The organism is Bartonella rochalimae ATCC BAA-1498 (assembly GCF_000706645.1).
In the GTDB taxonomy this organism is placed as follows: Bacteria; Pseudomonadota; Alphaproteobacteria; order Rhizobiales; family Rhizobiaceae; genus Bartonella; species Bartonella rochalimae.
The window spans coordinates 1-57,671 of sequence record NZ_KL407337.1; the positions used below are offsets into that span (position 1 = coordinate 1).

A 57,671-nucleotide genomic window follows, 5' to 3' on the forward strand; every position below is an offset into this window, starting at 1 on the left:
CATCATTGTAACAATATTCCGCAAAACCGTATCAAGATTTCCCATACCGGCAGCAGCAGAATTAGCATATGCAGGGGTTAACACTGCAAACATTGATAAAAGTAGCGCAAAAGCGATATAATAAATATGCTTAGATATAATGTTTGGCATTTAATCTCCTCTTCAGAAAGAATATTGATTACAAACTGACATCATATTGCCTCTAAGTTTAGAAATTTCTACTGTCTTAGATTCACAGCTTAACTCTTAATGAATAGTCTTCATTCTGTTAAAAAATTTTGATATTAAATTTTCTTCCCTCTCAAAATACCTAAGAAATAGGATATTTTTCATTCTATTATTTAATATAGACAATTTTAAGTTATGCTTTTTTATCAAAACGATAATATCAAGAGTGCAAGATAATGTTTTTCTTTGCAAAATGTGTTTAATTTGCAACAAATGCTGTTGAGATGCTTTCTTTAAGATCTAGGAAAAAAGCAGAGATGCATAAAAAATTATAGGATATAGAAACAATAAGGATTGAGCAAATGCGATTTAAATTAATTATTATTGTCTACATTATCTGTTCTGTATTATGAAATATTGATCACAATAAAGATAAAATTGCTTTAAACATTTTTCAGATATTAAAGAGCAAAAGTATAATTGATATCAATTTGGAACACAATTAGCAAAAAGATCATTTAAATTATAAGCATTGGCTTATGTAATAAATTCGATGTTTGGTATTATTGGTTGCAGTTTGAAAAATATGTACATCAAGAAACTAAGGTGATTTATTTTCATCGTTACAGATTGAAGTAATACAGAATTCAAAATATTGAGACCTAGAAAAATAATGTGAGTATAAAAAATTTAGTGTTTTTCTCTTAGAGAGCTATCTTGTACTCTTTATTGACTGCATGTATTTCTTCATGTAACATAAATCGTCAAGAATAAATCTTGGTATTTTTGACTGTTTAATGGGTTTTTGGTAATGACTAGTCTCATACAACTTGAAGAAATTATTGAAAGAGCTTTTAATAATAGAGATTCTATCAATTCTGCTACAAAAGGCGAAATTCGTGAGAGTGTTGAGCACATATTGAATCTTCTCGATAAAGGTGAGATTCGTGTAGCTCAACGTCAAGATAATGGTCAATGGCGCGTTCATCAATGGTTAAAAAAGGCTGTTCTTTTGTCCTTTCGACTTCATTCTATGTGTATCATTGCTGGTGGTGCAAATGAATCATATTGGTGGGATAAAATACCTTCAAAATTCTCTGGTTGGCGAGAAGTTGATTTTAAAAAAGCCAATTTTCGTTCAGTTCCAGGAGCAATTGTACGTCATTCCGCTTATATTGCTCCTCATGTGATATTAATGCCTTCTTTTGTTAATGTTGGTGCCTATGTTGGAGAAGGGACGATGGTTGATACATGGGCATCTGTTGGTTCATGCGCACAAATTGGTCAGTATGTTCATTTGTCTGGTGGTGTAGGTATTGGAGGTGTTTTAGAACCGCTACAGGAAGGTCCAACAATTATTGAAGATCATTGTTTTATTGGTGCACGCTCTGAAATTGTTGAGGGCTGTATTATTCGTGAAGGTGCTGTTTTAGGCATGGGAGTTTTTATTGGAAAGTCCACTAAAATTATTGATCGTACAACAGGTGAAGTTTTTCTCGGTGAAGTTCCTGCTTACTCAGTTGTTGTTCCAGGTTCGTGCTGTGGGAAACCACTGCCAAATGGTGAAATGGGTCCAAATCTTTATTGTGCTGTTATTGTTAAGCGCGTTGATAAAAAAACACGAGAAAAAACATCAATTAATGATTTATTGCGTGATTAAAAGCATTTCCTAAAAATTATTCATTGATAATAAAATTGAAAAAAGAAAAAAACAGAGTTATTTACTCATCTTAAGTGCTTCAATAAAAGCCGATTGAGGAATTTCTACTTTCCCAAATTGGCGCATCCGTTTTTTACCTGCTTTTTGCTTTTCAAGCAGTTTACGTTTACGGGTAATATCACCACCATAACACTTCGCTGTGACGTCTTTTCGTAAAGCACGAATTGTCTCACGAGCAATAATTTTACCACCAATTGCTGCTTGAATTGGGATCTGAAACATGTGTTGAGGAATAAGATCTTTAAGTTTTTCACACATAGAACGGCCACGTTTTTCGGCTATGCTACGGTGCACAAGCATTGATAATGCGTCAATAGATTCTCCATTGACCAAAATGGACATTTTAACCAAATCGCCTTCAGAATAATCAGTTACTTGATAATCAAAAGAAGCATATCCTTTTGAGATGGACTTTAAACGATCATAAAAATCAAAAATTACTTCATTCAAAGGTAAATCATAGGTCACCATAGACCGTGTACCAACATAGGATAAACCCGTTTGTAACCCACGCCGTTCTTGACAAAGTTCTAAAATAGCTCCGAGATAATTATCAGGCGTCATAATCGTTGCCCGAATCCATGGTTCTTCAATAGAAATAACTTTAACAATATCAGGCATATCCGCTGGATTATGTAATTCCTTAACAGAACCGTCATTCATATTCATGCGATAAATAACAGAAGGTGCAGTTGCAATTAAATCTAAATTAAATTCGCGTTCTAGCCGTTCTTGAATAATTTCAAGATGTAAAAGACCTAAGAAGCCACAACGAAAGCCGAAACCTAAAGCAGCTGATGTTTCCATCTCAAAAGAAAAGCTTGCGTCATTTAAACGTAATTTACCCATAGCTGTACGTAAATTTTCAAAATCGGCTGCATCAACTGGAAAAATACCACAAAAAACAACGGGTTGAGCAGGCTTAAAACCAGGCAATACGTCTTCACAAGGGCGGCGATCTTCAGTAATAGTATCCCCTACTCGTGTGTCAGCAACCTCTTTTATAGAGGCTGTTATAAAGCCAATCTCCCCTGGGCCTAATTCATCAACTGAGATCATTTTGGGAGTGAACACTCCAACTCGTTCAACAGGATATTTTGCTCCTGTCCCCATCATACGAATGGTCTGACCTTTTTTTAAAACACCATCAATCACTCGGACCAGAACGATAACACCGAGATAAGCATCGTACCAACTGTCAACCAGCATCACCTTTAAAGGATCTGTAGTATTGCCAGTATGTGGAGGTGGCAATTGTGTAATAATTTCTTCCAAAACATCAGAAATACCTAAACCCGTTTTCGCTGATATTTCTACAGCCCTAGACGTATCAATACCGATTACATCTTCAATTTGCTCTTTCACACGCTCTGGTTCTGCAGCTGGAAGGTCTATTTTATTAAGCACTACAACTAATTCATGAGAATTATCAATAGCTTGGTAAACATTCGCTAATGTTTGTGCTTCTACTCCTTGACTTGCATCCACTACTAAGAGTGATCCTTCACAAGCTGCCAATGAGCGCGATACTTCGTAAGCAAAATCAACATGGCCAGGTGTATCAATAAGATTTAAGATATAAGTTTCACCATTTTTTGCTTTATAGTTTAGACGTACTGTTTGAGCTTTAATAGTGATTCCGCGTTCGCGCTCAATATCCATAGAATCGAGCACTTGCTCTTTCATTTCCCTTGTTTCAAGACCGCCTGTCATTTGAATTAAACGATCAGCCAAAGTCGACTTTCCGTGGTCGATATGAGCTACAATGGAGAAATTACGAATATAATTGCGATCTATTGTCATACAAGGCGATTTAGCAAAGAATAATACAAAACGCAAAGACCAATTACAGACTTTCAAAAACCTTTTAAAAAGATCAATAAAAATGTGACTGGAGAAAAATGTTAGTTTTTAAAAGTGTGAATTTTCTTTCTATTGTAATATAGTGGTTTCTCAATTCGATACTTGATCTTCATTGATGACAATCTCTAAATTTTTTTATAAAGTTCTTGGCTATTATTAATAGCTCGTGAAAACAATTTTAATAAAGCAGTTAATAGTCAACTTTCATCAGATAAAGTCCTGAGGGAGGAGCTACGACACCACAGCGGGCCCGATTTCTCGCGTGAAGAGCTGCTTCGAGATCTTCAGCTGTCCAACGTCCAATACCAACTTCCATCAAGCTTCCTGCAAATGAACGAATTTGATGATGAAGAAAAGAACGAGCCTGTGCATAAAGGAAAATTTCATCTCCTTCTCTTTGAATGTCTAAGCGTTCAAGGGTACGGACAGGACTTTTTGCTTGGCAATAAGCTGATCGGAAAGTGGTAAAATCATGCTGCCCTACAAGTTTTTGAGCTGCTTTATGCATAGCATCGGCATCTAGTGGTTTTGGTAACCACCAAACACGTTTAGTATTGAGAGCTGGTGGTGAGCGGCGATTGAGAATTTTAAAAAGATAGTGGCGTTTAGTCGCACAAAATCGCGCGTCAAAGTTATCAGGAACATTCTGAACATTGAGAACAGCAATATCTTCGCCTTGTTTCTGCAAATGAGCATTGAGAGCATCACGTACAGTATTCGTATTCCAATTTTTCTCAAAATCAATGTGAGCAACTTGTCCCATAGCGTGGACTCCAGCATCGGTTCTTCCAGCTGTAGTGATAGTTAGTTTTTGTCCGCTAAAGTGAAAAATAGCGTTTTCAATGGAACCTTGTATAGTACGAAGATTCTTCTGGCGTTGCCAGCCAGCATAATTGGAGCCATCATATTCAAGAGTGAGTTTAAAGCGTACCATATTAGAAAACTGCAGAAATATTAGCTCCTCGCAAAAATGTTGCGCGATCAAGAAGTTTTCCACCGGATCTTTGTAGATGAGTTATTTCTATACATCCTTGTCCACAGTGAATAATCAATTGCTCTGGTTCTATTTTTCCAATTTCGATAGATCTTTTCTCTATTAAGCGACTTCCGAGAATTTTCACTCGTTCTTGTTTTCCATTGATATTCATGTTGCACCAACAACCAGGAGTGGGAGAAAGAGCGCAGATGTGTTTATGAATGAATTTGGCAGACTGCGTCCAATCAATTTGAGTTTCTTCTTTTTTGATTTTAACAGCATAGGTTACTCCTTTTGATGATTGTGGAGTAAGTTTCAGTTGATTTTTTTCGAGAGCTGATAAAGTGTCTATGATAAGTTTTGCTCCTATATGTGATAGTTTCTCTGAAAGTTCATAAGCTGTCATATTATCAGTGATAGCAATTGAATGCGATAAAGCAATAGGTCCTGTGTCTAATCCTTCATCCATTTTCATAATCATCATTCCTGTTTCCTGGTCGTTAGCCATAATTGCACGTTGAATAGGTGCAGCGCCACGCCAGCGGGGTAATAGGGAAGCGTGAGCATTAAAACAACCAAAGCGTGGTGCTTCAAGAATGGGTTTGGGCAATAATAATCCATAAGCGACAACAACAGCAACATCAACAGAAAGTTCTGCAAATTTGATTTGTTCTTCAGTTGTTTTGAGAGTTTGGGGCGTAAAAACAGGAATCGATTTCTCCTGTGCTGCAATTTGAACAGGAGAAGGAAATAATTTGAGACCACGCCGTCCTGCTGGACGAGGAGGTTGACTATAAACTGCTACAATATCATGACCAGCTTCTAATAAAGCATGGAGAATGGGTACAGAAAAATTCGGTGTTCCCATAAAGCTTAATCGTAATGCCATTATAAAGCTGCTTTCGATGTATTTTGCATTTTTGCACGTTTTTTGAATTTTCGTATTACCATATCACGTTTGGTTTTTGAAATGTGGTCAATAAAAAGACACCCATTTAAATGATCAATTTCGTGTTGTAAGCAAGTAGCTAAAAGATCATTTGCTTCAATTTCTACTTGTTTTCCTTCACGATCTCTATAGCACATGCGGAGGCATTTGGGACGTTCAACTTCTGCAAAATAGTCAGGAATAGAAAGGCAACCTTCTTTATAAACGCTCCGTTCATCTGATACCCATAAAATTTCTGGATTAATAATAACAAGCGGATTTTTAGGAGCATCTTTTGAGTGGATATCTACAACTAACATCCGTAATGGTACACCAACTTGAACAGCTGCAAGTCCGATACCTTGGGCGTTATACATAGTTTCTAGCATATCATCAGCTAATTTTTGAATAATTGGATCAATACGCTCAACTAGCTTTGAAACTTCACGTAAAATAGGATCAGGTAAAATAACTAAAGACTTTATTGACATAATAAATAGTTTTACAAATCGATGTTTAATTTATTAAAAGTAAGTATTGAAATTGAATAAGCGCATGTATTTTTTTGCGATAAAACCACTATATTATTCTTATGTTTGATTCGCTTTTTTTAATAATGCCCTTTGGTAAGCACTATAGTCAACTGGTCGTTTTCTTTGTTCTAGTTTGTGGAGTGCTTTTAATTATCATACATAATAACCGGAAAAGAACCATTTGGGAACGTGACGTGGCTGAACGTGCTCGTGAGGCGCAAACACAGATGGCTGCACTGTTGCGAACACAAGTTGAAATGCAAGGGCGTATGCAAACAATGGCAGAGATTTTTAGTCAAAGGCAGTTTGAATTGAATCAATCGATTTGTGAACAACTTAATGGAATGAGAACTAATTTAGGGCAGACTCTTCAGGTGCAAACTAAGTCTACTTATGAGAACTTGACTCGTTTACAAGAACGTTTGGCAGTGATAGATGCAGCACAGAATAATATTCAATCGCTTACTGGACAGGTTGTTCAATTACAAGCTATTTTAAATAATAAGCAAACACGAGGTGCTTTTGGACAGGGACGGATGGAGGCAATTATTTCTGATGCTTTACCATCTAGTGCTTACGTTTTTCAAACTACTCTTTCAAATGGAAAACGACCAGATTGTCTTATTTATATGCCTAATAAGGCACCAGCTCTTGTTATTGATGCTAAATTTCCTTTGGAGGCTTGGAATGCAATGCGTGAGGCATCATCATCTCAAGAACGTCAGGAAGCTGAACGCCAATTTCGTAATGATATGGATGTTCATATTCGCGATATTACGAAAAAATATTTAATTCCTGGGGAAACACATGATACAGCCTTTCTTTTTGTGCCATCAGAATCGATTTTTGCCACAATCTATGAGGATTTTGAGTCATTAGTGCAAAAGGCTAATCGAGCACATGTGATTATTGTATCGCCTTCTTTATTAATGTTATCTGTTCAAGTTGTACAAACTATTATGAAAGATGCAAGGATGCGTGAACAAGCGCATTTAATCCAGTCAGAAGTAGTAAGATTAATGGAAGATTTTGAACGAATGAATATACGTGTTCGCTCTTTACAGAAACATTTTTATAAAACGAGTGAAGATATTGAAGCAATTTTAACATCATCCTCTAAAATTATGAAGCGAGCTAATCGCATTGAAGCTTTTGAATTAAAAGAAAATGATTCTATATCAAAATCAACAGCAGTACATTCTCAGTCACAAACCCTACACTTAGATGATAAGGAATAAAAGAAAGGTATCAAAATATCATATTGATTTTTTTTATTTGTAAATTTAATTAAAGTTTTTAATAATGTTTCATTTAGTTTTTAGGATTAAGGAAAACAGTTGATAGGGCGCTTTTTTTTATTAGGCGGGTGTTTGTTTCTGTTGGGAAGTTGTTCTATAAAACCTCCTGTACAGATTAACAACGCTTGCGCTATTTTAGCTCAAAAAGATAGTTTTTTTAATAATTGGAGAAAAGCCGCTAAAAATGCGGAGTTACTTCATGGAATTCCTATGCCTATTATTCTTGCAACTATTCGTATAGAATCAAATTTTCGGCATAATGCACGTCCTCCACGTAAAAAACTTCTCGGTTTTATTCCATGGAAGCGCCCTTCAACCGCTTACGGTTATGCTCAAGCGCTTGATGAAACATGGGATCATTATGTTCGTTCTACAGGAAAAGTTTTTGCGTGGCGTACTAATTTCGCGGATACAGCAGATTTTATTGCTTGGTATCATCGTCAAAGTGTTCGACGTAATAACATTAGCCCAAATGATGCCTATAATCTCTATTTAAATTATCATATGGGACATGGTGCTTATGCACGTTACAGGGGTCCTTCATCTGCTAATATTGCAAAAAAAGCAAAATATGTGGAATCACTTTCTAGACTTTATAATCAGCAATTAAAAGCATGTGGACGGCGCTAAAAGCACTATGAGATTTTTTTATCATACCTATTGTAGTGATTGCTGAGAATATGGATATAAATCGTCTCTAATCCCTATTTTTAAGTTTTAGAATAATATTTCTTTTGCTGTGTTTACTTCTATTATAGAGCAATTTTTATCGAATTCTGGTTTGTTATTGAGAAATAATCCAGAATTTTAAAACGAGTCTATTGAAGCGTTACAATTTGTAGTTCATGCTCATTAGCACCTGCAAGAGCTATGGAACGCTCATCGGATAAAATAATTGGGTGACCCGTTTCTCCGAAGAGAGCCCATATCGTAATGCCTGGAATCATTGGTGGAAGATCTGGAAAATTTTTGGCTAGATCATCTGTACAAACTTCTTTTAAGTAAGCAATTTGTCGCGCATCAGGAAAGATCGTATTTTGTAACGGTAAAATTTGTTTACGCTCTTTCATTGTATTGATCCTTTATGCATTACCTTCTATTACTTTGATTGCTACTGGTTTTGATTTTAATTATGATTATAAAGATTAATAGATAAAAGACAATTTTTCAACTCAGCATTTGTAATATGTATTATTCCTAGTAAGAAAAGATACATTGAAATTGGATTGACCAAATTATAAAATAAATACTGATATTTTTAGTTTTTTTGTGCTTCACTAAATAATCAGTTGAGTGCTTTTATTAAGATCACTGATCTTAAATTTAATAACAGATAAAAGACATGTATATAATTTTATAATTATTTTAACGAAAACAATTAACTTTACAGATATATTGTCATGTTTTTTGATTATCTACAATTTAAAAAAGTAAATACGATAGATATATATCGTTGTGGTAATTTTATAAGGCAGCCATTGAGCAAAATGAAACAAAAACGTTGGAAAAGAAGATCTAATAGAGTGTAATGACTGAAAAAGTGATCAAATCATTAGAGGTATACAAAAATACTAAGACAATTTATGGAGAGGATGAAATTGCAGAAATATTTCGTCGTTTTTCTGTTCAGCGTCCTACACCTAGGAGTGATCTTAATTATACCAATGTTTTCACTCTTTTGGTTGCGGTTGTTCTGTCTGCTCAAACTACGGATGCGAGTGTTAACAAAGTTACAAAAAAATTGTTTTGCTTTGCTGATCGACCAGAAAAAATGATTACATTAGGAAAAGAAGGAATTGCACAGCATATTCGTTCGATTGGTCTTTGGCGTGCAAAAGCGCATAATGTTTATGCACTTTGTTGTCGTTTGATTGATCAATATGGTGGACAAGTTCCTGATAATCGTGAAGCACTTATGACACTCCCTGGTGTAGGACGTAAAACTGCGAATGTTGTTTTGAACATTGCTTTTGGACAGCCTACTATGGCAGTGGATACGCATATTTTGCGTCTTGGAAATCGTCTTGGTTTAGCATCAGGAAAAACATCGGAAGAGGTCGAAGAAAAATTAGTAAAAATTATTCCAGATTGTTATCTACAGTATGCGCATCATTGGCTCATTTTACATGGACGTTATATTTGCAAGGCGCGTAAAGTAGAATGTGTACAGTGCATCATTGCAGATCTCTGCAAAGCGGCGATTAAAACGAATGCGGTTCCAGCACCTTTAGTTGAAGTTAAAGGCAATGGAGCTCCAGTTTTTTTTTAACACGGACTTGCTATTTTATGTATACTGGCTTATGAAAATGCAATCAGAACTGCCCGGCAGGGCATGCCGTGGCTGTTCAAATGTTTACTCGAGCTTTGATCAGCTTGATCGAATTTAAACGTATAACGTATGGAGTAACGAAATGCCCAAAATGAAAACAAAATCATCTGCTAAAAAGCGATTTAAAGTTACTGCAACAGGCAAAGTTAAAGCAGCTGCTGCAGGTAAACGGCATGGTATGATTAAACGTTCTAATAAGTTTATTCGTGATGCACGTGGAATGATGGTATTGGCTGAACCAGATGCTAAAAAAGTTATTCAGTGTTATTTACCAAATGGCCTTTAAGCCTTGCTTTGATTTTGTAGGAGATTATTTATGGCACGTGTAAAAAGAGGTGTTGTAGCTCACGCTAAGCACAAGAAGGTTCTCAAACAGGCTAAAGGTTTTTATGGTCGTCGTAAAAACACCATTCGTGCAGCTAAAGCAGCAGTTGACCGTTCAAAGCAATATGCTTATCGTGATCGTAAAAACAGAAAACGTACTTTTCGTGCTTTGTGGATTCAAAGAATCAATGCTGCTGTTCGTGTAGAGGGCTTGACTTATGGGCGTTTTATTGATGGTTTAACAAAGGCTGGTATTGAGATAGATCGTAAGATTCTCTCTGATATAGCTATTTATGATCCAACAGTATTTATTGCTTTGGTAGATTCTGCAAAGAAAGCTTTAGAGTATTTAAAAGACACAACGCCCAATGCTTTTGAAAGCGCTGTCAAGTAGCCAGCTGCGTTCTCTTTAGGCATTCATTTATTCGAGATTCCGCGCTGGTTATTACTGGTGCGGTTTTTTTATTGAAAAAATAGGCAGAAATTATGAACGATAACGATATTGAGCATTTGGAACAAAAAATTTGTTGTGCTTTAGAAGCAGCGAATGATGAACAAACACTTGAAGCAGTGCGTATTGGAGCTTTAGGGAAGAAGGGGAGCATTTCTGAAAAATTAAAGACATTAGGCAATATGAGTGCTGATGAGCGGCATAAACTAGGCCCGGCACTTAATGGATTAAAAAAACGCGTGTTAGAATTATGGATGCAAAAGCGTGATGCTCTCAAAAATCAAGCAATGGCTATACGTCTTTCTAATGAAACCGTTGATGTCACTTTACCTGTTCGTTCATCACCTATAGAGCGGGGCCGTATTCATCCTATTTCACAGGTGATTGATGAAATTGTAACCATTTATACGGATCTGGGTTTCTCTATTGCAGAAGGGCCAGATATTGAAACGGATTATTATAATTTTACTGCGTTAAATTTTCCTGAAGGTCATCCCGCACGTGAGATGCATGATACCTTCTTTTTTGATGTTGATGAAATGGGAAATCGAAAATTGTTGCGTACACATACATCACCGGTGCAAATTCGTGTGATGGAAAAAAAACAGACACCGATACGTATTATTATTCCTGGAAAAACATATCGTATGGATTCTGATGCAACTCATTCACCAATGTTTCACCAGGTAGAAGGATTAGTGATTGATAAAGTTTCTAATATTGCACATATGATGTGGCTTCATGAAACTTTTTGTAAATCCTTTTTTGAAGTACCTGCGGTAAAGATGCGTTTTCGCCCTTCTTTCTTTCCTTTTACTGAGCCTTCTATGGAAGTGGACATTCAATGTGATCGTTCTGGTTTGGAAGTAAAATTTGGCGAAGGTCGTGATTGGTTAGAAATTTTAGGATGTGGAATGGTGCATCCTCATGTTTTGGGGAATGCTGGTTTTGATCCGGATGAATATCAAGGCTTTGCATGGGGAATGGGTATTGATCGTATTGCTATGTTAAAATATGGTATGCCTGATTTACGAGCTTTTTTTGATGCTGATGTTCGTTGGTTAAATCATTATGGTTTTCGCTGTTTTGACATCTCTCTTTTATTTTCTGGTTTAAATAGTGTGTGATCTTATAGCCGTTGTCGTGTGAGGTTTGAAAATGAAGTTTACATTATCTTGGTTGAAAGATCACTTAGAGACAAGTGCGTCTTTGGATGAAATTTGCGATAAACTGGTAGCAATTGGCCTTGAGGTTGATCATATTGAAGATCGTTCTTCTTTAGCCGGTTTTGTAATTGCAAAAGTTTTAACTGCTATTAAACATCCTGATGCCGATAAATTACAGGTTTTATCAGTAGATATAGGGTCTGATTCGCCTATCCAAGTTGTATGTGGTGCGTCAAATGCACGTCCTGGACTTGTTGGTGTTCTTGCGTTGCCAGGCACTTATGTTCCTGGACTTGATGTGACATTATCTGTAGGGAAAATTCGTGGTGTTGAAAGTTTTGGTATGATGTGCTCACAAGCAGAGCTTGGTTTATTCGATGAGGATTGTGGGATTATTGAACTTTCGAAAGATGCACCTATTGGGATGTCATTTGTAACTTATGCAGGATTAGATGACCCAGTGATTGATATTGGTTTAACACCTAATCGCTCTGATTGTACAGGTGTTAGAGGAATTGCGCGTGATTTGGCTGCAACTGGAATTGGAAGATTAAAAAAATTATCTTTACCACAACTGTCTTCGTTTTTTGAAACATCAGTTCAAGTATCTTTGAATTATCCGCAGGACTTATCATTATGCTCAGGTTTTTCTTGGTGTGAGATTCGCAATGTACAAAATGGCAGGTCGCCGCAATGGATGCAACAGCGTTTGAATGCTATTGGTTTGCGATCAATAAATGCCTTGATTGATATAACAAATTATATCAGTTTTGATTTCGGTCGTCCCCTTCATGTTTTTGATGCGGATAAGCTTAAGGGGAAATTGAGCGTCCGTCTTGGTCGTGAGGGTGAACAATTTCAAGCATTAAATGGTAAAGTTTACAATTTAGGTCTTGAAAATTGTGTTATTGCGGATGAAGAGGGTGTTATTGCCATTGCCGGTATTATGGGTGGTGAAAGAACTGGTTGTGATGACAAAACACGTCGTGTCATTATTGAATCAGCGCTTTGGGATTCAAAGAATATTGCACGCACAGGTCGTTCATTAGGACTTATTAGTGATGCGCGTTACCGATTTGAACGGGGTGTTGACCCGGCTTTTATGGAATCGGGTCTTGAGATTGCTGCGGAATTAGTTTTGCGTTTTTGTGGTGGTGAAGCATCAACAACACAAGTCATTGGGTATAAAAAGCCAGAAATTAAAAAGATAGTTTTTCCATTTTCTGAAATTAAGCGTTTAACCAATTTAGAGATAGAACCAGAGCAAGCTTTTACTCTTTTGACACAACTTGGATTTGGCCTTGAAGGAAAAGGGGATGTGGTTACGGTTACAGTACCAACCTGGCGTCTTGATATTGTTGGTAAGGCTGATTTAGTAGAAGAAATCATGCGAATTTATGGATTAGATAAGATACAGCCTATACCGTTGGAAAGTTTAGCTGAAGTTAAGCAGAAAACGTTTACATTTTTGCAGATTTGTTCACATACTGCTCGTCGGATTTTAGCGTATCGAGGTATGATGGAAGCCATAACATGGTCATTTATTTCTGAAAATCAGGCATTAGCTTTTGGGGGCGGTCAGGCACAGCTTAAATTAGTGAATCCTATTGCTTTTGATATGTCTGTAATGCGTCCTTCTCTTTTACCTGGCTTACTTGTTGCTGCACAGCGAAATATTGATCGTGGTTTTTCAGATTTTGCTTTGTTTGAAGTTTCCAACATTTATGAAGGTGATACACCCGATAAGCAACGGAATGTTGCTAGTGGTATTCGTTGTGGTACGGAAAAGTTTGAAGGAGGTGGACGCTTTTGGACTGGAAATGCAAAGGCAGTGGATGTTTTTGATGCTAAAGCGGATGCATTTGCTGTTTTAGAAGCATGTGGTATGGATAGCAATAAAGTGCAAATTGAAATTGGAGCACCTCATTGGTATCACCCTGGTTGTTCGGGTGTTATCAAACTTGGACCAAAGGTTATTCTTGGTTTTTTTGGTATTTTTCATCCTACTACTCTGGAAAAGTTAGGTGTAAGTGGTCCTATATGCGGTTTTGAAATTTTCCTTGATCGAATTCCAGAGCCCAAAAAAAAGGTTACTAAAATTCGTCCTTCTTTAAGTTTATCACCTTTTCAAAGGGTACGACGTGATTTCGCATTTGTTGTTGATAAAGAAGTTGCAGCCTCTCTTATTATTCGTGCTGTGAGTGGAGCGGATAAAAAACTTATTCATTCAGTACAGGTTTTTGATCTTTTTGAAGATCCAAGTCTTGGTCATGATAAAAAATCTGTTGCAATTGAAGTGACTATTCAGCCTATGGAACGGACTTTAACTGATGAAGATCTTGAAAGATTGACTTTAAAAATAATTGAGAATGTCGCGAAAACAACAGGCGCATATTTGCGTCATTAATTATTATATTGTGCAGACATAGTTTTGTTTTCTTGGATATGAAACAATTCACTATTCTCTTTTTTAAAATAGCTAGAAAAGACATTATTTTTAAAATTATTGCAAAGTTAGAAATTAACTGTTATTTGTATATGATAATGCAAATCATTAGCAATAGAAAGAAAATCAATGCAACTGAAAGCTTTTTTTATCGCATGTTTTTGGGGTGTAATTCTTTTAACCCCCAGTACAGTTTTGAGCGCTGGTAAATTTAAAGCTGTTACAACTTTTACTATTATTGCCGATATGGCTCGTAATGTTGCAGGTGATGTTGCTGATGTTGAGTCAATTACCAAACCAGGTGCTGAAATTCATGAATATCAACCTACGCCACGCGATCTTATGCGAGCTCAAGGAGCTAACCTTATCTTATGGAATGGTTTAGAATTAGAACTTTGGTTTGAGAAATTTTTTCAAAATATCAAGGATGTTCCAAGTGTAGTTGTTTCAGAAGGTATTGCGACTATCAAAATTGGAGATGGGCCTTTTAGCGGTAAACCCAATCCTCATGCGTGGATGTCACCAATCTCTGCCTTGATTTATGTTGATAATATTCGTGATGCTTTTATAAAATATGATCCTAAGCATGCTGCTATTTATAATAAGAATGCTGAAGTTTATAAACAAAAAATTCGCTTGAGCATTGACCCAATTAAAGCTGAGTTGCAAACAATACCAGAAGATAAGCGTTGGCTTGTAACAAGTGAAGGTGCGTTTAGTTATTTGGCTCGTGATTTTGGTTTGAAAGAACTCTATTTATGGCCTATTAATGCTGATCAGCAAGGGACACCGCAGCAAATTAAGCGTGTCATTGACACAGTTCGGAAATATAATATTTCGGTTGTTTTTTCTGAAAGCACTGTTTCTGCTGCGCCTGCCAAACAGGTGGCAAGGGAAACAGGGGCTAAGTATGGGGGTGTTCTTTATGTTGATTCACTGAGTAGTAAGGATGGTGAGGTTCCTACTTATATTGATTTATTACGTGTTACGAGTGCACGTATTACTAAGGCTTTGTCAGATGAGGTAAGAAGCCGATGACTGAATCTGGAATATCTGTCCAAGATGTATCTGTGACTTATCGTAACGGGCATACAGCTTTGCGAGAAGTGAGTTTTGAAAGTCCTATGGGTTCTATTTCTGCATTGATTGGGGTTAATGGATCAGGGAAGTCTACATTATTTAAAGCTATTATGGGATTTGTAAAACCTTCAAAGGGGAAGATTTGCATTTTAGGTTTGTCAGTTAAAAAGGCTTTGAAACAAAATCTTATTGCATATGTTCCCCAAAGTGAGGATATTGATTGGGACTTTCCTGTTCTCGTTGAAGATGTTGTTCTGATGGGACGATATGGTCATATGAATTTTTTTCGCTATGCTCGAAAACAAGATCATGAAGCTGTTCGTATTGCGTTAGAACGTGTCGATATGTTGCCATTTGCTAAACGTCAGATTGGTGAGCTGTCTGGTGGACAAAAGAAACGCGTTTTTTTGGCACGTGCTCTTGCGCAACAAGCAAAAGCGATTTTACTCGATGAACCCTTTACAGGAGTTGATATCAAAACAGAGGATAAAATTATCACTTTGTTACAAGATTTGCGTAAAGAAGGTGCTGTTATATTAGTCTCGACTCACAATTTAGATTCCGTTACTGAATTTTGTGATCGAACGATTTTAATCAAGGGAACGGTTGTCGCTTCTGGAATAACAGAAGTGGTTTTTACACAAAAAAATCTTGAAAAATTTTTTGGTGGTTCTCTGCGTCATCATTATGCTGGTTCCCAAAATGCACAAAAAAATGATATTGCCACAGATGATAAGTCTTTATTTCATGATTGCAATCAAAAGCTGGAGCATATTTTATGATTCCTTGGTTGCTTGAACCTTTTGCCTATCAATATATGATTAATGCAATGTGGGTTTCAGGGTTAGTTGGCTGTGTTTGTGCCTTTCTTTCTGCTTTTTTAATGTTAAAAGGTTGGTCATTGATTGGTGATGCGCTTTCCCATTCGATTGTTCCTGGAGTTGCTGGCGCTTATCTTTTGGGACTCCCTTTTTCATTTGGAGCTTTTTTTTCTGGTGGGCTTGCTGCTGCGGCAATGTTATTTTTAAATTATCGAACAAAGCTAAAAGAAGATACAATTATTGGTTTAATTTTTTCTTCCTTTTTTGCATTTGGATTGTTCCTGAAATCATTAAGACCAATGTCTGTTAATATTGATACAATTGTTCTTGGAAATGTTTTAGCAGTTAGTTCATCAGATATTATGCAGTTAGCTTGTATTGGGTTCTTTTCTCTTTTTATATTGTGTATGAAATGGAAAGACTTGTTGGTTTTTTTATTTGATGAGAGTCATGCGCGCGCTATTGGACTAAATGTTACGCTATTAAAAATTCTCTTTTTTACACTTCTTGCTGCTTGTACTGTTGCGGCTATGCAAACAGTAGGAGCTTTTTTAGTGATTTGTCTTGTAATTACACCGGGGGCAACGGCTTATTTTTTAAGTGATCGTTTTGTAAATCTTTTGATCATTGCAGTTATGATTGGAACCTTTACAAGTATCTTGGGTGTTTATATGAGTTATTTTTTGAATGCGCAAACTGGTGGTGTTGTTGTACTTTTTCAAACGTTTTTATTTATAGTCGCCTTTATTTTTGCTCCTAAACACGGTTACATTGCTGCACGCTTACGTGTGAGAGCAGCAAAAAGGTGTGGTGACATATGATTGATCAATTGCTACTTCCTTTTCAGTTCTCTTTTATGATTAAAGGGATGATGATTACCATTATTTTGGCTATTCCAATGGCTCTACTTTCTTGTTTCCTTATTTTAAAGGGATGGGCTCTTTTAGGAGATGCAATTTCTCACGCAGTCTTTCCTGGAGTAGTTGTTGGATATATGGCAACGCCATGGGCTATGACATTTTTGTCTTCTATGCCGTTTCTTTGGTTTCATGATGTACGTCCTGCTAATGTCACAATGACTTTGATTGCTTGTGGTGCTTTTTTAGCAGGTATGATTTGTGCCATTGTAACAGGTTTCTTAGGGAATAACAGTCGGATTAAACAGGACACTGTTATGGGCGTTGTGTTTTCATCCATGTTTGGTTTAGGGCTTGTTTTAACAACAGCAATATATAGCGATTTAGATTTAAATCATATTTTATTTGGTAATCTTTTAGGTGTTAATTGGCTTGATATTACGCAAACAACAATAATTTCTGTTATTGTTACGATGGTTTTAGGTATAAAATGGCGTGATTTTATGTTGTACGTTTTTGATTCAGTTCAAGGACGTGCAATAGGGTTATCAATATCGGTGCTTCATTATACTTTTTTAACAATGATTTCTCTGACAATTGTTTCTGCGTTGCAGGCGGTTGGAATTATTTTAGTTATTTCTTTATTAATTGCACCAGGTGCTATTGCTTATCTCCTTACTAAGCATTTTTTTTCTATGCTTTTAATTGCTGTATTTATTGCAGTTTGTTCCAGTTTTCTAGGAATTTATCTCAGCTTATTTATTGGTTCTGATTCTGCTGCTACAATTGTATTGATTTTAACAATTATTTTTATTGTTATTTTTATATCCACTTCCTTTCGTCAGAGTACAGTTCAAAAAATTTAAATGTAATGGAAATTACGCATAGCAGCTATGCATTTTTGTATGTTGTTTCTAGCATATGTTTTCACTAAATAAAGGAGAGCTAGGTCATTTTCCTCCTAATGTCTAGTGGATGAATGCAGTATTACTCCTCCCAACGCTGCATTCGTAATTACAAGGCTGCATTGATTTATCATGCAGCCTTTTTTTGGGAATTCTCTAAAAGAGTTAATTTTTATTGTTTGAAAACTTTAAAATTATTATCATATTGTATAGATTGTTCTTTAGTTTTGGAAAACAATTATTCCTGAGAGTGCATTAGGTTAATGTATTATTTAGAGAGATGATGATCTATTAAATTTCGTAATAACAATATTTTGCATAATAGTATCTGAGTAAGAAAAAACAGCTATAAATAATGAAGAAAGATTTTAAGATATCTCGCCCTCTCCGTATTTGCTATTCTATATTAGGATGGGCAATGATTGTATTAGGTTTTATCGGTATCGTTTTACCTATTATGCCTACAGTACCCTTTTTATTAGTCGCTTCATGGTGTTTTGCTCGTTCATCGCCACGTTTTCATCATTGGTTGTGTAATCACAGAATTTTTGGTTCTCCTATTAAACAATGGGAGGAAAAGAAAGCTATTCCGCCATCTATCAAGATTTTTGCAGTGATAAGTATGCTAGGGGGTTTTTTATCGTTTTTGGTGATAATCCATCCAGCTTTATGGCTTATTTTATTGGTTGCAGTTATTTTATTGATGATAGCTCTTTATATTATAACGCGTCCATCTTCTTAAATATGGTCGAAATGGAAAATTTTACTAAAAGAAGTATTTTTACTTTGATTTATTTTATAAAAGTTTAGCATTTATAAATACCGAAACGGTATTTCACTTTATAAGATTTTTCAAAATATTATAAGACTGCTGCATGCATTAAAGAGAATTGTTGTATCTTGGTATTAGGAAGCGCGATTGCAACGAGGCAAGATTGGATTATAATCTTATTTTATATTTAAAAAGGAATATTTTGTCGGTTAAATTTATTGTTCAGAAGTTATTTTTATACAAATTAATTAATGGTTAAATTTTTATAGGTTTAGCAGTGCGTTGTTCATTCCCAAAAAAATTTAAGTAACGCTGTATTTCTTGTGGATCACCAATAGCTTTTTCAGGATTATCTGAAAGTTTTACAGCTGGTCGGCCATTTGCATGGGTGACTTTACAGACAAGAGAGATGGCTTCAAGATTTGGAACATTTTTAGGTGCACAATTTTCAAAATCATTAGTGAGATTAGTTCCCCATCCAAAATACATACGGACTTTGCCATGAAAGTGGTGATAAGTTTTCTCAATGGTATCTATATCTAGAGCATCGGAAAAAATTAATAATTTTTCACGTGGGTTTTTTCCTTTTTCTTGCCACCATTTGATGATTCGCTCACCTCCTTCGATCGGGGGAGCGCTGTCGGGCCTGAAGCCTGTCCAGTCTGCTACCCATTCCGGAGCATTTCGTAAAAAAGCTTCTGTGCCAAAAGCATCAGGCAATACAATTAAAAGATTACCACCATAATAACGATTCCAATCTTGTAAGACTTTATAAGATGCTTTACGTAAATCATCGTCATTGTTGGTAAGAGCAGAAATAACCATTGGTAATTCATGGGCATTTGTACCAAGAGCTTCTACATCTGTATCCATGGCGAGAAGGACATTAGAAGTGCCTGTAAAAGAATTACCAATTCCTTCTTTTAAAGCTTCAACACACCAGCGTTGCCATAAAAAGGAGTGTCGACGTCTTGTACCAAAGTCAGATATTTTAATGTCAGGCAGTTTTTTAAGTCGTTCAATTTTGCTCCACATTTTTGTTTTGGCACGAGCATAAAGTACATCAAGTGCAAAAAGACCAAGATCTTTCATAGCAGCACGTGAACGTAATTCGCTAATGATAGCGAGAGCAGGAATTTCCCACATAGAACTGTAAGCCCATGGTCCATCAAAACGAAGAATATATTGACCATCTTTGCGGGTTAGTTCATATTCTGGAAGCTGAAATTTTTCAAGCCACTGTAGAAAATCTGGTTCAAAAATTCGTTTACGTCCATAAAATGTATTACCGGCAAGCCAGATCATTTCTTTCTTAGTAAAGCGCAAGCTAAGGGCATGATCAAGTTGAGCGCGCAATTCACTTTCATCAATATCATTGGCAAGACGAATTGTTTTTGTGCGGTTTATGAGAGAAAAAGTAGCATTAACATCTGGATACAATCCCCAGATCATCTGCACCATAAGAAGTTTATAAAAATCTGTATCAAGAAGAGAACGGATGATTGGATCAAGTTTCCACGTATGGTTATGGACACGTCTAGCAATATCTGTACAATTCATGAATTTTGTTCTTTTTCGTGAAGTAAAATTTAAAACTGTTTTGCATCCTGCATCATTACAAGGAATGAGTAAACTATAACAATTTTAGAGCTTTGAGCAATATAAAAAGCTTTTTTATTTATGATTCTAGAGTATATACAATTTCATGGTTGCCTGTTTTTTTTAATTTTATGCCTTGATCGATTTTGTTGTATTCTTTTCCGTCAATACTGAGTATGTTTTTATTTGCTCGTCTAATTGTAATTTTATAAACAGCGCTGTGAAATTTCATTTTTGCTTCATATGCAGGCCAGAAGGAGGGTAAATGTGGGCGTAAAAATAATTTTCCAGCTTGCAGATGAAGTCCAAGAATCGTTTGTGTTGCTGCATGATAAAGCCATCCTGCTGAGCCTGTATACCATGTCCAGCCACCTTGTCCACAATGTGGTTCAACTGTGTAAATATCTGCGGCCATGACATAAGGCTCAACGCGATAGATTTCTGGATTTTGACCATGATTGATAGGATTTATTTTTGAAAACAGTGTGTAAGCTTTATCTTCTTCTCCTATTTCAGCAAGTGCTAAAATGCTCCAAATAGCACCATGAGTATATTGCCCACCATTTTCTCGAATGCCAGGAGGATAACCCTTAATATAACCTGGCTCGAGGGAACTTTTGTTGAAAGGTGGCCAGAAAAGACGTATGAGACCAGTTTTTTCATCATAGAGGTGATCAAGCAGGGATGCCATTGCTTGTTTTTGACGGCTAGAATCTGCCATTTTGGAAATTACAGCCCATGATTGAGCAAGAGCATCAATTTGGCACTCATCATTTATTTTAGATCCCAAAGGAGTTGCATCATCGAAATAACCACGTCGGTACCAAGCACCATCCCATCCTTTTTCTTCTAAGGCTTTAGTGAGACGTTTTAAATATGCACTCCAAGCTTGTACGCGGCTATGATCATTACGATTTTTAGCGAGAGGAATGAATGCTTGTAAAGCAGTACCTAGAAACCATCCCAGCCAGATACTTTCACCTTTGCCTTCAATACCCACTAAGTTCATACCATCATTCCAATCACCACCTAGAATAAGGGGTAAATTATTGGGGCCACAGCGCTTAATAGCGAGATCTAAGGCTAAAGCACAATGTTCATACAGTGTTGTAATGTTGGAGGATTGTATAGGCTGGAAATAAGCATCTTGTTGCCCTGTGGCTAGGGGAGGGCCTTCGATGAAAGGAACAGGGGTATCAAGAAATGCATCCTCACCAGTGGTGCGAACATATAGAGCTGTTCCGTAAGCAAGCCAAACGATATCATCAGAAATAAGTGTCCGGACGCCAGCATTCGTATCAGGAAGCCACCAATGTTGCACATCTCCTTCAGGAAATTGGTGTGCTGCTGCATTTAGTAAGTGCTCACGCGCTAATTGTGGTTTAAGCAATAATAAAGATAAACTGTCTTGCAGTTGGTCACGGAAACCGAATGCTCCACTGGCTTGATAAAAAGCTGAGCGCGCCATTAAGCGGCATGCATAAATTTGATAAGGCAGCCAATGATTGACCATAATATCAAAAGAGGGATCAGGAGTTTTTACTTGTAGTGGAGAAACAAAATCATTCCATTGTTGTTTTTGTTGTGCAAAGACAATTTGAAAATCATCTTTACGAGCTTGATCAAGCAGTTTTTTAGCTTGTTTTATGCTTTCAGTATTGCCAAGATAGAAGATGATTTCTTTTGTTTGTCCTGGTTGTAAATCGATATCATAGGCGAGGGCTGAACAAGGATCACAACCGGGTTCTACTATATTTGAAAGTGGTTCAGCTTTACGAATAGCTTGTGGGTGCTGAATTGTTCCTGTTGTACCGATAAATTCAGTACGATTAGTCGTAAAACTGGTTGGCATTTCGGATGCTGATAAAAAAGTAACCTGTTGAGATTTTTCAATGTGATAAGGATTCTGAATAAAATGTGCACCACGTTTAGAATCATAATGGGGAATAATAAAGGGCGCGTATTGTGTACGGATATTTCCTAAAACCCATTCGGCATAATTATAAAGGCGTAAGCTACGTGGTGTTTCTCCTTCATTTTTAATGATAAGACGAGAAAAACGAATTGGCTTTTCTCCATTAAGTGTATGGGTCAGTTCTAATGCAATGTCTGAATGTTTAGATTTAAAAGTTGAAAACCCAAAACCATGGCAAGCTTCATAAATGACTTTATTATCACATTCGACGGCAGAAACTGGAGAAAAGCATTTTAAAGATAGGCGATCGACAAGATAAAGCGCTTCCCCTGGACGATTGGTAACGGGATCATTACTCCAGGGCGTTAATTGATAGTCACGGCTATTATGAGCCCATGTGAAGAGTGATCCTTCGGCGGATACATGAAAGCCAAAACTATTGTTTGCAATTATGTTAATCCATGGATGTGGCGTTGTTTGACATCCATTCAGACGGACTACGTAATGGTTATGGTGATTAAAACCACCATAACCATTCCAGTAGCGCAAATCTTCACTCGGTACGGGGAAAGAAGAAGTGTTTTGTTGATCAATGAGAGCAATGGAAGAAAATAGGGTCTGTTTGATTTGTGGGGCTTTTTGTATTTTTTTATTAGATTTTTTGTAGTTTAATTTATTATTAGATTCTTGACTATGACTGCTAATAATTAAATCGGAATCAATATTTTCTATACGTTTCAATTGTTCAGATAAAGATCCATTCTGAGCATGCAGGATAATGCGAGCTGACGCGAGAAGTGTTTGAAAATTTTGTTCATTCATTTTATCGCGCTGGAGGGTAAAAATATGATGTTGTCCGTCCATTTCTTTTGTACGGTGACGGTAAGACTCACATGCCCATTCAATGGCGTGTTGTGTATTTTGTAGATAAGAAAATGTCTGTTCATTTAAAATGACTAGATCAACAATGAGACCTCGCATACGCCAATATTCATATGCTTTAAGCAGTTCACGAAGTACAGTGATATCTGTTTCATTATCAAGTCTGAGAAGGCAAATAGGATAGTCTCCTGAAATAGACATTGGCCATAAATCAGATTGTTTTCCAAGAGTTTTTGCTAATATTTCCGGAGGAAGACGCCACGTTCGATCAGGGTAAATAAGTGGCGTTATATATTTTTGGTAAGTAATAGCTTCTCTAGGATTGATATTTTTTTGATACAGTGAAACTTGTGAATGCATCCATGCTTTTGATAAAGCTTGCTGGAACATATCAGGTTGTCGATAGGATTCAATATAGTTTTGTAATGTTTCTTTTGAATCGGCAGCAAAAGTCCAAAAAATAAGTTCTGCTTTTTCATGTGCTGGAACTTTTATACGACAACGGATTGAGATAATCGGATCAAGAACACACCCTTGATTACCTTTGAAACGAGTCTTTTGGTCAAAGATAATTGGGTGATGAATAGATCGACCACGGCCAATAAAAATGCGACGATCGGTTTCTGCTTCTGCTTCTCGGATAATTCCTGATGGATCAGTAACAAAGTGAGCAACGTGAATATTAGGATCATGAGGAGAGCGTTTGCGTCTTTTAGCTAAAATTGTTCCACCTGAATCAAGAATTTCTGTTTCTATGAACATTCGCGAAAAAACAGGATGAGTAAAGTAATCTTTCATTGTTGCGAGTGCTAATTCACCATAAGAAGTTATTTCAATTATTCGGTCTTTGTTTGTTGTATTCATTAACTGTATACGTCGACCTTCACCGTCACCTTCAGAAGTAACAAGACATTCAAGTGTTGATTTCAGTCCATCAACTGTTTTTATATATTCAGCTTTTTCATCTGTAAAAATACTGACCACTTCTTCTTCAGCTATACGTGTTGGTTCACTAGTGACAGACCACCAGCGTTTATTATGCGTATCTTGGACAAAGAACAGAGTTCCTTGTTGATCTTCGGATGCATCAGGAATAAAACGCGTGATAGCATAGTTATGCCAACGGCTATAACCAGAACCATTTGCTGTTGTCATTATGGAATAACAACCATTAGATATAAGCAAAGTTGCTCGAGGTTGAAGAAGAGGACTTGTAATAATGCGTGCAGGGATATCATCAAAACCTTTAGAGTTTTTATGTATAGAATTGTTGATTTTAGTATGAATAACAGGAATTTGTCGTGGGGCTCTTTCCTGTAATAAGAGTTGTACAGCTTTTATAATTGGATCACGATGAAAGCGATTGCGCATACGTCCTTCAAAAACAACATTATCAATGGCAAGAATTGACATGCCATGATGATGTGCATAATAGTTACGTACGATAGCGTATTTTTTTCCTTTTTGTACACGCGAAGGAGTAAAATCAATAGCATCGTAATAACCGTATGTTCCTAAAGCACCAAGATTACGCAGGTATTTTAGATTAGCGATAGATTGAGTTGGCATATATTGTGCGGCTAAAAGACTAGCATAAGGAGCAATAACAGCGTTGCGTGATAAGCCACGTTGAAGCCCTAGTCTTGGAACACCAAAATTGGAATATTGGTAATTCATTAAATGGTCACGGCTATTAAATGCAGCTTCTGAAATACCCCATGGCAATCCTCGTTTGCGCGCATATTGTATTTGATGGCGAATAATGAGGCGATTTGTTTGATCGAGTATGGACCCTAAGGGTTCATGCATAATGAGAGAAGGCATAAGATATTCAAACATGGATCCTGACCATGATAATAGAGCACTTTTCCAACCAATTGGGATAAGTAATCGGCCAAGACGAAACCAATGTTTAAATTTAATGTCGCCCTTAGCGATAGCAAAGAGGCTTGAGAGACGCGCTTCTGAAGCTAAAAGATCATAGCAGCTTTCATCAAGTTTATTTTCCTGTACGCGATAACCAATAGATAAAAGTTGACGTTCAGTCTGTTCTAAAAAATCAAATTTCATATCTAAAGCTATTTGTCGGGCTTTTTCAGATAAAGTATTTAATTCTTTGCATAATTCTTTAATATCATAGTTATTGGTAATATCATGGTTATAAGCTTCACAGTTTTCTACCAGGCATTTAGCCCAGGATAACATATGAGCAGATTCTTTTGTTTGGATTATTTTATCCAGTTCATTGATTAAATGTACAATGTTACGAGCAGTAATCGAAAGATGAGAGATATTCATAACAGTTGCTGATTTTGCTTTGAGTTCACTAACAGAGTGGTGAAAATGAGCAATATGCTCTTTGATCTGTTGAGGGAATGGATGAAGAAACTTAAGGTTATCAGGAATTTCTTTTAAGATTTCTTCAAGAATATTACTAATATCGAATAAGCCATCTAGATCGCTTTGTAAAAAAGCATTAGGTACTTCAGCCCATTCGTTTAAAGCGGAAGATAGCGTTATTAAATGGCCAGCAAGATTACCTGAATCAACTGTTGAAACATAAGTTGGTAGAAGAGGTTTAAGTGTATCTGTTTCATACCAATTATAAAGATGACCTCGAAATTTTTCCATTTTTTCGAGAGTATTTAATGTGCACTTAATTCGCGTAATGGTATCTTCAAAGCTAATCCAACCGAAATCACGTGCGGCAATAATAGAAAGTAGGTAAACGCCAATATTGGTAGGTGATGTGCGTCGTGCAACAAGAGGTTCAGGATCTTCTTGAAAATTATCAGGTGGCAAATAATTATTTTCTGCATCAACAAAGGTTGCATAATAAAGCCATGTCCGTCGTGCAATGCTCCGCAGTATTTTTTTATCTGCAGAAGATATATCAAGAACATCTTGAAATGTTATTGGTTTACTAACAATCCATGCAATCAGCGGTGAGAAAAACCATAAAAGCCCAAAAGGTAAAGCAATCAATATTGTTGAATTATGAAAGAAGAGAGGTAATCCTATAGCTATAATACCAATAAATACTGCTGGCCACATAGTGATGATATAGAAGCTTAAACTATTGGGAATGGCTTTCATTGTGGCTGAAGTTTTCCATTCAAGAAGATATTGTTTGGAAATCATCATGCGATAGAGTGCACGAATGATTGCATCAGTCATAAAATAAGCTGAGTGGGCTATAAATGTGATTTTAAGCAATATTTCTAAGATCGTGGAGGAAATATTATTTAAAATTAATTGTAACTGTCCGCGTAAAGAATAATCGCTATTGGAGGAAATGAATGTACGAAGCAAACCTAAAATTGATGCAATAAAGGGGCTAAAAAGCAGAAATATTTGCCAAACAATTGCTATCTTTGACGGTAAAAAAGACCATCCTGCTGTTGCTGCAACAAGCCACATGAGTGGTGTAAGAGAACGGCGCAAATTATCCTGCATTTTCCAGCGCGTAGTGAGACTCACGCTATGGTGGTTTAAAAGATAAGGCAATAACTGCCAGTCACCACGGATCCAACGGTGATGACGAGCGACATCCACGTTATAGGCTGTTGGATAATCTTCAATGATTTCTACATCACTGACAAGTGCAGCACGTGCATAACTTCCTTCTAAAAGATCATGACTAAGAACAGTGTTTTCTTTGATTTTGTTCTTCAGTGCTTGTTCAAAGGCATCGATATTATAAAGACCTTTTCCGGTAAAAGTTCCTTCTCCCAAAAGATCTTGATAAATGTCAGATACACTAAAGACATAAGGATCAATTCCACGATTGGTAGAGAAAATCTGTTGCAAAATTGATGTTTCTTCTTCTGCTGTGAGAGGAGGTGTAATACGGGGTTGTAAAATGCTGTAGCCTTTTACAACCCTTCCATTTTTTTCAGAAAAAACGGGACAATTAAGTGGATGGTTGAGCTTACCAACGAGTTTAGTGACACTTTCAGGAGTTAGACGCGTATCTGAGTCTAAGGTCATAACAAAACGACAATCCATGGGAAGATGTGGATCTGGAGCATAAAAACTCGTATTTTTATTTCCTTGGAGTAAGAGATTAAGCTCATGAAGTTTTCCCCGTTTACGCTCCCATCCCATCCAGCATTTTTCATGAGCGTTATAAAGACGTCGACGGTGGAGAAGAAAAAATAAAGGAATGTTACTACGCTGATAGCGCTGGTTTAGTTGAGCAATACCCTTTTTTGCATAGTGCAATAGAGCAAGGTCGTTTTGTGTTTCTTCAAATGGAGAATCTGCCCAGTCTGTGATGAGAGCAAAATGAATGGCTCCCTGGGGATTAGAAAGGTAGTGTACTTCAAGATTATTTATTTGTTCATCAATATCATGACGTGATGTGATTAAAGTGGGGACAACAACCATAGTGCGCGCATCTTCAGGAATACCTTCTTTATATTCATAACCAATGAGCCGTTTTGGTGAAACAAACCATGAAACAACAGTGTTAAAAAAAGCAAAAGTAGCATCCATAGTAGGAAAAAGTGCTAGTGCAGTGAAAAGGAGTGTCATTAATGGTGTGAGACCAGATGTTCGTAATGAAATATAGATCGTGGACAAAAGAACCAGCATTAAAAGAGAAACAGGGATGGCAATAATTCCTATTTTTAAACGATGATAAGTTTGAATCCATTTTGTCAGAAATGATGGATTATATTGACAGGCTTCTTCAAAAATAGGGCGTCCGTCATCAACCAGGTACCACCCAACAGAGAAATTATTCTTACAGGCAACATCTTGAGAACAAGTTTTTGCCATTTCTACAGCTTTACATGCAATTTCTAACTCACTAAGAGGGGAGCGATGGGCGATTTTTTCGATGACTTGTCGATACGCATTACGTGAATGAGAATCAATTTCAGAAAAATCACTATTTTTACGCAGGATAAAGTCTACACAACTTACTGTTTCAAACCATGCCGTCCAATCAATATCATCCATAGTTTTGAGAGTACGAATAATATTGCCCATGGTGATACCATCTGTTGTTTGACGAGTATATTCATCAGCTGTTATCATTTCTGGACTACTGCCATGAAGATGCAACTGTTTTTCAAGCCAGGTTAACGCTATTGTTGCATCAACAGATGCACCTCGCAGACGGTAAAATAAATGAGCTGAAAAAATCGAATGAGAGGTTAGTGTTTCATAAAGGGTGAGAATATTTAATTGAGTTTCATTTTTTGTAAGGGCGATTTTATCGGCTGCTTGATTAGCAAGAAAGCGCATATAGCGTGCTTGTTCAATACGCAATGAAAGACGGCGGACATTTTCAATTAAGATTATACGAACAACAAAAGGAAGAGCCCATAATTCACTAATTTTTAGAGTACAAATTTTTTGAAAACCATTAACCATTGCTGTTAGCGTTTCTTGTGAAAATCTGCTATCTGTATGGGCAACATAAAGCCAAGCTAAAACAAAAATACGTGGAATTTCTTTTTTTTGTTCATAAAAGGGGAGTTGCTTGATGAACGATTTAGAAAAATTGCAGCGTAATTCCTGTATAGTTTTGTCAATGGTGTAATGATTATCAATAAGCCACTGGGCGGATGGTGCAATTGTTTCGTTATTTCGTGCAGCAACGTCATTGATGTGAAAGACATGGAGAATAAGTTTAGAATTTTCAATTAATCGTTTGCGAAAATTACTTTCTTCTTCTTTATATTCAGGAAGAAAGATTTTTTGGTCAGAGGCTATAGTGTAGCCTAACTTATAAAGCTCTTCTTCTGATTTGTTAGTTGAACGGATAGGCAAACTAATTTCGTCGAGAGAGTGAATTTTTGTCTTTTGGGAAGAAAACCACTTCATGCGATGTAATTTGGGGACCATAATATTCTATTACTATTCGATGATGTGTTATTTATTCAATAGACTATTGGTATTTTCTCTCAATAAGTGAACACTTCATTTTTTAAGCTTTGAATTTTCTTGTCAAAAATTAAGGGATTAAAAGAGATTCTCTAATGAAGAATAAAAGGCCACTATATAATTAGTGGCCTTTTATTTCATGATTAATCTTGTTCTTGCTTTTTTAAAGCTGCACCGAGAATCTCACCAAGAGAAGCTCCTGAATCTGTAGAGCCATACTGAGCTACAGCTTCTTTTTCTTCTGCGATTTCTAAGGCTTTGATTGAGACTGAAAGCTTACGGTTTTTTTTGTCAAATGCAGTGATTTGAGCGTCAACTTTTTGTCCAATAGCAAAACGCTCAGGACGTTGCTCATCACGATCCCGTGCCAAATCAGTACGGCGGATGGTGACTTCAAGATCGTGTTCAATAAGCTTCACACCAACGCCATTTTCATTAATGTCTATTACTTCACATGTAACAGTGGCACCTTTCCGTAATTCTCCAGACGCTGCTGCTTCTCTCATTTTGTCACTGGATAGTTGTTTAATTCCTAAAGAAATACGTTCTTTTTCAACATCAACATCAAGAACAACAGCTTGAACAGTATCACCTTTATTGTAAATATCAATAACTTGTTCACCAGGACGATTCCAATCAAGATCAGAAAGATGAACCATACCATCGACATCACCTTCAAGACCAATGAAAAGACCAAATTCTGTTTTGTTTTTAATTTCGCCTGTAATTTGTGAATTCACTGGGTATTTATTCGCAAAAGCTACCCAAGGATTTTCAGATGTTTGCTTTAAACCAAGCGAAATACGGCGTTTAGAAGAATCAATTTCAAGAATAACAACTTCTACTTCTTGTGATATAGAAAGGAGTTTTCCAGGATGTATATTCTTTTTTGTCCAACTCATTTCAGAGACATGGATTAATCCTTCGATTCCTGGTTCGATTTCAACAAAACCACCATAATCAGTGATGTTTGTAAAAGCACCAGTAATTTTTTTACCGACTGGATATTTAGTGTTAATATTATCCCATGGATCGTTTTCAAGTTGTTTCATTCCAAGCGAAATACGATGAGTGTCTTGATTGATACGAATGATCTGAACTTTAATAGTTTGGCCAATTGTTAAAACTTCAGATGGATGGTTGATACGCCGCCATGCCATATCTGTAACATGCAAAAGTCCATCAATACCACCGAGATCAACAAAGGCTCCATAATCTGTTATATTTTTGACAATACCTTCAACAATTTGGTTTTCTTCAAGATTTTGAACAATTTCTGAGCGCTGTTCAGCACGACTTTCTTCTAAGACAGCGCGACGTGAGACAACAATATTACCACGACGACGATCCATTTTTAAAATTTCAAAAAGTTGTGCATTATGCATTAAAGGTGCAACATCACGAATAGGTCGAATATCGACTTGACTACGAGGCAAGAAAGCAACAGCACCGTCGAGATCGACCGTAAAACCGCCTTTAACTTGACTAAAGATAATGCCTTCTACGCGTGTCCCAGCATTGAATTTTTCTTCAAGACGAATCCAGCTTTCTTCACGACGTGCTTTTTCACGCGATAAGACAATTTCACCTAGCGCATTTTCAATACGTTCAATGTAAACTTCAACTTCATCACCGATTTGTAAAGAACCATCTTTACTTTTGCTACCAAATTCCTTAAGTGGAATACGTCCTTCTACTTTAAGACCAGCATCAATAATGGCCATATCTTTTTCGATTGCAATGATGCGGCCTTTAACAACAGATCCTTCATTAAGGTCATTCGTTTGAAATGATTCCATTAAAAGGGTTTCAAAATCTGCTGTTGTGGGATTGTATTGTGACATGAGAACTCCTGATACATACCTTATGTTGCAAAAGGTATAAGCGCTAGGTTAGTGTTAATATGAGGTAACTCCACACCTTCTCCCTTTTCGTAAAAGAAAGATAAGCGCTAGGCTGGAAATCACCTTGATGATTTTATTTAACGGCATGCTTTTTTATAAGAGGATCAATAAAGGCGCAAGCAGTTTTCAATACTTCTTTTATACTCAATTCTGATGTGTCAAGCAAGTAGGCATTCTTAGCTGGTTTTAGAGGATGATATTTTCGAGTCATATCACGTTTGTCACGTTGTTCAAGATTGGCCAAAATTTCATGATAGTTTGCTTTTCCTCCTTTTTTTAGAATTTCTTGGTATCGACGTTTTGCACGTATTTGAGCATTCGCTAGGATATAAAATTTTATATCTGCGTGAGGACAGACAACAGTACCGATATCACGGCCATCAAGTACGCTTCCCGGTAATTTTTGGGCAAAATCACGTTGTTTGGAAACAAGAATTTCACGCACAGCTGGTATAGTTGCTACTTGTGATGCGGCTTCGCTAATATCAAGAGAACCGAGAAGAATTGGATCTAAAGTGTTAAAATCAAGCTCTTTAGCATATGCAACAGCATTTATGTGATCATCTAGGGGTAAATTTCGTTTTAAAAGCGAATAGCCAACACTGCGGTAAGTGAGACCAGTATCCAAATGGTGAAGATGATAATAGGCAGCAATTTGTTTTGCTAAAGTTCCTTTTCCAGATGCTGAAAGGCCATCAATTGCAATAATAAAAGGTTTCAATAGATTCGACCTCCAAGTTGATGCATTAAAGGAATAAATTCTGGACAATTGGTAATAATCATCTGTTTATCATCAATCATAACAGGTTTTTCTGAGACGAGTCCAAAAATAAGAAAACACATTGCAATTTGATGATCAAAATGTGTAGTAACGCGCCCACCTCCTAAATCTTTGGTAGAATTTTTCCCATGGATAATAAGAAAATCTTTACCATTTTCACAATGAATATGATTGATTTTTAATCCTTCAGCAAGGGTAGAAAGTCGATCTGATATTTTATAAAATAACCCTTCAATTCCTGAGATAATTGTTTTCCCTTTCGCAAAGGCTGCTGCTATTGCTAAAGCAGGATATTCATCAATTATTAATGGGGCTCGTTCTTTTGGTACAGTTACACCTTTTAACTCTGATGATTTAACGCGTATATCGACAATATTTTCTATACCTGTTTTGCGTTGGTTCAAGAGTTCAATTTTAGCACCCATTTCCCATAATGTTTGGATGAATTCCATTTTCTCGTCGTTGACGAGAACATTTTTAAGTGTGATATCAGAATTTTCTACAAGAAGAGCTGCAATAATTGGAAAAGCTGCTAGGGATAGGTCACCTGGAACATTAATGATTTGTCCAATAAGATGCGGCTGACCCTTAAGAGAAGTGAAACGTGTGCCTGTTTTATCTATTTTTATATCAATTTCAGCACCAAATGCTTGTAGCATTTTTTCTGTATGATCTTGTGTAAGAGTTTGCTCAATAATGGTTGTAGTACCGGCGGTATTAAGACCGGCAAGAAGGATTGCTGATTTTACTGGGGCGGAAGCCATAGGTATAGGGTACCGAATCGGGTTAGCCATTTTGGGACCGTAAAGCGTTAAAGGCAAGTGGTTACCAAGAGTTGGCTCAGTTTCAACTCCCATTAAACGCAATGGATTAAGGATATGCTCCATTGGATATCTAGAGAGTGAGGCACTGCCGAGAAAAGTCGTTTTCATATGGTAAGAGCTAACCAGTCCCATGATCAGGTGAGCACTTGTTCCAGAATTGCCAAAATTTAAAGGTGTTTGTGCTTGTAGTAAACAACCATTACCGGTTCCATGAATAATCCAAAGGTTATTTTTTTTGTAACATTGTGCTCCCATAGCTTGCATGATGGTAGCTATACGCAAAACACTATCATTTTCGAGAAGCCCATGAATATGTGATTCTCCATGCGCCAATCCTCCTAATATAAGTGCTTTATGGGAGATTGATTTATCTCCTGGCATTTTGATTGTGCCAGAAAGATTTGTTGATTTTTTAGCAGTTGCTGGTATTGCTTTATACATCGAATCTTTATTTAGTAAGATATAAATTTTAAAAAATTAGATGCCCTTTATCATATGTTTTGATAAGCGTCATGAGAAAATCCGTGTGGAACTATGTATTTGTCTTTGACAAGTGCATTGTTTTTTGTTTAAGCACCATGGAATTCGTTTTAATGCAATTTAACTAACCAAAGAGGCACGGTCTATGGCAAAGCCAGAACTTGGAACCAAACGTGTTGACCCGGAAACGGGAAAGAAATTTTATGATCTTAATCGTGATCCTATCGTGTCGCCTTATACAGGGCTTTCTTATCCGCGTTCTTATTTTGAGGTTGCAGCGGCTGAAGTAAGTAATGAAGAAGAGGTTGATACTGAAGAACTTGATACGGCACTTGAGAAGTCTGCCTTTATGTTGCTTGAAGAAGATGTCGATGTGTCTAAAGATGATGAGATCCCTGATTTGGATGATGACGATGTAGATCTTGTTGATGATGATACATTTTTGTCTCATGACGAAGGTGATGAAGATGATGATGTAACTGATATCCTTGGCAATGGTGTTTCTAACGATGATGATGTTTAAAAAAGCAAGAAGAGATTATGTTCTATTTATTGATATAGATTTTTCTTGATCTTCAGTTTGTCTCGTTCTAAGAACTTTGCGGAGAGTGTTTATTGTTTTTTGTGGGGCTATAGCTCAGCTGGGAGAGCGCTTGCATGGCATGCAAGAGGTCAGCGGTTCGATCCCGCTTAGCTCCACCAAAAAGATCAAATATTTTTCTTAGTGCATAGATATTCAAAAATAAAGTTTGTCTATTCATCGAAAAATGAGATGTGTAATCGTATTTTCTTTGTTGTCTCTAGTAAAATTCATTTCATTATTGTTTAAACTCAAAAAGCTTTATAAAAATATCATGAAGTTTTTCCGTTATTTATAACGGTGAGATATAGTGATAATAAGCTAAAAGCTCCTTCATAAAGGATATATTTACAATTTTATATTTGAAATTGATAGAGAAAGAGTATTAGCATTTTTCATGAAAATGCTTTGTTTATTGTAAATTATAGTTGTTGAGAGAACTTCATAAAATGGTCGAAAATTTTATGATTTCAATACCTAAAAACTCTGAATATTATTATAAATAAAATAATCAAACAGTATTGTCGCTTGTATTTTTTATAATATGAGTACTTATGCTATGAGGATGGAAAATAATTTTAAGTTATTTTTTGAATTTTTAATACAAATTAAAGATATTGTCATGCAATTTACTTTCTGTATAAAAAACTTTTAGGAATATAGCAGTTTATTATTGTAGAATCTTTTTTAAACTTTTTATTAAAAATCATTGTTTTTCAAGTTGTTTGAGACGGTAGAGTTCTTCTAAAGCAGCTTTAGGGGATAATTCATCGGGATTGATATTTTTTAAAGCATCTTTAATCGCGCAACATTGATCATTTTTTTCATTTGTTAAAGATGTCGCTTTGAGAGAAAATAGCGGTAAGTTATCAATTAATTTATCACCTTTTCCGGACATTTCACCTTGTTCTAATTGATGCAGAACATCTGTTGCACGAGAAATAACTGTTGCAGGTAATCCAGCTAGCTTTGCCACTTGCACACCATAAGAGCGATCAGCAGTGCCTTTAGTGACTTCATGGAGAAAAATAACATCACTATTCCAATTTTTAACTTTCATTGTTACATTATGAAGGCGATTAAGTTTTTTTGTTAACGCCGTCATTTCATGAAAATGTGTAGCGAGAATAGCACGACAACGGTTTATTTCATGGAGATGTTCAACTGTTGCCCAAGCAATTGAAAGACCATCAAAAGTTGACGTTCCTCGTCCAATTTCATCGAGAATGACAAGAGAATGGTTACTGGCATGGTTGAGAATAGTTGCTGTTTCAACCATTTCCATCATAAAGGTTGAGCGTCCTCGAGCAAGATCATCAGAAGCACCAACACGACTAAATAAACGATCAACAATGCCAATATGAGCTGAAGTGGCTGGTACAAACGATCCCATTTGTGCCATGATAGCAATGAGAGCGTTTTGTCGTAAAAAAGTTGATTTTCCTCCCATATTAGGGCCTGTTAACAACCAAATGTCTGCATCTAGGTGTTTGTTTTGTGCTGAAAGATCGCAGTTATTGGCAACGAATGGTTCCGCAGCTTGTTTTCGTAATGCTTGTTCTACAACGGGATGACGTCCAGCGGTAATATGAAAGGTTAATGAATGATCAACTTTGGGACGACAATATCCTTGTTCTTCAGCTAAGTGGGCTAAAGCAACAGATACATCTAAAATAGCTAGAGCTTCAGAAGCTTGACGAATGAAATCAATCTGTTGGGTAATTTCATCAACAAGTTTATCAAAAATTTCCAATTCAAGCGTTAAAACATGATTTGCAGCATGAGCAATACGACTTTCGAGTTCGGCGAGTTCTGTTGTAGTGAAGCGCATGGCATTCGCCATTGTCTGTCGGTGGATAAAACGAGCTTTTGCTTGTGGAGTATTTGTGAGAGCCGATGCTTGTAAGTTCGTTACTTCAATAAAGTAACCTAAAATATTATTATGTTTAATTTTGAGTGTTTTAATATCTGTTTCTTTAGCATACTGCGCCTGGAGTTTAGCAATAACACAACGTGATTCGTCTCGCAAATTACGCATTTCATCTAATTCTTGGTGATAATGAGGACGAATAAAGCCACCGTCCCGCTTGAGAAGAGGGAGATCGTCAGCCAGTGCTTGTTCTAGCTGAAAATGCAAAGCGGTAGGTAAGTGCGAGAATACCTCTCGTACATCATTGATTTCTTGAGGAAGTAACTCATTATTAAGAATCTGATTAATTTCATTGATGATTTCAAAACCGCGCTGAATTGTTCCCATATCACGCGGACCTCCTCGACCAAGCGCTAAACGTGATACTGCGCGTGGCATATCTGGTCCTCCTTTTAAAATAAGCTTAATAGCTTCTGCAAGAGAAGGATTGCGTAGAAAAAAATCTATTGAATCAAGGCGTTTATCGATAGCTACTGGAGTTGTTAGGGGAGAAATTAAGCGATCGACAAGAAGGCGTGAACCACCTCCTGTGACGGTGCGATCAATCGCTTTTAGGAGACTCCCATCGCGTTGACCGGATGTAGTCCGAATGAGCTCAAGACTAAATCTTGTTGCTGCATCAATGAAAAGAGTTGTGCTTTCATTTTGACGCTCAGGTCGCATGAGAGGGGGACGATGTGTGATTTGTGTTTTTTCGATATAGCGAATAGCAGCAGCGATGGCTGAAAGTTCTGGGTGAGAATAATCTGCAATGCCTTTAAGGGTTGAGAGTTTGAAGTAAAGACAAATATCTCGTTCAGCAGTGGTGGTCTCAAAAAGATTTTCTGGTTGAGGAGAGATAATATTACCGAGAACATTGAAAAGAGCTTTTTGAGATTTATCATGGAAAAATGAATCAGCGACAATCACCTCTTGTGGGTCTACACGCATAATATCTGTTAAGAGATTTTCATGACGGCTTTCTGTAACTCGAAATATACCAGTAGAAATATCAATCCAGGAAAGAGCATATTCTTCTTTACTACGGGTTGTTGTGCGAGCAAGTGTCATGAGGTAATTTGCCCGTGCTGGATCAAGAAGTTTTTCTTCTGTTATTGTTCCGGGTGTTATAAGACGGACTACATCGCGCTGAACAACTGATTTTGAACCACGCTTTTTTGCTTCTGCAGGATCCTCTATTTGTTCGCACACGGCAACGCGATAACCACAAGCAATAAGTTTTTGTAAATAATCATCTGCAGAGTGAACAGGAACACCACACATTGGAATATCTTGACCTAAATGTTTACCGCGTGTTGTGAGTGTAATCCCTAAGGCTTGAGCAGCTTCAATCGCATCATTAAAAAATAATTCATAAAAATCACCCATACGATAAAAAAGAAGAGAGTCGCTATTAACAGCTTTGATTTCTATATACTGCTCCATCATAGGGGTAAGGCGCTCTTGATGAGTATTGGATGGAATCGTAGGGCGTTGGAGTGAATCATTTTTATGTTCAGTCTCTTTTTCCATTTTAGTACGATTATTCCTTTTAATGTAGGTTTTATTATCCTTTTTTATTTACTTCGAGCTATATCTTTATTACCTCTAAATAAAGCGTATGATAAGATGCTTTCATAAAGTGAGCATAATTATTTTTGGCATATGAATCAAATTTTTAAATTTAATCATTATATTTGTTGTTAATCAGAGTTTATGCTGTTTTTTAAGAAAGTAAGTGAAATGAAAAAAAATGAACAGGATCAAACAACATATAAAAAATTTTATAGTGTAGATGAGCAAGAAGCCCTTGATTTTCATAGGGGCGATCGTCCTGGTAAGCTTGAAATTGTTGCAACAAAACCTATGGCAACACAGCATGATCTAGCACTTGCTTATTCGCCTGGTGTTTCTGTTCCAGTTAAAGCAATTGCTGAAGATCCGTTAATGGCTTATGATTATACGGCAAAAGGGAATCTTGTTGCTGTTATATCAAATGGGACAGCTATTTTGGGTTTAGGTAATTTAGGTGCCTTGGCATCTAAGCCAGTAATGGAAGGAAAAGCAGTTCTTTTTAAACGTTTTTCAGATATAGATTCAATTGATTTAGAAATTGATACGAGTGATCCGGAAAGCTTTATTAATTTAGTACGGTATTTGGAACCATCTTTTGGTGGTATTAATCTTGAAGATATTAAAGCACCTGATTGTTTTATTATTGAGAGCCGTTTACGCGAACTTATGAATATTCCTGTTTTTCATGATGATCAACACGGTACAGCAATTATTGTGGCTGCTGGTGTAATTAATGCTTTGCATTTAACAGGGCGTACTATGCAAAATACACGATTAGTCTGTAATGGCGCAGGTTCTGCAGGAATTGCTTGTATTGAACTCATTAAAGCAATGGGTTTTCGATCTGAAAATATTTTGTTGTGTGATACAAAAGGTGTTGTCTATGAAGGGCGTGAAGAGGGGATGAATCAGTGGAAAGCTGCTCATGCCATTAAAACAGATAAACGCACGCTTTCTGAAGCGATGGAAGGTGCCGATATGTTTTTTGGGGTTTCAGCGAAAGGTGCACTAACTGCTGAGATGGTAAAATCAATGGCGCCACAACCAATTATTTTTGCTATGGCTAATCCTGATCCAGAAATTACACCTGAAGAAGTAGCAGAAGTACGTGATGATGCTATTATAGCAACAGGGCGATCAGATTATCCCAATCAAATTAATAATGTTCTTTGTTTTCCGTATATATTTCGTGGTGCTCTTGATGTTCGTGCAACGGTTATTAATGAAAGCATGAAAATTGCTGCAGCGAAAGCTATTGCAAAATTAGCTCATGAGGAAGTTCCTGATGGTGTTGTAGAAGCTTATCACGGAAACCGTCTGAAATTTGGGTCCAATTATATTATTCCAGTTCCATTTGATCCACGTTTACTGACAGTTGTTTCAATCGCGGTGGCAAAAGCAGCAATGGAAAGCGGTGTTGCTAGAAAGCATATTCATGATTTAAAAGCGTATGAACGTGATTTGAATGCTCGACGTGATCCCATTGCATCCACGATGCGTGGTGTTTATGATTATGTTTGTCAAGCACCAAAGAAAATTGTTTTTGCAGAAGGGGAAGAAGAATCGGTCATGCGAGCGGCCGTATCTTACGTTCACCAAAAATTAGGAAAAGCAATTTTAATTGGTCGTGAAAAACAAATTAAAGATACTGCTGCTGTCGCAGGAATTGATCTTGAGCGTGAAGGAATTTCTATTCTGAATGCAAAGCTATCTTGTCGTACAGATGCTTATGCTCAATATCTGTATAAAAAGATGCAGCGTCAAGGTTGGCTGTTGCGTGATTGTCATCGTTTTATCAATAATGATCGTAATTATTTTTCTGCTTGTATGTTAGCTTTGGGTGATGCTGATGCAATGATTACAGGAGTAACACGCAATTATGAAACGGCCTTGGTAGATATACGACGAGTGATTAATGAAAAACCACAGGAACGATTAATTGGTATTTCAGTAGCTATTTGTCGCGGACGCACTGTGTTTATTGCTGATACAGCTGTTTATGAGCATCCTAATGCTGAGGAACTTGCTGATATTGCTGAACAAACAGCTTTTTTTGTGCGTGAATTTGGATATCAACCACGGGTAGCATTTTTAGCATTTTCTACTTTTGGTCATATAAAGGGTCAAGTTACGCAAGATATTCAGAGAGCTGTTGATATTTTACATGAACGTAAAGTTGACTTTGAATTTGATGGAGAAATGAGTGCTGAGGTAGCTCTTAATTCGAAATTGATGCAACAATATCCTTTTATGGGATTAAAAGAACCGGCTAATATTTTAGTAATGCCTGGATATCATTCATCTTCAATTTCGAGCAAAATGTTACAAGAACTTGGTGAAGCAACCATTATTAGCCCTATCTTAATTGGATTGGAGAAATCTGTACAAATTGTATCGTTTAGTGGACGCGATACAGATATCGTTAATATTGCAACTTTGGCTGCTTATCATGCAGAAAAAATTGCTCAAAAAAATAAAAGCCTTTGATATTTCAAGGGCTTTTATAATGAAAGAAATAAAAATAAATTTTATGTAATGTTACAAGCTAATTTTTAAGAGGGTTGCGTTTGATTATTTTTTTGTTCTTCGGCAACTCGTTTTTGGAACATCGTTGCAAAATCAATCGGATCAATCCACAAGGGAGGAAAACCACCATTTTGTGTAGCATCAGATATAATTTGCCGAGCAAAAGGAAATAAAAGACGTGGACATTCAATAAAAACAAGCGGCATTACATGCTCTTGTGGAATATTTTTAATGTGGAAAATACCGCCATAAATCAGCTCTATGTGAAATAGTATTTCGGTATCATCTTTAGTTTTAACTGAAAGGGATAGTACAACATCATAATTATCATCACCAATTGGATTGGCGTTGACATTAATGTTAACATCAATTTGTGGCGCTTTTTCCCGTGGGCGTAATGAACGAGGTGCGTGCGGATTTTCAAATGAAAAATCTTTTAAATATTGGGTCAAAACAGCAAATACTGGTTCTCCACTATTATTATGTATTTCACCTTCGGCCATACTACAAACCTTTCATTATAATACACATATTGCTATTGTAAATTTAAAAGAAGTTACCATGACTTGCAAAGGGTTGCAAGAAATGCTCTCTTTATCTTTAATTATTTTTTGTATTTTGGTTATTATCGTTATTTTTGTGCCAGGGAGATTTTTCGGTCTTATAGCTCTGATAATCTTCCGGGTTAAGTTCAATTATTTTTTCAGATTTGTTTTGTGCGTTAGAATTTGTTTTATTAATAAGGGATAAAAAAAGATTCCAGATAAAAACACGAATTGGTTTTATAAGGAGTAATATTCCACAAATATCGCTTATAAAACCTGGAAGAGTAAGCAAAACGGCACCAAGAATAATAAGTGCATCATTAGCTATGTAATGTTCTAGTGCCTGTCCTTGAAGGAGTTTACTTTGTATATTTTTTATAAGACCTATACCTTTCATACGCAATAAAATAATTCCACTCATCATTGTTAAAAGAATTAAGCTCAAAGTCGCTAGAATTCCAATTTCGTTTCCAACAATAATAAAGCCAGAGATTTCAAAAAAGAGAGCGCTGAGAACTATAATTAAAAAAAATCGAGACTTTATATGATAAAATTTTTTCAAATGAAGATATCCTTCTCAAGTTTTTTGTTAAGAAAATTATATTATTATTTTCTCAATTTAAATTGGGGAGTCATAAACATTATTTAAATAATAGATTTACTTATTTTACATGTTTATTGATCAATGATATTGACTGCAATGATAATCATTTAACACTGGGAGATTGACAACACTCATGGAATTTGACGTCGTACTAATAATAGCTCTTATTATAGTAGTTGTAGTTTTTGTGCAACTACGGAATGTACTAGGAAAACGGATTGGTTTTGAAAAGCCTCCCTTTGATTCTTATTCAGGGTATACTAAAAAGCCAGTTGAAGTAGAAAAGAACGATAAGATTGTTTCTTTACCCGACCAATCTTCTTCACAAAAGAGCGATTTTAGCGAAATTGATGCCATTGCATCAGAAGGAAGCAAATTAAACAGTGGTTTGCGTTCTATTCGTCAGTTTGATCCTTCTTTTTCTCCTCAATTTTTTGTGAATGGTGTTCAAATTGTCTACGAAATAATTATGACAGCTTTTGCGCAAGGTGATCGCAATCAGCTTAAAGAACATCTTTCATCGGATGTTTTTGAAAGTTTTTGTGAGGCTATTGAACTACGCGAAAAAAATAATGAAAGAATTCAATTTACTTTTGTGGGGATTAGTAAGATTGAATTTATTGCAGCAGAAATGCAAAAAGAAGAAGCGTTTTTAACAGTACGTATTGTTAGTGAAATTATTTCTGCAACTTATAATGAACAAGAAGAATGCATAGAAGGGAATCCTGAAGCTATTATAGAAATTAGAGATATCTGGACTTTCGTTCGCAATATTACATCTAAAAATCCAAATTGGAAGCTTTTTGCAACGGAAGATGAAAATTAAAATTATTATTGGTTTATAGAAGATTTTTCATAAAATTACACGAGATTAAAGAGTTTAATGACTAAGGATGAAAGAAAAAAAATCCACTGGTTTCTCAAGACTATTTTTTATGGGAGCAGGTTTGTCGTACAACAGTCCCACTTTTTCAAGAAAGTCAACAGAAGCAGAAGCCAACGATAGTTAAAGAGCAAAAGAAAAAAATAATTAAAGCAAAGAAAATGCAGTGTTTTGATCATACTGTGCATCGTAAAATTGCAAAAGGTCTCTGTTGTATAGAAGCGCGTATTGACCTTCATGGTTTGATACAAGATGAAGCGTATCGTTGTTTAAAAGAATTCTTACAATCATCTCATCGTTAGGGATTACGTTATGTTCTAGTGATAACAGGAAAGGGTCATTCACACGGAAGCAATGGCGTTTTGTGCCAATTTGTCCCTTATTGGTTATCAACACCTGTTTTTCAATATTATGTCCAGGCTTTTGGACAAGCAGCTCATAAACATAGAGGCAGTGGCGCTCTTTATATTCAGTTACGTCGTTTTCTGCAAAGAGAAAAAATGTAAACCTATTTAGCGCATATATGGATGAGTATTGTATCCTAAGTGTTTTAAGCGTCGTCTATCCGAAATAATACGTGGTCTGCACTCTAGATAAGTGATTTTTTTGAATATAGAATGCATAGGCTTTAAGTCGTTATCTCGTAGTGCACTAATACAAGCATTTAGCATTTCATCTTCTGTTATCTTTGAAAAATCGAGTGTATAACCTGCATTTTGGGCAAGTCTTTGAAAGAAAAAACGTTGTGTGTGTCCATTTCCTTTTTTAAAAGGACGTATATAGTTGAGAAAGGAAAACATTTCTGCTGTTTCAATGGCAAATTTTTTGCGTGACAAACCTCGCAAATTGTTTTTTTCAACGAGCATTTTGTCAAATTCTTTAAGACCTGTCTGAATTTCTTCACCAATTGCAAAAAAAGTATTCGAAATTACTTTTTTAACTTTTGGTTGGCAGGCGATTGTTCCATCGAGAAACATAAATGGAAAGTCACGAGTATGTCCAGCCCACTCAAACGTTTTTTGATACAAACACATATGAATATGTTTTAAATAAGAGGAATCAAATTGTTTTGGCAGAGGCTCGTAGTATAGATTAACGATTGCTTGTATTACATTATGTATACATATCATCTCAAATGTTTCATAGCGTTTTACCCTATATTTATTCTTTAGTGTGAAACTATTTTGATAATTATAGTTATGGAACGATACTGAAATGTCTTCTTTCATTTGTTGCAATTGCTTTCAAATTACTAGCACTAAATTACCTTTAAGAAGATTAAACTTCTCTCATTAATAACCTTCTCCTTAAATTTTTAACAGGTAACTACATTTACATTTTAAAATTTTTATCATTTCATTTTACAGTATAATATTCATGAAAAATTCCATAAAAAAGTTTTTAAATTTTGTAATAAATAAAAAATAAATTTAGAATCTTAAATCTCCGCATCAATAAAATATTCCAAATTTCAAAAAGACAATATGAAAAATATATCAATTAATAATTATGCGCAATAAAATTTATAATAAGTTTGTGGTTTTTAGCATAAGATTTTTAAATAGAAAAAAATTTGTCTGTTACAGAAATAATTATTTTATGCTTTATATTTGAAAAAGTTCTTCTGGTTTGAAATAGTAAACCGTTGAACAAAATTCACAGGTAACAGAAGTTTGTTGATTTTCTATTGTTTGAGCACGTTCTTCAACAGAAAAGCTTTCTAATATTTCTTTAATTTTTTTTCGTGAGCAAGAACACCGATTTGTTATAGGAAAGGTTTGAAAAACTTTTACACTTCGTTCGTGAAAAAGGCGGAAAAGTAATCGTTTAATACCAACTTGGGGATCTGTAAGTTCTTCACTGTCAATGGTTGCAGTAAGCGCTTTTACTTCCTGCCATTGGTTTTCGAGTTGGATACAGTTTTTTGTTTCGTCTAATTTTGTATTTGTTTGGCATGGTGTATGATAAGGAGAAGCTTTGGGCAAGAGTTGAGTTAAAAGCCCTGCTGCTCTCCAGCTTTTTTGTATTTTGTCCTGTTTATTATGGTTAATTAAGGTAGAAACTGCTAAACGGAGATCAGTAGGTATTTGTTCTGATTGGTTAAAATAAGTACGAGCAGCTTCTTGAAAATTTGAACCATCTAAGGCGACGATTCCTTGATAGCGTTGTGTATAGGAGCTTTGGTCAATAGTGAAAGCCAAAGTCCCTTTTCCAAGAAGCATTTCTGAAGATGTTTTACCATTCGCTATAGCCTGGTTTAATTTTTCTTTATCAAAACGAGCGTAACCACGTAAATTTGAGGGAGGAACAAAATCACATACTAACATATTGACTGGTCCTTCAGAATGAGTTTGTAAAATAAATTTTCCTTCAAATTTCAATGATGTTCCAAGTAAAACAGTTGTAACTAAAGCTTCTGCTAGAAGATAAGAAACAGGATCAGGATATTGATGTTTGGTGAGAATGGAATTTAAGCTTTCTCCAAGTTGTACACCGCGTCCACGAATATCTAGTTCTTCGACTTGAAAAGGAATAACGGTATCATCTTCATTCTGATAAAAATTATTTAAATAGATTTGATCTTTAGATTTTTTGTCTTCGTTGTTCATATTTTTGCTTTTTAAAGTTTATTTCATAAATTATTGGGTTGAAAAAACGCATCTTGTAAACACCAGGAAAGGATTGCTTTTTGAGCATGCAGGCGATTTTCAGCTTCATCAAAAACAACAGAATGTGGTCCGTCGATTACAGCGTCTACAACTTCTTCACCACGATGAGCAGGGAGGCAGTGCATGAAAAGAGCATCAGGTTTGGCACATGCCATTAAAGCTTCATTGACTTGATAAGGTTGAAAAATGGAATAATTTTGGGCACGAAACTCTTGTCCCATAGAAACCCATGTGTCGGTAATAATACAATCAACGTTCTCAGCAGCTTTTTGAGGATTATGAGTGAGCATAATATGTGCTCCTCGTTCGCGTGCCCAGTTTATATATTTTTCTTGGGGTTCACTTCCTTGCGGTGTAGCGATATGCAGATGAAAATTGAAAAGAGCTGTTGCTTCGATTAAAGAATGAAGAACATTGTTGCCGTCTCCCATCCAAGCAAATGTTTTGCCAGCAATAGTGCCACGGTGTTCTTCATAGGTAAGGATATCTGCTAAAATTTGGCAAGGATGTGTGTCATCTGTAAGAGCATTAATGACAGGAATTTGCGCATATTGCGCTAATTCAAGCATCCGATGATGTGCTGTGGTTCGTATTATTATGGCTTCTACAAAGCGTGATAGTACACGTGCTGTATCGGCAATTGTTTCACTATGACCAAGCTGCATTTCAGATCCCGTTAACATGATTGTTTCTCCACCAAGCTGACGCATGCCAAGATCAAAAGAAACTCGGGTTCGTGTAGAAGGCTTTTCAAAAATCATTGCTAGTGTTTTACCAGAAAAAGGTTTTAAATTTTCTCCTGATTTAAAGGCAGCTTTGAGGATTTTTGCATAATCGATAAGAGCACGTGCTCTTTGTGGAGTTAAAATAGATATATCGGTAAAGTGGTGAAGGGTATGTGTCATAATATTATATTTGTCTTTTTTTATTTGTTTGCGAAAGATAAGCAATAGCTTTTTCAATCCGATGCAAACCTTCATATATTTCTTCTTCATTGATTATGAGAGGAGGCAAAAAGCGAACAATATTATGACCTGCTCCAACACTGAGAATATGTTCATTATCGAGTGCAGTGATAACTTCATTTTGAGGAATGATACATTGCATACCCATCATAAGGCCTGTACCTTGAATTGTACAGATAATATCAGGATAAGTGTTTAAAATGTTTAAAAGTCCCTGTTTTAGCTTATTACCCATATGTTGTACATGATTAAGAAAACCCGGTTCTAAGAGTGTATCAAGAACACTCTTGCTTACAGCTATGCCAAGGAGATTGCCTCCAAAGGTTGTACCATGGGTTCCTGGTGTCATGGCTTTTGCTGCTTTTTCTGTTGCAAGACAAGCTCCTAACGGAAAACCACCACCCAGCCCCTTAGCAAGAGTGAGGATATCTGGTACGATATCATACCATTCATATGCAAAAAGTTTTCCTGTACGTCCGATTCCGGTTTGAACTTCATCTAAAATTAATAATAATTGATTGTCATTGCATAGTTTACGTAGCATTTTTAAAGTTTTATAAGGAGTTGTTCGCAATCCACCTTCTCCTTGAATCGGTTCAATAAGGATAGCTGCAGTATTTTTATTGATAGCATGACGTAAAGCTTTTTCATCATCAAAGGGTACTTGAATAAAACCACAGACTTTTGGGCCAAAACCTTCAAGATATTTTTTTTGTCCACTAGCAGCAATCGTTGCAAGTGTACGACCATGAAATGCACCTTCAAAAGTAATGATTTCGAATCGTTGTGGTTGATCCAATGTATAATGATAGCGACGAGCAGTTTTGAATGCACATTCTAATGCTTCAGCACCAGAATTGCAGAAAAAAACTTTATCAGCAAAACTGTTAGCACAAAGACGTGCAGCAAGTGATTCTTGTTCAGGCGATTCAAAAAGATTAGAAACATGCCAAAGTTTTTCAGCTTGTGTTTTAAGGGCATCAATAAGCTTTGGGTGTGTATGTCCTAAAACATTGACAGCAATGCCAGATGTGAAATCAAGATACTTTTCTCCTTTATCAGAGATAAGCCATACGCCCTTTCCTTGTGTAAAATGCAAGTGACGTCGAGCAAAAGTATTATAAAGTGATTGTGTATAGATGGTATTCATCGTTATACTCTTGATTGTTTAAATGCTGTAATACAACATTTGAAAACTATGATCTATTTGTTTACGCATTAATATAGTCTACTTCATTATAATGAACTATCGTGCTAATTGATAAAAAATCAATTAAGGTTTCGAAAAGGTATCTTTGTTATGAAAAAGTTAGAGTTAAAATTTTTTCTACGATTTGTTTGTAAGTTGGGGAAAACATTTTAAAAGAACGTTATTAAAATATAATAACTCTTGTCATAGAGTTAGTGCATATTATAGTTTGGGGAAATAAACAAAATTGGATTTCTATTTGTAAATTCCGCGATTGGTTAGATTAAAAGGTCTTTTATTGAGCTGTTCGAATATAATTAATATATTCGAAGATGCAGTTGAAAGCCTTTCGGTGAGATAATTGGAATGGGGTTCTAGTATGGGTTGGACATGTGAGCGCGTTGAACTTCTTAAGAAGCTTTGGAGTGAAGGTTTGAGTGCAAGTCAAATTGCAGTTCAGTTGGGTGGGGTCAGCAGAAATGCTGTGATTGGTAAGGTACACCGGCTGAAATTACCAGGGCGCGGTAAAACAACACAAGTAGTATCACGTGCACAAAAAGTATTAACAGGTGTTAATTCATCAACGTCGCGGATACGTCGTACAACGTCATCGATGTTACAAGACAATTGCTCTTCTGACGATTCTAAAGCTGCAAATTTAAGACAAGGGCTTGTCATGGAGAGTGTAACAGAAGAAAACATACCTGAAAAATCAAATGTAGTTGTACCTATGTCACGTAATCTTAATCTTTTACAATTGAATGAAAACACGTGTAGATGGCCTGTTGGAGATCCTCTATCATCAAACTTTCATTTCTGTGGCGCTGATTCTAGCGAAAGTAGTCCTTATTGTGATTTTCACGCTAAAATAGCATTTCAACCAGTATCAGAAAGACGGCGAATAAGAATATGAGATGAGTAAATAGCCAAAATCTTGCTTTATAATTTAGGTTATATCAATTATTTTGTTATGAAAACGGCTATTCTTTAATACTAAGTTTAAAAAAGAAAATATGTTAAAGATACAATCCTAGTTATAGGAGATATTTGCTTTTATGAAATTGAGACAGTAGTTAAAATTTTCACCCAATTTCATATGTTATAGGTTTACTACGGGAACATTGCCTTAATATGGATGTGGAATGAGCTTTTTGTGGTTATATAGCTTCTTTCATCTTTGATAATTCATGTATACCCTAGTTAATAGCTGTAAGATATGAAGCATTAAAACCAATTAATTACAAACTATTGTCAAAATTGGTTAAAAAACGTCGGGTATTATTTTAGTCATTATAATGAATTGAGATAAGAGCAAAACACTGATTTTTTGCGATTTCTTTAAGAATTGAATGTTCTACATGACAAAGTAGGCACCAAGACATCCAAAAAATTAATCAATGTTATGTATCCTTTAACGTGTACGAAATTTAAAGAGTCTTTACTATTCACAAAAGAAGTTGGATTTGAGGAGCGATTTTTCCAACTAATATATTTAAGTAAAAAAAATGTCATAGAATTTTTGCTTTCTATAAAGTTAAAGAAGAATACAACTGCAAAAAAAATGGATACAAAGATTTCTAATAAGACAGGCAAAGGTTTGCTTTAGTTAGTTCTGAGAGGGATGGTTTTCATTGTATTGTTTTTCCCAAATTGTTTCTTGTATTTGAAGTTGTTTCAGAATTTTTTTTTGGCGCATACTTTTATAAAGGATATATCCAATAAAACAAAATAGAACACTTGCAGAGAGGATATAACTTAAAGCAACAATTTGCTGATGGTTTAGGGTTCCAAGGAAAAGATCAATTCGTTGGACAAAATTTCCAAAAGCTTCATTTTGAGTGTTATTTAATTGGAGCATGATGAAGAGTCCTGATGTTGAGAATGATGAGTTGCTTTAATTTGAAGTGTTTTAATATAGCGATGGGTAATTTCATTTTGCATAGCTATTAGATGCAAGACAATAAACATGAAGATAAAACAAAACATCATTGTTATGAGAGGCCATAACATGGCACGATCAATGGTTGTACCTTCTACCCGTAAAAGTGATGCTGGTTGATGAAGTGTATTCCACCAGTTGACAGAGAATTTGATAATAGGAATATTAACTAATCCAACTAATGTTAAAATTGCTGTAGCGTATGCAGCTTTGATTTGGTTATCAAAAGAATAAGCAAGAGTAATAATGGCAAGGTAGATAAAAAACAAAATTAAAACCGATGTCAATCTAGCGTCCCATACCCACCATGTTCCCCACGTAGAACGTCCCCAAAGTGCTCCTGTTATAAGTGCTAAAGCTGTAAAGATAGTTCCGATGGATGCGCCACATTTTAGTGCTATGTCAGCGAGACGATAGTTCCAGATCAGGCTTCCTAATGCAGCAGCACTCATTATAATGTAACAAAAGGTAGACAACCAGGCAAATGGAACATGAATATACATAATTTTGACAGTAACACCCTGTTGATAATCATCAGGGGAATATATAACCAAAACAAGACCTAAGATAAGAAGAAATAATGTTATACTAGTTAACCAAGGTAAAGCCGCACTACTTATTTCCATGAAGTGGGTTGGATTTGCGAGGGAAATTTTCGTTTTTTTTCGCGATAATTTATTCATAAATTTATAATAGGCAGATTTTTGCTTGGGAGCAATTATCTTTTGTTATTCTGATAGGTATTTGAGTGTTATAGCTGTTACAAAAGAACTAAAAAGACCAAAAAAGAGTGAAAAAGCAGACAGAAAAGCGAGAGCAGGAAGGAAAAAAACTTTTGATGTTATTGGAGCTATGGCAGCTGTAACACCAAAAATTAAGATTGGAATTGTCCATGGTAAAATAATAATAAAAATGAGCATTGTGTTATGCGATAATGATGTTGCTAAAGCTGCTCCAATTGCACCAATGAAAATGAAAGCAGGTGTTCCACATAAAAGGGTTAGAATTGTTGTAAAGGTTATTAGAGTATCTAAATGAAGCATAAATGCTGCGATAGGGGTGATAAAGATGAGGGGGAGCATAGTTCCTGCCCAATGTGCAAGACATTTGATGAAAACAATCAATGTTAAGTTTTTTCTTTGACCAAAAAGAATAAGTTGATCGAGATTTCCATCATCGCAGTCGGTTTGAAAAAGTTTATTAAGATTGAGTAGCCCTGCAAGAAGAGCACTTAGCCATAATATGCCTGGACCTATTCGTGAGAGAGTATTTGAATCTGTTCCCAGGGTAAAGGGAGTTATGATAATGATTGCTATAAAAAATAAAGGTCCTGTTAATAAAGAAGTTTGTGATAATAAAATTAATTTAAGGTCGCGCCAAAATAGTGCTTTCATTTTATTTTTTTCCTAAGGGGATAAAAATGCTCTAAGGCAATGATGTGGTGTTCTTTTAGACCAAGAGAAGTATGAGTTGCTGCAATAATCATTCCTCCTTGATTGAGATGACGTTGAAATAATGTTGCAAAGATCGTTTGAGCATGGCGATCAAGTCCGGATATTGGTTCGTCTAGAATCCAAATAGGGCGATAAGAGAGGAGTAAGCGAGCAATAGCTACACATCTTTTTTGTCCAGTTGATAGAATATTAAAAGGTAAATGTGCGAGATCAGAAAGACCAATCTCTGCAAGAGCATCATGGGGATGGTAGAAGTGTTGTCCATAAAATTCAGCCCAAAATTTTAGATTATCAATAACAGATAAGCAGGATTTCATGGCATTTTGAGTGCTGAGATAGTGACATGCAAGTGCCAGAGGGTATATTTTCCCCTTGTCTTCTAACTTTAAATCGCCTTCAGTAGCTTTAAAAAGGCCGACAATGATTCGCAATAATGTAGATTTTCCAACACCATTTGGGCCTGTGATTGTCATCAGTTGTTGTGTGGATAAACAAAAAGAAAGACCTTGAAATAAAGTTTTTTCATTTCTATGTGCCGTTAGATTTTTACCCGATAACATCATAATAATAACCCGTTATTCTATTATTTGTTAATTTTTATTGCATAATAAAGTAAAAAACACGTTTTTTATGAAATTGTATCTAGAATAGTTCTAGAAATAGTTCTATAAGGCACGTATTACGCCAGTAGTCGGTTTGGGACAGGTTTGTGGTCTGAATTTACCGATAAAAGAGCGGGGAATGAATAGCGGACATGATATACCCGCATTCAAACTGCAATCTTGACCTGCAGTTTGTGTTGTTCGTTCTGAGGAATGGGGTGGTTTGTAGTACTTAAGGGTGAACAGTTATGTCTCAAATTGATAGTTTTAATTGTCGCAGAATTTTAAGTGTTGATGGTAAAGAGTATATTTATTACAGCTTGATTGAAGCAGAAAAGAATGGGCTTGAAGGAATTTCCCATTTACCATTTTCGATGAAAGTTCTTCTTGAAAATTTGTTGCGGTTTGAAGATGGTCGCGTAGTCAAGAAAGAAGATATCCTGAATGTCGTTCAGTGGTTAAATGATAAAGGGCATTCTGGTGTGGAAATTGCTTATCGCCCTGCACGTGTTCTCATGCAAGATTTTACAGGTGTTCCTGCTGTTGTTGATCTTTCTGCTATGCGAGACGCTATGGACAAGCTTGGAGGGGATGCTGAAAAAATCAATCCACTTATTCCTGTAGATCTTGTCATTGATCACTCAATTATTGTTGATGATTTTGGTAATTCAGGGGCATTTAAGACAAATGTCGGATATGAATATGAACGCAATAGTGAGCGCTATCGTTTTTTGAAGTGGGGACAGCAAGCATTTAAAAATTTTCGTGTTGTTCCTCCTGGCACAGGGATTTGCCATCAGGTAAATCTAGAATACTTAGCACAATGTGTGTGGACAAAAGCTGATAGTAGTTGTCAGACAGTTTATCCTGATACATGTGTAGGAACTGATTCCCATACAACCATGGTTAATGGTTTGGGTGTTTTGGGTTGGGGTGTTGGTGGTATTGAAGCAGAAGCAGCAATGTTAGGGCAGCCGGTTTCAATGTTGCTACCTGAAGTGATTGGTTTTCGTTTAACTGGTAAACTTAAAGAAGGCGTAACAGCGACTGATTTAGTCCTTCTAATTACGCAAATGTTACGTAAAAAAGGTGTTGTCGGTAAATTTGTTGAATTTTTTGGTCCTGGACTAAAATATATGACACTTTCTGATCGTGCTACGATTGCAAATATGGCACCAGAATATGGTGCAACTTGCGGTTTCTTTCCAATCGATAAAGAAACAATCCGTTATCTTAATATGACAGGGCGTGATGAAAGTCGCATTGCTTTGGCGGAGGCTTATTCTAAGGCGCAAGGAATGTGGCATGATGAGGAGGTTGGAGATCCTGTCTTTAGTGATACAATTGAATTGGATATGGGAGATGTTGTATCTTCTATGGCTGGTCCCAAGCGTCCAGAAGGGCGTATTTCCTTAGAAAATGTTGGGCAAGGTTTTGAGCAAGCACTGGTTGATGATTATAAGAAAATCAGTAAGCAAAATGATCGTTATAAGGTTGAAAATAAAGATTATGACATTGGTCATGGAGATGTCGTTATTGCTGCCATTACCTCTTGTACGAATACATCAAATCCAAGCGTTCTTATTGCCGCTGGTCTTTTAGCGCGTAATGCTGTAGCGAAAGGTCTCAGGAGTAAACCATGGGTTAAAACTTCTCTTGCACCGGGATCGCAGGTGGTTGAAGCTTATCTTCTTGATTCAGGTCTTCAAAAAGATTTAGACGTTTTAGGATTTAATCTAGTAGGATTTGGGTGTACGACATGTATTGGGAATTCTGGTCCTTTGTCACCAGCTATTTCTAAAGTCATTAACGATAATGGTTTAATTACTGCAGCAGTTCTTTCAGGTAATCGTAACTTTGAAGGACGTGTATCACCTGATGTGCAAGCAAATTATTTAGCTTCACCTCCATTGGTTGTTGCGCATGCGCTAGTAGGAACAGTGCGTAAAGATTTAACGAAGGAGCCTCTTGGTATAGGTTTAGATGGTCAACCTGTTTACTTAAAAGATATTTGGCCGACTTCTGAGGAAATACAGGAGTTTATTGAACAAAATGTTACTCGTAAGATTTTTATTGAGAAATATAGAGATGTATTTAAGGGAGATGAAAATTGGCAGAAAGTTCAGGTTCCAGCTGGTGTTACCTACTCTTGGGATGATCAGTCAACTTATGTGCGGAATCCTCCTTACTTCGATAACATGCTTAAAATTCCTGGTACATTAGCAGATATTAAAAATGCGAGGATTTTGGGTTTATTCGGTGATAAGATTACGACTGATCATATTTCTCCTGCCGGTTCTATTAAGATTGATTCGCCTGCAGGAAAATATTTGATTGATCATGGTGTTAAAGTAGCTGATTTTAATCAGTATGGAACACGTCGTGGAAATCATGAAGTTATGATGCGTGGGACCTTTGCAAATATCCGAATTCGTAATTTTATTCTTGGAGAAAATGGTCGTGAAGGGGGCTATACAGTTCATTATCCGTCAAAACAAGAAGGATCTATTTACGATGTAGCAATGACATATAAACAAGAAGGAGTTCCCCTTGTTGTTTTTGCTGGTATTGAATATGGTAATGGATCGTCTCGAGATTGGGCAGCTAAAGGCGCTTATCTTCTTGGTGTAAAAGCAGTAATTGCTCAATCTTTTGAGCGTATTCATCGATCTAATCTTGTTGGGATGGGAATTGTTCCTTTTGTCTTTGAAGCAGGTACAAGTTGGCAATCGTTAGGATTAAAGGGTAGTGAGAAAGTAACAATTGAAGGAATCAATGATTTGCAACCTCGTCAGAAGATAACAGCTACAATAACTTTTATTGATGGCACAGAGAAGAAAGTGCGATTATTATGTCGTATTGATACTGAAGACGAATTAGATTATTTACGTCATGGTGGTATTTTGCAATATGTTTTACGTAATTTGGCAGTTTAAACAATGTAAGCAATAGAAACTCAATTTACTTGTTATTGGAAATATATATTTATAAAGTAGTTGATTGAGGAAATGCTTCGCTAATTTTATACTTATTTAAAAAATTAATTGACGTTAGCTTGAATGTTAAGTTATAAGTTTATAGGTAATGAATAGCTGTGTAGTTTGGAATTGTTTGTCTCAGTATCAACAGAGTTTAAACTGTTTGTACTGATCAGTTAAGAGAGATATGTTTATGGCAAATACACCTTCAGCTAAAAAGGCTGTCCGTAAGATCGCAATGCGTACGCAGTTCAACAAGGCTCGTCGTTCGCGTATTCGCACTTTTATTCGTAAATTGGATGATGCTTTAGCTTGTGGTGATAAAGCATTGGCGGAGGTGGCATTTAAAAATTTTGAGCCTGAAATTATGCGTGCGGTTTCTAAAGGGGTTTTTCATAAAAATACTGCAGCCCGAAAAGTTTCGCGTTTGGCTAAACGTTTAAAAGCTCTTAAAGCTTAATTTTACTATATTTATATAATTAAACTTCGCTCATTAACCAGCATCTAAATCGGTGCTGGTTTTTTAATTCATTTTTCTCAGGAAAGTGATTTATTGATTACTTTCAAATAAGTATTGTTGTTTTTTATATTTAGATAGTTATCCACAAGTGTTGTGGATTTCTATAGAGTCGTTTTTTGTCAAGCTTTTTTTATTTTTTATTTTTAATACATGAAATCTTTAATTATCGGTAAACTTTACAAAAAAAAAGTTATTTGAATCAATAGTCTTTCTTATTTTCTTTTTGCAAATACAAATTTATAGTCGTTTTTTATGATCTTTTGATTTCATTTTAGCCTCTTGCATTTTACCTGTGCTGTTTTGTATGTTCCTTATGAAAATTGAAAATACGCAAGGTTTACGTCAGGTAAGTGTTCTATATCATATTTTATAGAGAATGCTTTATCTTATGCTCTGTTTGTGGATGCATGTTAAGCAGTTTTTAGCGGTGTTTTTTAACTTTCATTATTGATTGTTTTCAGTTTCGGAAAGCGTATCATACAATTAAACAAGATAAATCTTATTGATCATCTTTGTTAGTAGGGTTGTACTAAGACTATCCTAAGGGGAGGATGAATAATCTTATTTGGGGAAGGGTGTGTCTCTGCTTTCGCCAGACAGATTTTAGCTGTTTGGTAGGGCGGGATTATAGTTTTTTTTGGGATAAAAAATGGTGAATAAATTGAATTCTAAAGCTAGTTCCTTTAAAAAGGTTGCAGTGGATATCCTATCGACAGAGAAAATGATAAATGAAATGATGAAGATAAAAGGGCCAGTTAGTGTTAAGTCCTCTTTAGGACCTCTAGTTTTTTCAGAGGAAGAGGGCGCTGCTGCTTTTGCACGTGTAATGGCGCAGTTAAAAGCCCAAATTGGTGTTGAGGCTTATACGAGTTGGTTTGGCCGTTTGAAACTTGCTGAGTATAATCGTAATCTTGTAAAACTTTCTGTTCCTACAGCGTTTTTACGTTCGTGGATCAATAATCATTATAGCACTCTTTTAACTACTTTATGGCAGCAGGAGAATTCAGCGATTCTTCGCGTTGAAGTTATTGTCCGAAGTATGGAACGTGTTTCAAAAGGTTTTTTATGTGGATCTAATAAAAGCTCGATTGTGATTGAGCCTGAAGAGCAACCTGTTTCTTCTTTAGTTGAGAGTTATGCCGAGCAATCAGTTAAAAGTAATCAAGAGGGTGTTTTTGGTTCTCCACTTGATTCTCGCTATACTTTTGAGAATTTTATTGAAGGTACTTCGAATCGTGTTGCTTTGGCTGCAGCGCGCTCGATTGCAGAAGGACATAAAAGTTCTTTACGCTTTAATCCCCTTTTTATTTATGCGTCTGTTGGTTTAGGAAAGACACATTTGCTTCAGGCTATTGCAGCAGCTGCGCTTAAACGTTTGACACCTGCGCGGGTTATTTATTTGACTGCTGAATATTTTATGTGGCGTTTTGCTGTGGCCATTCGTGATAATGATGCTCTTTCATTCAAAGAGCAATTGCGTGACATTGATCTTTTAATTATCGATGATATGCAATTTTTACAAGGGAAATCAATTCAACGCGAATTTTGCCATTTGCTGAATATGTTACTCGATAGTGCCAAACAAGTTATTGTGGCTGCTGATCGTCCACCAGCAGAATTAGAATCGCTTGATCTTCGTGTGCGCTCTCGTCTTCAAGGAGGTGTGGCTCTTGAAATTGAAACGCCAGATTATGAGATGCGTTTGGCAATGTTGCGCCAACGATTAAAAGTTGCACAACAAGATGATAATATGATTACAATTTCTGATGAGATTTTGGAATATATTGCTAAAACGGTTTTAGGATCAGGTCGTGATATTGAGGGAGCTTTTAACCAGTTGTTATTTCGTCAATCTTTTGAAGTTGATTTATCTTTAGAGCGAATTGATGAATTATTAGGTCATTTGACACGTTCAGGTGAATCGAAACGTATTCGAATAGAGGAAATTCAACGTACTGTTGCACGTCATTATAATGTTTCTAGGCAGGATTTATTGTCTAATCGTCGAACACGTACAATTGTGAAGCCACGGCAAGTTGCGATGTATTTGGCAAAAGTTTTAACACCTCGTTCATTACCTGAAATTGGACGCCGTTTTGGGGGGCGTGATCATACGACTGTTTTACATGCTGTACGTAAAATTGAAGATTTAGTTTGTGATGATCAAACTTTAGCTAAAGAGCTTGAGTTACTTAAGCGATTAATAGGAGAACATGCCGCATAGTATTATAATCTTTTTCTGATTATTAATAAGATCAGAGGAGATTGATAAAAATAATAATTTTGGTTTGTATTAAATTTGTATTAAAATCTTGCTATTTTAAAAGAAGTTTATTAAAATTTGAGCATATGGCAATTGTAAGTCAATTGATTGCTTTTGGTTTATCGGATTCCTATAGTTATTTTGGATAATAAGTTATAAACAGGGATTTTTATGCGCGTTACAATTGGTCGCAGTCAGCTGCTCAAATCTCTTAGTCGTGTTCACCGTATTGTGGAGCGTCGTAATACTATTCCTATTTTATCAAATGTATTGATAGATACAAGTGATGGAAGGATGCAATTAAAAGCAACAGATCTCGATCTAGAAATCATAGAAACTTCTTCAGTCAATCTTGAACAAGCCGGGGCAATAACTGTTCCAGCACATTTGCTTTATGATATTGTTCGCAAACTTCCTGATGATAGTGATGTTATTTTAGACGTTAATGAAAATCAGGCAAGTACTATGTCTATTACCTCTGGTTGTACTAATTTTCAGTTGCAGTGTCTTCCTAAGGTAGATTTTCCGGAATCACTTCCAGGTCAGTTTAGTTGTCGCTTCTCTTTGTTAGCATCAAGATTGAAATATTTACTTGATTGTACGCAGTTTGCTATGTCTACTGAAGAGACACGTTACTACCTGAATGGTATTTATTTTCATGTCATTTATGATGATATTTTGAAGTTGCGTTTGGTTTCTACTGATGGTCATCGTTTAGCACAGGTTGATATAGAAGCACCTTCGGGAGCTGATGGCATGCCAGGTGTTATCATTCCTCGTAAAACTGTGGGAGAGTTGCAAAAACTTCTTGGGGAAGAAGCCGATAACGATGTGTGTATAGAGCTTTCAGATACAAAGATTCGTTTTTCTGTTGGGTCTGTGATTTTAACATCAAAGCTAATTGATGGAGTATTTCCAGAATATCAACGTGTTATTCCATTAGGAAATGATAAAAAGTTGATTATCAATCGGCAAGATTTTTCTGCTGCAGTTGATCGTGTCTCAACAATTTCAAGCGATCGTGGGCGTGCAGTAAAATTGATGATTGAAAAAGGGATTGTAAAACTTGTAGTGAACAATCCTGATTCAGGGAGTGCAAAAGATCAATTGGTTGCGGATTATGTATTTGATCCCCTTGAGATAGGTTTCAATTCAAGATATCTATTGGATATTGCAGCACAACTTTCAAGTGATGAAATGATTTGTATGTTTGCTGATTCTGCGGCGCCAACATTGATTCGTGGAAATGGTGATACAAATGCGCTTTATGTGCTGATGCCTGTTCGTGTTTAAGGATAATGCGTTTTGCGAAGCAGTATTGGCCATATACATAAAGTGGCTGTTAGACAACTGAAATTAGAAAATTATCGTAATTATTGTTCTTTAGTTCTTCATTTATTAGGTCATCATGTCGTTTTTACAGGTCGTAATGGTGCTGGCAAAACCAATCTTTTAGAAGCACTGTCTTTTCTTTCTCCTGGTCGTGGTTTGCGGCGTGCGGCTTATTCTGATATCAGTTATTCTGAGGGAAGTGGTACAGGGTTTGTTGTATT

The 57,671-nt window shown here is 36.1% G+C and carries 42 protein-coding genes, 1 tRNA gene and 1 pseudogene (1 of these 44 running past the window's edge); 24 read left to right on the forward strand and 20 right to left on the reverse strand.

The window, feature by feature from the left end:
* Window positions 1–979 precede the first annotated feature (979 nt).
* Window positions 980–1,828, forward strand: coding sequence for a 2,3,4,5-tetrahydropyridine-2,6-dicarboxylate N-succinyltransferase (gene dapD / locus O99_RS00010; protein ID WP_035005468.1), 849 nt, complete (start codon window positions 980–982; stop codon window positions 1,826–1,828).
* 57 nt (window positions 1,829–1,885) lie between these two features.
* Here dapD and lepA read toward each other — a convergent pair whose 3' ends face one another.
* From lepA to def, 4 genes are all read right to left on the reverse strand, one after another.
* Window positions 1,886–3,691: a translation elongation factor 4 gene (lepA, locus tag O99_RS00015; RefSeq protein WP_035006626.1), complete on the reverse strand. Its 1,806-nt coding sequence runs from the start codon at window positions 3,689–3,691 to the stop codon at window positions 1,886–1,888.
* A 250-nt stretch (window positions 3,692–3,941) separates the two neighbouring features.
* A complete protein-coding gene (gene truA, locus O99_RS00020) occupies window positions 3,942–4,685 on the reverse strand; it encodes a tRNA pseudouridine(38-40) synthase TruA (protein ID WP_035005470.1) in 744 nt (247 codons plus the stop codon).
* A gap of 1 nt (window position 4,686) precedes the next feature.
* Window positions 4,687–5,616 (reverse strand): methionyl-tRNA formyltransferase, encoded by a 930-nt coding sequence (gene fmt / locus O99_RS00025; RefSeq protein WP_035005472.1) that lies wholly within the window; start codon window positions 5,614–5,616, stop codon window positions 4,687–4,689.
* A complete protein-coding gene (def, locus tag O99_RS00030) occupies window positions 5,616–6,146 on the reverse strand; it encodes a peptide deformylase (protein WP_035005473.1) in 531 nt (176 codons plus the stop codon). The genes fmt and def overlap by 1 nt, the downstream gene beginning before the upstream one ends.
* A gap of 101 nt (window positions 6,147–6,247) precedes the next feature.
* Here def and O99_RS00035 point away from each other — a divergent pair, with 101 nt between their 5' ends.
* Together O99_RS00035 and O99_RS00040 are read left to right on the forward strand one after the other, a co-directional pair.
* Window positions 6,248–7,426, forward strand: coding sequence for a DNA recombination protein RmuC (locus O99_RS00035; RefSeq protein WP_035005474.1), 1,179 nt, complete (start codon window positions 6,248–6,250; stop codon window positions 7,424–7,426).
* A 102-nt stretch (window positions 7,427–7,528) separates the two neighbouring features.
* Window positions 7,529–8,116: a transglycosylase SLT domain-containing protein gene (locus O99_RS00040; RefSeq protein ID WP_035006628.1), complete on the forward strand. Its 588-nt coding sequence runs from the start codon at window positions 7,529–7,531 to the stop codon at window positions 8,114–8,116.
* A 188-nt stretch (window positions 8,117–8,304) separates the two neighbouring features.
* Here the strand turns inward: O99_RS00040 and O99_RS00045 are convergent, their stop codons facing one another.
* The gene (locus tag O99_RS00045; protein WP_035005475.1) at window positions 8,305–8,556 is read right to left on the reverse strand and encodes a BQ00720 family protein; all 252 of its coding nucleotides are present in this window, start codon (window positions 8,554–8,556) and stop codon (window positions 8,305–8,307) included.
* A gap of 458 nt (window positions 8,557–9,014) precedes the next feature.
* Between O99_RS00045 and nth the strand changes: the two genes are divergently transcribed.
* The 10 genes from nth (at window position 9,015) to O99_RS00095 (ending at window position 18,607) form a co-directional block, all read left to right on the forward strand.
* Window positions 9,015–9,755 carry an endonuclease III gene (gene nth / locus O99_RS00050; RefSeq protein WP_035005476.1) on the forward strand — a complete coding sequence of 247 codons (741 nt, stop codon included), beginning with the start codon at window positions 9,015–9,017 and terminating at the stop codon, window positions 9,753–9,755.
* A 142-nt stretch (window positions 9,756–9,897) separates the two neighbouring features.
* Window positions 9,898–10,101 carry a 50S ribosomal protein L35 gene (rpmI, locus tag O99_RS00055; RefSeq protein WP_035005477.1) on the forward strand — a complete coding sequence of 68 codons (204 nt, stop codon included), beginning with the start codon at window positions 9,898–9,900 and terminating at the stop codon, window positions 10,099–10,101.
* 30 nt (window positions 10,102–10,131) lie between these two features.
* Window positions 10,132–10,533: a 50S ribosomal protein L20 gene (rplT, locus tag O99_RS00060; RefSeq protein WP_035005479.1), complete on the forward strand. Its 402-nt coding sequence runs from the start codon at window positions 10,132–10,134 to the stop codon at window positions 10,531–10,533.
* A 92-nt stretch (window positions 10,534–10,625) separates the two neighbouring features.
* Entirely contained in the window at window positions 10,626–11,717 is a 1,092-nt protein-coding gene (pheS, locus tag O99_RS00065; RefSeq protein WP_035005481.1) for a phenylalanine--tRNA ligase subunit alpha, read from the forward strand.
* A 31-nt stretch (window positions 11,718–11,748) separates the two neighbouring features.
* Window positions 11,749–14,163: a phenylalanine--tRNA ligase subunit beta gene (gene pheT / locus O99_RS00070; RefSeq protein WP_035005482.1), complete on the forward strand. Its 2,415-nt coding sequence runs from the start codon at window positions 11,749–11,751 to the stop codon at window positions 14,161–14,163.
* A 168-nt stretch (window positions 14,164–14,331) separates the two neighbouring features.
* Entirely contained in the window at window positions 14,332–15,240 is a 909-nt protein-coding gene (locus tag O99_RS00075; protein WP_035005484.1) for a metal ABC transporter substrate-binding protein, read from the forward strand.
* On the forward strand, window positions 15,237–16,064 hold the full coding sequence (locus tag O99_RS00080) for a manganese/iron ABC transporter ATP-binding protein (protein WP_035005486.1): 828 nt from the start codon (window positions 15,237–15,239) through the stop codon (window positions 16,062–16,064). The genes O99_RS00075 and O99_RS00080 overlap by 4 nt, the downstream gene beginning before the upstream one ends.
* Entirely contained in the window at window positions 16,061–16,924 is an 864-nt protein-coding gene (locus O99_RS00085; protein ID WP_035005488.1) for a metal ABC transporter permease, read from the forward strand. Before O99_RS00080 ends, O99_RS00085 begins: the two co-directional genes overlap by 4 nt.
* Window positions 16,921–17,826 carry a metal ABC transporter permease gene (locus O99_RS00090; protein WP_035005494.1) on the forward strand — a complete coding sequence of 302 codons (906 nt, stop codon included), beginning with the start codon at window positions 16,921–16,923 and terminating at the stop codon, window positions 17,824–17,826. Before O99_RS00085 ends, O99_RS00090 begins: the two co-directional genes overlap by 4 nt.
* 394 nt (window positions 17,827–18,220) lie before the next feature.
* Window positions 18,221–18,607 carry a YbaN family protein gene (locus O99_RS00095; protein ID WP_035005496.1) on the forward strand — a complete coding sequence of 129 codons (387 nt, stop codon included), beginning with the start codon at window positions 18,221–18,223 and terminating at the stop codon, window positions 18,605–18,607.
* A gap of 285 nt (window positions 18,608–18,892) precedes the next feature.
* Here O99_RS00095 and pncB read toward each other — a convergent pair whose 3' ends face one another.
* From pncB to aroA, 5 genes are all read right to left on the reverse strand, one after another.
* Complete coding sequence (pncB, locus tag O99_RS00100; RefSeq protein ID WP_035005498.1) at window positions 18,893–20,197, reverse strand: nicotinate phosphoribosyltransferase; 1,305 nt, start codon at window positions 20,195–20,197, stop codon at window positions 18,893–18,895.
* A gap of 118 nt (window positions 20,198–20,315) precedes the next feature.
* On the reverse strand, window positions 20,316–28,889 hold the full coding sequence (locus tag O99_RS00105; RefSeq protein ID WP_035005500.1) for a GH36-type glycosyl hydrolase domain-containing protein: 8,574 nt from the start codon (window positions 28,887–28,889) through the stop codon (window positions 20,316–20,318).
* 182 nt (window positions 28,890–29,071) lie between these two features.
* Window positions 29,072–30,772, reverse strand: coding sequence for a 30S ribosomal protein S1 (rpsA, locus tag O99_RS00110; RefSeq protein WP_035005501.1), 1,701 nt, complete (start codon window positions 30,770–30,772; stop codon window positions 29,072–29,074).
* Window positions 30,773–30,905: 133 nt separating this feature from the next.
* Window positions 30,906–31,553, reverse strand: coding sequence for a (d)CMP kinase (gene cmk / locus O99_RS00115; RefSeq protein WP_035005503.1), 648 nt, complete (start codon window positions 31,551–31,553; stop codon window positions 30,906–30,908).
* On the reverse strand, window positions 31,550–32,878 hold the full coding sequence (gene aroA / locus O99_RS00120; protein WP_035005505.1) for a 3-phosphoshikimate 1-carboxyvinyltransferase: 1,329 nt from the start codon (window positions 32,876–32,878) through the stop codon (window positions 31,550–31,552). The genes cmk and aroA overlap by 4 nt, the downstream gene beginning before the upstream one ends.
* Before the next feature lie 184 nt (window positions 32,879–33,062).
* On the opposite strand from aroA, the gene O99_RS00125 reads away from it, so the two are divergent.
* Both O99_RS00125 and O99_RS00130 read left to right on the forward strand, forming a co-directional pair.
* Entirely contained in the window at window positions 33,063–33,440 is a 378-nt protein-coding gene (locus O99_RS00125) for a TIGR02300 family protein (protein ID WP_035005508.1), read from the forward strand.
* Window positions 33,441–33,543: 103 nt separating this feature from the next.
* Window positions 33,544–33,619: transfer RNA gene (locus O99_RS00130), tRNA-Ala, on the forward strand.
* 584 nt (window positions 33,620–34,203) lie between these two features.
* Here the strand turns inward: O99_RS00130 and mutS are convergent.
* Window positions 34,204–36,939, reverse strand: a complete 2,736-nt coding sequence (gene mutS, locus O99_RS00135) for a DNA mismatch repair protein MutS (protein ID WP_035005509.1) — start codon at window positions 36,937–36,939, stop codon at window positions 34,204–34,206.
* A 210-nt stretch (window positions 36,940–37,149) separates the two neighbouring features.
* On the opposite strand from mutS, the gene O99_RS00140 reads away from it, so the two are divergent.
* Window positions 37,150–39,468 (forward strand): NADP-dependent malic enzyme, encoded by a 2,319-nt coding sequence (locus tag O99_RS00140; protein WP_035005510.1) that lies wholly within the window; start codon window positions 37,150–37,152, stop codon window positions 39,466–39,468.
* Between the two features lie 65 nt (window positions 39,469–39,533).
* Here O99_RS00140 and secB read toward each other — a convergent pair whose 3' ends face one another.
* Entirely contained in the window at window positions 39,534–40,010 is a 477-nt protein-coding gene (gene secB, locus O99_RS00145) for a protein-export chaperone SecB (protein ID WP_035005515.1), read from the reverse strand.
* Window positions 40,011–40,107: 97 nt separating this feature from the next.
* Window positions 40,108–40,614 carry an FxsA family protein gene (locus O99_RS00150; RefSeq protein WP_035005517.1) on the reverse strand — a complete coding sequence of 169 codons (507 nt, stop codon included), beginning with the start codon at window positions 40,612–40,614 and terminating at the stop codon, window positions 40,108–40,110.
* 175 nt (window positions 40,615–40,789) lie between these two features.
* Here O99_RS00150 and O99_RS00155 point away from each other — a divergent pair, with 175 nt between their 5' ends.
* Window positions 40,790–41,482 carry a Tim44/TimA family putative adaptor protein gene (locus O99_RS00155; protein ID WP_035005518.1) on the forward strand — a complete coding sequence of 231 codons (693 nt, stop codon included), beginning with the start codon at window positions 40,790–40,792 and terminating at the stop codon, window positions 41,480–41,482.
* 86 nt (window positions 41,483–41,568) lie between these two features.
* Window positions 41,569–42,045 (forward strand): annotated as a pseudogene (locus tag O99_RS00160) (Smr/MutS family protein).
* A gap of 6 nt (window positions 42,046–42,051) precedes the next feature.
* Here the strand turns inward: O99_RS00160 and O99_RS00165 are convergent.
* From O99_RS00165 to O99_RS00180, 4 genes are all read right to left on the reverse strand, one after another.
* Entirely contained in the window at window positions 42,052–42,768 is a 717-nt protein-coding gene (locus O99_RS00165) for a Fic/DOC family protein (RefSeq protein ID WP_084155961.1), read from the reverse strand.
* 375 nt (window positions 42,769–43,143) lie between these two features.
* The gene (locus O99_RS00170; RefSeq protein ID WP_035005519.1) at window positions 43,144–44,148 is read right to left on the reverse strand and encodes an Hsp33 family molecular chaperone; all 1,005 of its coding nucleotides are present in this window, start codon (window positions 44,146–44,148) and stop codon (window positions 43,144–43,146) included.
* A gap of 23 nt (window positions 44,149–44,171) precedes the next feature.
* On the reverse strand, window positions 44,172–45,113 hold the full coding sequence (argF, locus tag O99_RS00175) for an ornithine carbamoyltransferase (protein ID WP_035006632.1): 942 nt from the start codon (window positions 45,111–45,113) through the stop codon (window positions 44,172–44,174).
* Window positions 45,114–45,117: 4 nt separating this feature from the next.
* Entirely contained in the window at window positions 45,118–46,323 is a 1,206-nt protein-coding gene (locus O99_RS00180; protein ID WP_035005521.1) for an aspartate aminotransferase family protein, read from the reverse strand.
* 418 nt (window positions 46,324–46,741) lie between these two features.
* Here O99_RS00180 and O99_RS00185 point away from each other — a divergent pair, with 418 nt between their 5' ends.
* Complete coding sequence (locus O99_RS00185; RefSeq protein ID WP_035005522.1) at window positions 46,742–47,275, forward strand: GcrA family cell cycle regulator; 534 nt, start codon at window positions 46,742–46,744, stop codon at window positions 47,273–47,275.
* Window positions 47,276–48,207: 932 nt separating this feature from the next.
* Here the strand turns inward: O99_RS00185 and O99_RS00200 are convergent.
* The 3 genes from O99_RS00200 to ccmA are packed head-to-tail and all read right to left on the reverse strand — an operon-like array spanning window position 48,208 to window position 50,318.
* Window positions 48,208–48,984: a heme ABC transporter permease gene (locus O99_RS00200; RefSeq protein WP_035005525.1), complete on the reverse strand. Its 777-nt coding sequence runs from the start codon at window positions 48,982–48,984 to the stop codon at window positions 48,208–48,210.
* Between the two features lie 45 nt (window positions 48,985–49,029).
* The gene (ccmB, locus tag O99_RS00205) at window positions 49,030–49,695 is read right to left on the reverse strand and encodes a heme exporter protein CcmB (RefSeq protein WP_035005526.1); all 666 of its coding nucleotides are present in this window, start codon (window positions 49,693–49,695) and stop codon (window positions 49,030–49,032) included.
* Window positions 49,692–50,318 (reverse strand): heme ABC exporter ATP-binding protein CcmA, encoded by a 627-nt coding sequence (gene ccmA, locus O99_RS00210; RefSeq protein WP_035005528.1) that lies wholly within the window; start codon window positions 50,316–50,318, stop codon window positions 49,692–49,694. Before ccmA ends, ccmB begins: the two co-directional genes overlap by 4 nt.
* Before the next feature lie 287 nt (window positions 50,319–50,605).
* Here ccmA and acnA point away from each other — a divergent pair, with 287 nt between their 5' ends.
* The 5 genes from acnA to recF all read left to right on the forward strand — a co-directional run.
* Complete coding sequence (gene acnA / locus O99_RS00215) at window positions 50,606–53,293, forward strand: aconitate hydratase AcnA (protein ID WP_035005529.1); 2,688 nt, start codon at window positions 50,606–50,608, stop codon at window positions 53,291–53,293.
* A gap of 235 nt (window positions 53,294–53,528) precedes the next feature.
* On the forward strand, window positions 53,529–53,795 hold the full coding sequence (gene rpsT / locus O99_RS00220; RefSeq protein ID WP_035005532.1) for a 30S ribosomal protein S20: 267 nt from the start codon (window positions 53,529–53,531) through the stop codon (window positions 53,793–53,795).
* Between the two features lie 709 nt (window positions 53,796–54,504).
* Window positions 54,505–56,079 carry a chromosomal replication initiator protein DnaA gene (gene dnaA, locus O99_RS00225; protein ID WP_035005534.1) on the forward strand — a complete coding sequence of 525 codons (1,575 nt, stop codon included), beginning with the start codon at window positions 54,505–54,507 and terminating at the stop codon, window positions 56,077–56,079.
* A gap of 210 nt (window positions 56,080–56,289) precedes the next feature.
* On the forward strand, window positions 56,290–57,411 hold the full coding sequence (gene dnaN, locus O99_RS00230; RefSeq protein ID WP_035005542.1) for a DNA polymerase III subunit beta: 1,122 nt from the start codon (window positions 56,290–56,292) through the stop codon (window positions 57,409–57,411).
* Between the two features lie 12 nt (window positions 57,412–57,423).
* Window positions 57,424–57,671, forward strand: the beginning of a protein-coding gene (gene recF, locus O99_RS00235) for a DNA replication/repair protein RecF (protein WP_035005543.1). It continues 895 nt past the right edge of the window; only the first 248 of its 1,143 coding nucleotides appear in the window; the start codon lies at window positions 57,424–57,426; its stop codon lies beyond the right edge, outside the window.

What these genes read in the sequence shown, in the direction of transcription:
- rpsT (WP_035005532.1), top strand. Translation starts at nt 53,529, where the DNA reads ATGGCAAATACACCTTCAGCTAAAAAGGCTGTCCGTAAGATCGCAATG.
- dnaA (WP_035005534.1), top strand. Translation starts at nt 54,505, where the DNA reads ATGGTGAATAAATTGAATTCTAAAGCTAGTTCCTTTAAAAAGGTTGCA.
- O99_RS00125 (WP_035005508.1), top strand. Translation starts at nt 33,063, where the DNA reads ATGGCAAAGCCAGAACTTGGAACCAAACGTGTTGACCCGGAAACGGGA.
- argF (WP_035006632.1), bottom strand. Translation starts at nt 45,113, where the DNA reads ATGACACATACCCTTCACCACTTTACCGATATATCTATTTTAACTCCA.
- truA (WP_035005470.1), bottom strand. Translation starts at nt 4,685, where the DNA reads ATGGTACGCTTTAAACTCACTCTTGAATATGATGGCTCCAATTATGCT.
- O99_RS00075 (WP_035005484.1), top strand. Translation starts at nt 14,332, where the DNA reads ATGCAACTGAAAGCTTTTTTTATCGCATGTTTTTGGGGTGTAATTCTT.
- O99_RS00105 (WP_035005500.1), bottom strand. Translation starts at nt 28,889, where the DNA reads ATGGTCCCCAAATTACATCGCATGAAGTGGTTTTCTTCCCAAAAGACA.
- rpmI (WP_035005477.1), top strand. Translation starts at nt 9,898, where the DNA reads ATGCCCAAAATGAAAACAAAATCATCTGCTAAAAAGCGATTTAAAGTT.
- aroA (WP_035005505.1), bottom strand. Translation starts at nt 32,878, where the DNA reads ATGTATAAAGCAATACCAGCAACTGCTAAAAAATCAACAAATCTTTCT.
- O99_RS00080 (WP_035005486.1), top strand. Translation starts at nt 15,237, where the DNA reads ATGACTGAATCTGGAATATCTGTCCAAGATGTATCTGTGACTTATCGT.
- O99_RS00095 (WP_035005496.1), top strand. Translation starts at nt 18,221, where the DNA reads ATGAAGAAAGATTTTAAGATATCTCGCCCTCTCCGTATTTGCTATTCT.
- O99_RS00090 (WP_035005494.1), top strand. Translation starts at nt 16,921, where the DNA reads ATGATTGATCAATTGCTACTTCCTTTTCAGTTCTCTTTTATGATTAAA.
- O99_RS00085 (WP_035005488.1), top strand. Translation starts at nt 16,061, where the DNA reads ATGATTCCTTGGTTGCTTGAACCTTTTGCCTATCAATATATGATTAAT.
- lepA (WP_035006626.1), bottom strand. Translation starts at nt 3,691, where the DNA reads ATGACAATAGATCGCAATTATATTCGTAATTTCTCCATTGTAGCTCAT.
- nth (WP_035005476.1), top strand. Translation starts at nt 9,015, where the DNA reads ATGACTGAAAAAGTGATCAAATCATTAGAGGTATACAAAAATACTAAG.
- pheS (WP_035005481.1), top strand. Translation starts at nt 10,626, where the DNA reads ATGAACGATAACGATATTGAGCATTTGGAACAAAAAATTTGTTGTGCT.
- secB (WP_035005515.1), bottom strand. Translation starts at nt 40,010, where the DNA reads ATGGCCGAAGGTGAAATACATAATAATAGTGGAGAACCAGTATTTGCT.
- O99_RS00140 (WP_035005510.1), top strand. Translation starts at nt 37,150, where the DNA reads ATGAAAAAAAATGAACAGGATCAAACAACATATAAAAAATTTTATAGT.
- dnaN (WP_035005542.1), top strand. Translation starts at nt 56,290, where the DNA reads ATGCGCGTTACAATTGGTCGCAGTCAGCTGCTCAAATCTCTTAGTCGT.
- rplT (WP_035005479.1), top strand. Translation starts at nt 10,132, where the DNA reads ATGGCACGTGTAAAAAGAGGTGTTGTAGCTCACGCTAAGCACAAGAAG.
- acnA (WP_035005529.1), top strand. Translation starts at nt 50,606, where the DNA reads ATGTCTCAAATTGATAGTTTTAATTGTCGCAGAATTTTAAGTGTTGAT.
- O99_RS00035 (WP_035005474.1), top strand. Translation starts at nt 6,248, where the DNA reads ATGTTTGATTCGCTTTTTTTAATAATGCCCTTTGGTAAGCACTATAGT.
- O99_RS00200 (WP_035005525.1), bottom strand. Translation starts at nt 48,984, where the DNA reads ATGAATAAATTATCGCGAAAAAAAACGAAAATTTCCCTCGCAAATCCA.
- ccmB (WP_035005526.1), bottom strand. Translation starts at nt 49,695, where the DNA reads ATGAAAGCACTATTTTGGCGCGACCTTAAATTAATTTTATTATCACAA.
- ccmA (WP_035005528.1), bottom strand. Translation starts at nt 50,318, where the DNA reads ATGATGTTATCGGGTAAAAATCTAACGGCACATAGAAATGAAAAAACT.
- O99_RS00165 (WP_084155961.1), bottom strand. Translation starts at nt 42,768, where the DNA reads ATGAAAGAAGACATTTCAGTATCGTTCCATAACTATAATTATCAAAAT.
- O99_RS00170 (WP_035005519.1), bottom strand. Translation starts at nt 44,148, where the DNA reads ATGAACAACGAAGACAAAAAATCTAAAGATCAAATCTATTTAAATAAT.
- mutS (WP_035005509.1), bottom strand. Translation starts at nt 36,939, where the DNA reads ATGGAAAAAGAGACTGAACATAAAAATGATTCACTCCAACGCCCTACG.
- O99_RS00185 (WP_035005522.1), top strand. Translation starts at nt 46,742, where the DNA reads ATGGGTTGGACATGTGAGCGCGTTGAACTTCTTAAGAAGCTTTGGAGT.
- pheT (WP_035005482.1), top strand. Translation starts at nt 11,749, where the DNA reads ATGAAGTTTACATTATCTTGGTTGAAAGATCACTTAGAGACAAGTGCG.
- pncB (WP_035005498.1), bottom strand. Translation starts at nt 20,197, where the DNA reads ATGAATTGTACAGATATTGCTAGACGTGTCCATAACCATACGTGGAAA.
- fmt (WP_035005472.1), bottom strand. Translation starts at nt 5,616, where the DNA reads ATGGCATTACGATTAAGCTTTATGGGAACACCGAATTTTTCTGTACCC.
- rpsA (WP_035005501.1), bottom strand. Translation starts at nt 30,772, where the DNA reads ATGTCACAATACAATCCCACAACAGCAGATTTTGAAACCCTTTTAATG.
- O99_RS00155 (WP_035005518.1), top strand. Translation starts at nt 40,790, where the DNA reads ATGGAATTTGACGTCGTACTAATAATAGCTCTTATTATAGTAGTTGTA.
- def (WP_035005473.1), bottom strand. Translation starts at nt 6,146, where the DNA reads ATGTCAATAAAGTCTTTAGTTATTTTACCTGATCCTATTTTACGTGAA.
- O99_RS00045 (WP_035005475.1), bottom strand. Translation starts at nt 8,556, where the DNA reads ATGAAAGAGCGTAAACAAATTTTACCGTTACAAAATACGATCTTTCCT.
- dapD (WP_035005468.1), top strand. Translation starts at nt 980, where the DNA reads ATGACTAGTCTCATACAACTTGAAGAAATTATTGAAAGAGCTTTTAAT.
- O99_RS00180 (WP_035005521.1), bottom strand. Translation starts at nt 46,323, where the DNA reads ATGAATACCATCTATACACAATCACTTTATAATACTTTTGCTCGACGT.